The sequence below is a fragment of the Mycoplasma sp. 5912 genome, assembly GCF_054353835.1.
Genome location: NZ_JBTHHI010000006.1, coordinates 1 through 57,671 on the forward strand (window position 1 = coordinate 1; position 57,671 = coordinate 57,671).

Sequence of the window (57,671 nt, forward strand, 5' to 3'; positions counted from 1 at the left end):
AATATGCAGAGATGATACAATGTTAATTTTCTGTTAATTTTTATGTCCTTGTTTATTTCATTCTATTAAAATAAATAAAAAAATATTAGAATATTTTGATAATGATGAGTATAAAACACTTGAAGAACAAGAAAAGATAGTAAAAAATATAATTTATGTTAATTTAATAAATAAAGAACGCAGAATAGCTGTAAAGAAAACAGATATTAATTGAAAACCTAACTTTTCTGATTCAAATGATTTAAATAACATAATTAAACTGCGCGAAAATATAAAAACAAACGATGATAATGTTTCGCAATGGAAAGAATATAAATCAGGTGGATATGATGATAATAAGGATTATGTCTTTATTTCACATCAATTAGAGAAAGTTAATGTTCTTATAGAAGAAAATTGTGAATTTGAAGTAGATAATAACAAAATTAAATGAAACAAGACAAATTTTATATATTCATATAATCAATATATTCCTTCATTTTCATATATACTTAGACAAAAACTTCAAGAAAAATTTAATGAAGTTTTTGATGGGAGTGATTTTCAAGGGAATTTTTATCAAAAGGATAAAGAAGATCTAAAATATTCATTAGAAGAAAATCAAAACTTGATAGATAAATGTAATGAACAAAAGAGTTGAATCTGACCCATTTCAATTAAAATTATATATGCTGAAAATAAGCATTGACAAGTCTTTAAAGCACCAATAAAACTGCAATATTACCTTAATAACAATTTGGGAAATCCAAAAACTGACTTTGTTAATACCTATCAGTTATATAAAGAAGAAATAGATTTAAAACATTGGATTAAAAGTGAGTTTTCAAAAGAAAACACACAGGATATAAATCATCAGATAAAAGATGCTAAGGTTCTGGAATATGTTATGGAAATTATTGATTATAATTTCACAGTTAATTATTTTTATAATTTCTTTGTTAAAAATAAAGAACAAATATTAAATCATAAAATAACAGATATAAATAAATTAATGTATTTATACACAGAAAAATTAATTGAATATGATGAATTAATTAAATATTTAAAGAAGCAAAAAAATAACATTTATAAGAATATAGATAACGGTGAATTTATAAAATTAGTATCATCAAAATATAAATATGATATAACAAATTCAACATTGCTAAACATTTTCTATGAGACATTTCCTTGGTTTTATGATAATGGCGAAGTGTATTTTGACAACTGAATACCTGAAATAAATATTAAAAAAGCATTTGAGATTCTTAATTTATTGCTACTAAAATACAAATCAATGACAAAGAGCGAATTAGAATCACAATTAAATAAATTAACTGCAATAAATTACAGTCCTTTAAAAAGTCCATATATATCAAATAATATAAATAAAATTAAAATTTATCTAAAAGATGCTCCAACAATGTCTGAAGAAACATTTTTAGGCAGAACAGCAAAACTAAGACAAAGTTTAGAAACCTTAGTAAATTCAACAAAAAATGTTTCTAAATTATTAAAAGAAAAAGGATATCCTAATTTTTCCAAAACATATGAATGAACTTCTGAGCAAATACATAACAAAGAAAAAGAAAATTTTAGTTTTAATTTAACAAAAGAGAAGCAATTGTTAAGATTTGAATCAGAATTTGATAACAGTAAAAAAGGAGAAAAATAATGTCACATGCTGCAGTAATTACTCATAGCATCTGCATTGATGCAGAAAAACAAGAGTTAAATAAAATTAATGATGAAGTTACAGAACTTTATAACAATGCTTCATCTGAATTATTTCAAGAACAATGTAAAGAAATTTTAGAATCAGTAGCTGCAAGTTTAAATACGCTCGAGTCGTTTTCCGAGACAAGACAAATATATGAAAATCAAGTTACTGCTAGAGAAACAGAATTTCAATACCAAAAACACAGAATTTTTAAACAACTAGAAAATCTTAAATTAAATTTAAACTATATCGATGATATTTTTGCTCAAATTAAACAAGATGAAAGTGAAATAAATCGACTAATTTTAAAAGAAGGTTATATTGCAAACATCGCTATAGAAGAACTAAAAGAAACTGGTACAGTTATTACAACGAATGCACTGCAAGCCAAAATTTCTCAGATAAGAAATAAAGAGATTACTAAGCAAACATTGGATAAAACTAAAAGACATATTGAGAACTTAATTGAAGAATCTACATTAGATATAAAGATAAAATTCAAATTACTTGATGAGCTAGATACAAAGACTTCTCCGCAAGAAATAAGTGATTTATTAGCAGTAATACAAGAGTTAAATTATCGTAATAATTTAACCCAAAGAAAAATAAATACCTATAAAGAAGTTTTAAAAGAAAACGGGTATCATTTAAAAGGTACACCAGATGTTATTACAATTACTGATGACAAAGGTGAATTGCGAGTTTCATTTGCATATGTTCTAAATTTTAAAAATAATAAAGATAATAGATTTAAAATTATTTTCAATCTAGATGACAGTGTACAATATGATATAGGGGATTATGAGAAACATATGTGTGTTACATTATCAGAAAAGATTCAGCAAGCAGTCTCTAAAAAAGGATATTTATACAAAGATATTAAAATACTTCGTAATATTATCAATGCAAAACCATTATTAAAAGCAATGCAGCAAACCATAAAATCTGGAGTAAAATAATGTATAATTCTTTAAAGAAATTAGCAATTAAACTGCAAGAAAAGAATCTTGTAGTTATCTCAGGGAATGTATATGATACATATTATTATAAAGATGAACATGATAATAAAAAAGAACATAATTTAGATCAACATATAATTAATTTGTTTGAATCGTTAGGTTATCTAAGGATAACTAAATTTAGTCCTGGATATGGTGAATTCCAATTATATCCAGAAGTTATCACTTCTGAATATGAAACAGATGAAGAAGAAAACAGTATCGATTTGTTGACATATATGAGAAGATTGCTTGAAAGCATTGTTGAATTTAACAAGAACAAAGTTTCTAAAAAAGCGAATCCAAATGTATATATTATTGATTTTTCAGATATATTAATTTCTAATACAGCAACGAATTCGCCTGAGTTAATTGAAGTTATTAGTGGAATATTATCAGTTATTTTAACTAACATTAAATCTGAAAAACTGATTAATAATGCAGATATTAATAAACAAAATAAAGTGATTTTTATAGCAAAAAATGAGCAAAATATCTTTAGTGAATTAGTTAAGGATAATCCTGAGGCTGCAGTAGTTCACATCAATAAACCAAATCAATACGAGCGATCATATATAATAGAAAACACATCTGAAAATTTCATTGTTTCTGATGTAAGTAAATTACAAGAAATAAAAAGCAAAGAGCACTCGCAGGCAGTAGGATTAACATCACAAAAAACATGCCGTGAAATAATGCAAATTGGTCGAGTTTGATGAACAGGAAGTAATAAATTCACATATACTGAAAAATATAACCTTATTCATTATAATAAAAAAGAATCAGAGTGACAGAAAATTAATCCTGTAAACCTCAAAAACTTTGAAATTGAGATAAGAAAAAGAGTATTAGGTCAAGATGGAGCAATTGCTAAAATAAAGCAAACATTAATTTCATCATTTATTGGTTTAAATGGTATCTTGCAATCGCAAAAGTTATCCAAACCAAAAGGAATTTTATTTTTTGCCGGACCCACAGGGACAGGTAAAACCGAAATATCAAAAGCATTAGCAGAATTTGTTTTTCACGATGAAAATAAATTGCTTCGTTTTGATATGTCAGAATATAATCATGAACATTCTGATCAAAGATTAATTGGTGCTCCACCAGGATATGTAGGATATGATTCAGGTGGAGAGTTAACTAATAAAGTGAAGGAAAATCCATTTTCTATTTTACTTTTCGATGAAATTGAAAAAGCACACCCGAAAATACTAGATAAATTCTTACAAATCTTAGAAGATGGTAGATTGACATCTTCTAAGGGAGAGTTAATAGACTTCTCGGAAACTTTTATTATTTTTACGTCCAACATTGGCGCAAATAAAGTATCTCCAGATGATTCAGTTATAAATGTTGAAAAGAATTTTAGAAAAGAAGTTGTAAATTATTTTAATAATCAACTACAAAGACCAGAATTATTAAATCGTATCGGCCATAGAAATATCATAGCATTTAACTTTATAACTGATGATAATATCATAAAACAAATAATTAAAATTAACCTTGTTAAACTACAAAAACAATTGAAGTCATTATATGAGTTAGAAATGAGAATAGCAGACTATGAAAATGTAATAAATGGTTTGTTAACCAAAACAAAAACAAAAATTGATAAAAAATTAGGGGCACGTGGAATTATTACAGGTTTAGATGAAATTTTAATTGATAAAGTTAGCGATTTTATTTTTGAAAACTTTACAAACATTCGAACAAGCAAACAAACAACATTAAATATAGAGTATAAAGAAGGTGAAATCTTTTTAAATTTGGAATAAATTTATTTTTTAACTGTGTCACAGTTAAAAAAGTTTTTAATATTTTATTAATTTGACTAATTGAGCAACTTTAGAAGTTATTTTATGATCAAAAGTATTAATATTATATTTGAGATGTTTAAGAACTTTTATATTATTGAAATTACCAAATCTGCTAATATGTACCAAAACTTTATATATATCTTGCTTTAGAATTTTTAAAAAATATTCTGCTTCTTTTTTATCATCAAATTGATAAAAACCCACAGATTGTGTAACATTAAAATTTGTAGTTATAAAAGGAAGGAAATAAGTAGAAAGCGGAACTATAATAAGATATTTATCAAAGATATCTTGTTTAATTTTTGCATATCTTATTTGTTTAATAGTATGAATTGTCGGATATTTAAATTCTTGATCTTGGTTATCACTAAGCAATATACTTTTAGTAAAGTTGTGTAAATCACAGCGATATTTAAATCCTGTAGGGTCATTATTGATTAATAATTGAACTAAATCTAATGTTTCTTGTGATATGTATAAAGGTATAAATGGTAAACTTGGATAAATTACTACATTTTCTTGAATGTCTTTTTTAAGAAAACTATTATATATGGTGGTTTTATGATCAAAAATACCTTTTTGTCATACAAAAACACAAAAAGAAGAACCGACTTTATTAAAATATCTTTTTACATCATTGTCAATCACAATAAAACTCCCATTTTTAAGAAGTTTTTTCAATGTAGTATTATGGTTGTTGAAAGACATTCAATTGTTCGGAGTTATAAAACATAAATATCCATTATCCTTTAATAAATCAATAGAATATTCAATAAATTTATTTGATAAACTTCTATTTTTGTTTCCGCCACCTGAATATGGTGGATTTGCTAATATTAAATCATATTTTATATTAAATTCATCATTTAAATCAAAAGCATCACCACATCTTAGATGTGGTGGATTCAATAATTCCTTGCAATTATCAACTCTTAACTCGCTTATTTCATTAAAATAAATATTATTAAGTTGTGTTTTTGTAGCACAATATGCACCAAAATTACCATTTCCAGAGCACGGATCAAGAATTTTTAAGTCTTTCCTGCTTCATAACTCATTTGGGATATAATTTATCATTTTTTCAACACATTCCATTGGAGTACATATATCATCCCGAGATTTCATATGATTTTGATCTTCATTTAGTTTATTTAAGAACTCTTTTATTTTCTGGTATTCAAATTGATTGTTTACCTCTGTATTATTAATATTATTTTTTTTCATACTATTTCTTTCTAGTCATTTTGGATTGAATATTTGCTATTGGTTTTTGATGAAATTGATTTAAATATATGTTTAATAACCTATCTTCTACGAAAATGCTTGCAGGAGAAGCAACAAAAGCGAATTCACCATAATATTCTACATGCAGTGGTTTTTGAGGTTGATATAGATATAATTTGAATTCTAACCTTGTGCTTACAAAGGATTGTAAAATCTTTATATTAGCTGTAGATGCAGTTCTTCAGTTAACAACAGTACCACAATTATAAGATTGCAATCTATATATAAATGGTGTTCTAGTTTGACCAAACTTAATAATATATTCATTATTATCTATATATGCTGTTATCATATAAACAACACCCACTTCGTTTTCGAAAATTTCTTTTGCTTTTTCATTATGAAAATCAAAAGCTACTATTTTTTTATTATATCGTTTGTCATCCTTAATTATTAACGGTTTTGCTTTTAATTTACAAATAAATTGAAAATCTTTAATTCCTTCAAACTTGAAATCTGACAATTTAGGTTGAGTTATGACATCTTGATATAAAAACGGGGTGTCATTTTTGTTTTCAAAGAAAACAAATTTTTCAATGCATTTATATAATCAACACCAATTTTTGATTCATATGTTGATTCATCTATTTTATTACAAAGTTGTTTTAGTTGCTCAATATCTCTCATTGATTATCCTTAATATATAATATTCTATTATAAATTTTTAAAATAACTGATAAAAATTTTGGTTGTGAATTACCTTGTGACTAAAAATAAATTACAATATTAAACGAGACAAACATAAAGAATTCAGGAAGTTTTACATCCAATATGATAAAATTTTAATAAAAGGAAATAAAATGCAAATTAATAAAATTTACCACCTAGACTGTATCAATTTGTTCAAGCAAATGAAACAAAATCATATTAGTGTTGACTGCATTATTGCAGATCCACCTTATAATATAAGTCGTAAAAATAATTTTCATACTATTAATCGACAAGGAATTGACTTTGGTAATTGAGATAAAGATTTTGATCAAACACACTGAATTAAAGAAGTTAAAGTGCTTTTAAAACCTGGTGGTAGTATTTTGATATTTAATGATTGAAAAAACCTTGGAGCAATTGCTGAAGCACTAAATCAAAGCGGTTTAATTGTTAAGGATTTAATTCGTTGAATTAAACCTAATCCGATGCCTCGAAATATTAATAGAAGGTATATAACAGACTTTGAATTTATTATTTGAGCTGTTAAACCTGGAAAAAAATGAATTTTTAATTTTGATAATAACAAAGATTATCCATATAAAAAACCTGAATATAATTTTGCAGTTGAAAATTCTAAAATCGTAAGGATTCATCCGACTCAAAAACCAGAAAAACTAATTATGGAATTAATTAAAACACATACGAATAAAGGTGATTTGATTCTTGATCCTTTTATGGGTAGTGGAAGCACAGCAATAGCAGCAATAAAATTAGGAAGAAATTTTATTGGTAGTGAAATAAGCGATGACTATTTTAAAAAATCACAGAAAAGAATATTAAAAAATGCAAAATAAACATATACGTTCTCCGCTTAATCATTTAGGTAATAAATATCGTATTTTAGACATTATTTTTACTAATTTACCTAGTATGCAGGCAAGTACGAAATTTGTTGATGTTTTTGGTGGTAGTTTTAATGTTGGTATAAATAGCCCATTTAAAAATGTTATTTATAATGAATATGATAAAGCACTTTTTGAAATATTAACATCTTTTTTATATACAGAATTTGACATAATAGACAAAAAAATCAACGAAAAACTAGAAGAATATCAACTAAGTTATAAAAAAAATTATAAAGAAAATAAAGAGAAGTATTTAGTTATAAGAAATGACTATAATGAAACTAAGGATATAATATTATTAATAATATTAGTATTTTTTAGTTTTAATTCAGAATTGCGCTTCAATAAAAAAGGTTTTTTTAATGTTCCAATAGGAAAAAGTGGTTATACCAAATATAGAAGAAGTAATTTAATAAAATTTATAGAATTATCCAAAACTAAATTAATTCAAACATATAATTTAGATTTTGAAGATTTAGTGCTTGATTTAATTTCAAAGTATAAAACAGATCAAATTATATTTTATTTTGATCCCCCATACCTTATTTCAAATGCTACATATAATAATAATTGAAGCATTGATGATGAAAAAAGGTTGATAAAAATCTTGCAAAAATTAAATGATAAAAAATATAAATTTATTTTATCTAACTTTATAAAAAATGGAGATGTTGAAAATAATATATTAAAAGAATTTTTAGAAAAAAATAAAAATTTTGTTATAAAAGAAGTTCCCACAAATTATAAAAGTAGCAATTATCAAAGAACCTCAAAAAATACAACGGAGATATTAGTAAAAAATTATGAAGCATAATGTCAAATTATGAAAGATAGGTGATACATCCTGGAGAAAAAATAATCAAATTGCTTTGTATAATTTTGTCATAGATTATATATATAAACAAAATATAATTTCTGATTTATTAGGCGAATATCAAAACTTTTGAAATGTTTGTGTAAAAGAAGGATTTAAACAAAAAAATACAAGTTATTTAGAAAAAGATATAAATTTACTGTTTAAGACTTTAAGAAACTTTAGCTTAATAAAAAAGAATGAAAAAAAAGAAAAAAATATAACACTTTTGAAAAATCGGGATGGTAGTTTTTTTTACAATATTCTTAGGGGAGCTAATGAAGATAGCGAAATTTTTAGATTATTAGATTTATTTGGACAATATTTTGGTATTTCATCAGACACCTTTATTTGAATCTGCTTATTTTTAAAATTTAATACAAAGGATATAAATGATAAATTTCAAAGTAAATACCCATTTCAAGAACTCTTTACTTCATTATGCAAAGAAAAATTTATGTCTAAATATGACTTAATAAATTTACATTTTGCTATTGAAGAACATCAAAGTGAAAAATGAAAGGAATTTAATTTTAGAAAGAAGATAAAAAATTGAAAATTTTATAATATTTTAAGTGAAAAAATTAAAGATAAAAATTATGATAAAGAATGAGAAATTAATTTTGAGAGAATTTTTTCATTAAAAAACTCAGAAAAAATTATAAAAATTTTAACTTTAATAGTAAAAAAAAGATTGCATCTTGAATGAAAAGTTCAAAATCAAAAACAAATTATTGATTTTTTTAAGAATATACCTTTTAATGAATTTAATGAACAAGTTAGTTATTATTCTGATATATTAACAGCAAAGGAGGAATATTTAAACCTAACTTTATATTGATTAGAAAACCTTGAAATTTTTACAATAGATTATAATAATAACGAAAAATATTTAACTTTTAGAAATGATGAGATAAGAAATTTTTTTAAATTTCTTATTCTTGAAGATAAACAAATACTTTTAAATAATTTGACTACAACATCGCTAGAAAACTTTGTTGAACAAATTTTAAAAATATTTAAAAACTATATTAATCAAACAAATATTCAAAAATATCAAAAAGCACTTATACCACCTTTTGATTTAGAAGAAGTAGTTAGCTTTATTAAAAATGGTATAAATATAAATACTTATCTACATAAGATAAAATTAGACCAATCTAAAGAAAAATGAGAACATTTAAATGGTATTTCTCGAGCAATTTTAACTGAATATTTTATTAATTTATATGTTTGATATATAACAAAAGAAAAATATTGATATGTTAATTTTCCAGAATTTCAAGACTTTGCTAACACATTACTAGATTATAATCTATATCCTAAAATGACAGCACCTGGTGGACAACCAGATGCATCTTTTGTTTCAAAAGAACTAAATATTATTGTAGAAACTACAATTTTAAATAACAAAAGTCAATTAATAAAAAATGAAATTGAACCTAATAAACGACATGCATTTGAAATATGGAAAAATAATAAAGTTAAAACAATAGTATTATTATTTAGCGAAACAATTTTCAAGAGTTTTTTGCAATATTTATATTTTGCTTTCGATGAAAGTAAAGATTTAATAAAAGAAAATAATACAAATTTATGGGTAAATACATCCAAAATGATTACTATAAAACCAATATTAATTCAAGAATATTTTCAAAACGTTAATAATTTCACTGACCATATAATAGAACTTTTAGAAAATATAGAAAAAACTAATAATCTTATTAAAGAACAAATTGTTAATAATGATAATTTTAATGATGATAATGTAACAGAATTAATGTTTATAGAAGCAATTACAAAATAAGGAGAAAAATGTTAAATATTGTTTTATACCAACCGGAAATATGTCCTAATACAGGAAATATTATCAGAACTTGTTATGCTATCGGGGCTAAATTGCATATTATTAAGCCGATATCCTTTGATTTGCACCCAAAATGACTCAGACGTTATGGTGCTGGTAGAATGCTTTCTGATATACCTCATGAAGTTCATTTTAGCTATAAAGATTTTGCTAAAAAATACACAGATAAAAAAATTTTTTATGTAACTAGATATGGTTTAAAAAGTTATACAGACATTGATTATAAAAGAGTTTATGATGAAGAAAATGAAGTTTGATTAATGTTTGGAAGAGAATCGACAGGCATTGATAAACATATTTTAGCATCCCATTTAGATGACTGCATACGTATTCCGATGGTTTCAGCAATGCGTTCGATAAATTTAGCAAATAGTGTTTGTATTTTAGGTTTTGAAGTAATGCGACAACTTAATTTTCAAAATTTATCAAGATACGAAGTAGAAAAGGGAAAGGATTTTTTATTACAATTTCAAGATGTTAACAAGTAGGGCAAACGAGAAAATCAAGTTCTTAAAGAAATTACAGTTAAAAAAGTATCGTGAGAAAGAACAGAAATTTCTTATATATGGACAACATTTAATAGAGGAAGCATTAAAAAAAGATATAGTAATTGAAATATTTGAAACACCATCACAACAACTTTATCCCAAATCTACATTAATATCCGAATCCTTAATAGAATATTTATCAGAAACAAAATCCCCATCAAAATGCCTTGCATTATGTGATAAAAGTAAACTTAAAAATCAAAGATCAAATAAAATAGTGGCATTAAATAACTTACAAGACCCTGGAAATGTAGGAACAATAATAAGACTCGCTAAGTCATTTGATTTTGATACAGTTATTGTTGAAAATCTAGATGTATATTCGGATAAAGTAATTCGTTCAAGTCAGGGTGCAATATTTGATGTTAATGTTATCACTACAAATAATTTGTATCAATATTTAATAAGCATAAAAAATAACTTTTTTATCTATACTACAGCATTAAATAACAAAGCAGTGTCACTAAATAATGTTAATTTTAGAGAGAAAAACATCATAATAGTTTTTGGTAACGAAGGGCAAGGTATTTCAAATGAAATTCTGAAATTATCAAATCACAATATTTATATACCGATTTCTTTTGAAAGTTTAAATGTTGCAACTGCAGCAGCAATAATAATGAATAAAGTAAGGAACGGATAATGAAAATAAATGATATATTAAAAAAAATTTATGAAAAAATTGATGGTTCAACCGTGAATATCACCTTAGAAGGATATAGTCCTGAACAAGTAAATAAAATTTTTTCAGAAATTATTGACGAACTATTAATTGCAAGCAGTAAAATAGAGCAAAAAGATCAAGAAATAAATACATTAAATGATGAAATAAAAAAACTACAAAAGCAATTAAGCGAAAGTGATTATGAAAAGAACAGACTAACAAATAAGCTGAGTTTATATAAAAAGGACGAAAATGATCGAAAATAAAAATGAATTTGAACAACTAATCCAATGATATCCTGGACATATGGCAAAGGGTTTTAGACAAATAAAAGAAAATTCAAAATTGGCAGATATATTTATTGTGGTTTTAGATGCAAGATGTCCAATAAGTTCATATAATGAAGATTTTGATCAAATTTCACCACAAAAACCAAGACTTTTTATTATCACAAAAAGCGACTTAATGGATGTAAGCAAAAAACAACAAATACAAAAAAGATTTGCCAATGAACAACTTTTATGACTTAATTTGAGGAATAAGAGATCAAAAAATATAATTTTAAATAAACTAAAACAGATGAACAAGGAACGGATGGCAAAAGATAAAACCAAAGGAATTATTCAAACAAAAATTAAGTCTTTTGTTGTAGGAATACCTAATTGTGGAAAGAGTACATTGATTAATTTAGTTTCATCAAAAGCGACATTAAAAGTTGCTAATTTCCCTGGAGTTACCAGAGAACAAAAATGAGTAGTAAATAATGAATTTTTGTTTTTAGATACACCAGGGATATTATTACCAAGGTTTAATGATCAAGAAACAGCTGTTAAATTACTCACTATAGGTTCAATAAAATTAGAAAATTTCCCCATAGCGAGCGTTGCTAACAAAATATGAGCACTATTATCTAAATATTATCCACAAAAATTAATCGAAATAGGTATGCAACCACAAGAAGATGTTAGCAAAATTTATAATCTGTTTTATGATTATGCTCAAAAATTTAATATCTATAAAGAAAAAGGTAAAATTGATTTACCAAAAGCACAAAATCATTTTGTACAATGGGTAAAAAAATTAAAAGGTGTTACATTTGATTAATTTTGTCAAAGAATCATATTTTATAAAAAAATCTGAATTTATAGGATATGTATTTTCGATAAAATCTAAAAGACAAATACCAGAATATTTAGATTTTGTTAAAAACCAACACAAAAAAGCTCGTCATACAGTATATGCTTATATAACTTCGCAAAACGGTGTTCAATCAGCAGGTTATAACGATGATGGAGAACCAAAAAATACTGCTGGAAAACCTATTTATCAACTGTTACAGCTTATGAAGCTTGAAAATATTTTAGTTGTTGTTGTAAGATATTTTGGTGGTATAAAATTAGGTGTGGGTGGTTTAATTAGAGCCTATAGACAAGCAAGCTTATTAGCAATAGATAAATTTAAGGAGAAAAAATGATTAAATTAACCAAACAAAGAGATGATTCTTTATTGTTAAAACCAGCATTCGAAGGAATGGATTTTCCTGATTATGTAGGTGAGAAAGAGTTTTGTGTAACTAACAATCACGCTACAAAAGAAGCATATGTATATATTAAGAAAGAAGATCAAAATATTTTTTCTTTAAAAGAGTGAATTAAAAACTTTGCAAGCAATTTAAATTTTGATTATCAAATTGATTTAGAGGCATTTGCATCACTTTTTAACAAAGAACAGTTACTTCGTTTATTTGTTTTTGGGATATATTTTGCAAAAGCAAAATTATTCCAAAAACACTATGAGCAAGAAGAAAAAGTTGAAAAAAACATCGTGATTTTAGATGTAGATTTAGATGAGAAAACATTTGAAATATTTAATAACTTCAAAATAGTTGCTAAAGCAGTTTCAGATGTCCGAAATCTACAAATTACACCAGAAAACTTCCTAAATTCTGAGCAATTAGCCGCACATATTGCAAGTGACTTTAGCGGAATAGAAAATTTAGAAGTTAAAATTTTAACTAAAAAAGAAATACAAGAACTAAATATGGGACTTATTTTATCCGTAAATCAAGGAAGCACCCACGAACCAAGAGTTGTTATTGTTAAATATTTAGCAAATCCAGAAAGCCGGGAAATCACATCTGTTGTAGGTAAAGGAATCACATTTGATACAGGTGGAGTTAATACAAAAGGATATCATATGAACGGAATGAAATATGATATGTCAGGTTCAGTTATAGTTGCATATGCTGTGAAAGCACTTGCTCAATTGAAAGCTAAGGTTAATGCATATGCTGTTATGTGTATTACAGACAACAGACTTGATGGCGATGCATCACTACCAGAAAATGTTTATCAATCGATGGCTGGTAAATGAGTTGAAGTTGTTGATACTGATGCAGAGGGTCGTTTAGTGCTTGCTGATGGGATTTTTTATGCAGCTGAAAAATTAAATTCTACTACGATTATCGATGTAGCAACATTAACTGGAACAATTTTGACAGCATTATCAAATGTTTATACCGGGATATGATCTACATGTGATAAAAAATGAGATGTATTTAGTGAATCAGCCAAAAAAGCACAAGAAAAAGTATGAAGAATGCCGTTTCACAAAGACTTTGATACAGGAAATAAAGGTTCAAAAGTTGCTGATCTAGCAAATTGATCAAGCAAGGTTCGTTCTGATTCAAATCAAGCTGCATTATTTCTAAAAGAGTTTACAAAAGGAGTGGATTTTATTCATTGTGATGTTGCTGGAACAGCAGATAAAAATGGTATACCACAAGGAGAATTGGTAGCAACATTGGTTGAAGCTATATTAAGGTTGCAGAAGTAGGGAATTTTGGTTGATAATTCACATGGGTATAAAAATGAATCGTTAATTGTTGAATTAATAAATGGTAAGAGAATAAAAGATCTTAGTATTGTATTTAAACATTTTATAGAGGATATTTGTCTGGATAACAATTTAAAATGCGATTCAAATACAAAAGTTTTTGCTAGGCTCGCTGAAAAAGAAAAAGATAATCAATCTGGTAAAAAAGTAAATACAAAAATTGATATATTTATATATATTGATAGCAGAAAATTTTCTATAAGCACAAAAATAGGTTCAGCAATAGTATACATCAAGAATCAGTTGGTAGTTTTGTGAAATGAATCCAAACATCTTCTTTAAAAATTATTCCAGGTTTTTCTGTTAATGACATTAAATTGTTAATATGAGGTGATGGAACATTGGATGGTTCATCAAAGATTGAATATGATTCACACGGAAATGTTAAGGGAAGATTCACAACAAAGGAATTTAAGAAATTATTCCCTGAGAAACATCTGCTTATATGTAAGTTTTTTGATAATAATAAATCAATGCTCATAAATAGAGCATTATTTACAGGAAAAACAAGCACACAGGTAGATTATGTGTATCATGGTAATTTTATGTCAGGTTATTGAGCGAGTAGAGATGATATTTTAAAATACAATCTTAATAATCCCTTATATACTAGTACATTTAATATAGGTCGTTTGTCTTTTCAAACCTATAATGCATATAAGAAAGGAACAATAGCTGGGTCAAAAAAGAGAGGGCAAATACAGTTTAAGTATTCAACGATGCTTTCTGATATACAGGATATAATGTTGCAGCGAAAAAACAGTATTGGAAAACTTGGTGGTGATATAGAAGAATTTAATTTTGTAAAATATATGAATCATCACAAAGAAAATTCCTATTGAAAAATTCTTAGATTTCATCTGAATCTTCGTGATGATAAGGAATATTATATTATTAATATCGTAGAGAATAAGTACTCAAATTTAGCCAACAAAAAAGTAAAATGTAAGAGTGATTGCTATATTATAGAAACCCAAAAAACATTAGATAGAGACTTTTTGTTATTAAATCAATATATCTTGACCGAAAAGAATCTCAAATATGTAAGTGATTATAAAATAGTCCAAAATTCTGGTATATCAATTAAGATGAAAACATCTAAAAATTTTACATATTCAAAATTAAGTATCAAGACTTTTATAAAAACATTTTCCGATTATATTGAAAATGTTACTTTTTATGCAACTATACTTCTGCTTTACACAACCGAAAAAGAAAAACAAAGAAACAGTAAAATTTTAAACGATCTAATAGTTGATAGAACAGAATTTGATTTGTTTATATTGAAAAGATATAATATTAAAAGTATAAACGATGTGAATCAGTTAGTTAAGTTAAAAAATGAAGCAAAGAAAGAAATTAATAACATTATCTTGAATAATAAAAAAATATATGATGGAATTTTTTATGGTAAGGGATGATTCGAGGAACCTTTTTGTAGTAGTTTCACATTTATAGATAGTAAGTTGCTACCTATAGATATTTATCCATACAGAATAGATAATGGTTCAGGAAGAAGTAGAGGGATTTACACAATAATATTTAAACCCCATTAACTTATTTATTTGTCTTATCTATAAATAAGTTTTTTTGAATATTTCTTTGCAAAGTTAAGATTAAATTTCTAGCTATTAATTCAACTACAGGAATTACAATAGAATTCCCAATTTGCATATAACTTCTATTATAGTTTTCTCGTATTATATAACCATCAGGAAAACCCATTAATTTTAAAAACTCTCTAATAGAAAATTTTCTCATATATTTATATATAACAGGAACATTATTACCCCCCGTCCCCATTTTTGCAGTTAAACAAGGAGAGATACCATTTCTACTTAAAGAAACTTTTGATGGACGAATGTTATTTGCTATTATTGGTTCATCATTCAATGTGGAGTTTTTAAATTTAAATTCTTCTATATGTTTATTTATGTTGTTTATTGCAATTTTACTTATGTTTTTTTGTATTTTTAGTTTCAATTATATCTTTGAGTGTGTTTTTTAATTTCTGTTTATTCGGAAATATAGAATCAAATGTGTCTATATTTATACTTTTATGAATTCCGACACAATATCATCTGTTTCGGTTTTGCGGAATATTATAATCTTTTGCATTCAATAACTTTCAACTTACATTATACCCCAATTCATTAAGAGTTTCTAGTATTACTTTTAGTGTATTACCGTTGTCATGATTTACTAAACCAGGAACATTTTCTAATATAAAAGAAATGGGTTGTTTATCCCTTAAAATCCTTGCAATTTGAAAAAACAGTATACCTCTGTCATCATCAAAGCCCAATCTCTTACCTGCTGTAGAAAAAGGTTGACAAGGAAAACCGGCACATAATATTTGGTGTTCCGGTATATCATTAGAATTTATTTTAAATATATCACCAGCAGGAAATTCGCCAAAATTATTTTGATAAGTATCAGAAGCATATTTATCAATTTCTGATGAAAACACACATTTTGCACCTACATTTTCTAGTGCTATTCGAAAACCACCTATACCAGCAAATAAATCAATAAATTTAAACTCCATAAAATTATTTTATCATATCTTTTATAAGGTTAAATATTGATGTTATAACAGGTGGGGAAACTGCATTTCCAGATTGTTTATAAAGTTGTGTATCACTAATGTTAATAGATTTTATGTTATCAACAAAAGGTTTGTTAAATCCTTGTACATAGAAGTTTTCAGAAGGTGTAAGTTTTCTAATATAATATTTATTTTTTTTCTTTATTAATATTTTTGTTGTATCTGATCTTGCTAATAATGTAGGTGAAATACCATTTGGATGATGTATTCTTCTTTGTCTTTCATGATCATTATAAATATCCTTTGGCAGTTGAAAAAGTCTTATGATTTTTTGTTCTTTGGAAACATCACAATAATCGATTCTTAGGCTATTTAAAAATTTATCTAATTTTTCTGATTTAATAAAATATTTTTCATCTACATCTTTCTCTAGAACATCTGATAAAACTATAAACTTATCAGATGTCTTGATATTTTTAAAGAAATTAAAACTTCTAAACTTATTATTCTTGTTTAGTTCTTGCTTGATAAAATCAACTTTTTTATTTTTATCATTTATATATTTTTGGCTTTTATAATCTAATATTCCAATAATGTAAGTTCTATTGCGATTCTGTGGGACTTGAAAATTTGCTGAATTTAAAATGCTAAAATCAATCGTATATCCAATTTCGTTAAGAATTTTTAGAATTGATAATATAGTTTGTCCGTGATTGTGCGAAACTATATTCTCGACATTTTCTAACAAAATAACTTTAGGTAGTTTTTTCTTGATTATTCTTACTACTTCAAAAAATAGAGTTCCCCTTTTAGTATTAAATCCTTGTCTTTTTCCAGCAATACTAAAAGATTGACAAGGAAAACCAGCAATTAAAATATCGTGATTAGGGACATCTTCTTCATTTATTTTTGTAATATCTCCTACAATATTAGCATCTATAAAATTTGATAGGTAAGACTTTGTTGCAAATTTATCTATTTCTGAAGCAAAAACAAACTCTGCATTTATTTCAGAGTTCAAAATACCAACTTCAAAACCACCTATGCCAGAGAACAAACTAGCAATTTTATAAGTCTTATCTTTATGCTTCATATTATCCTTGATATAGTTATTTATCTATAATCTTTCCACTAATACGATGTCTTTTTTCATCTATTTCGACTATTTCTGTGTCTACTATCATTCCTACATAAAATTGCTCATAGATTGAGCTACCTAGTAAATTAGCATCTTTTTTTGGAACAAAAAGATGTTTTTTAAGTCCAATATAAATAAATAAACCAAAATCAGTTACATTTTCAACTGTACCTTTTAATTTATTACCTGGGTTCAATTCTCATTCATCTAGATAAAAATCTTTTACCAAAAAACCAGTTTTATCTTTATCAAAATTCTTTATCGGATTAGATAAAGCATCCAGAATCAGTTTAATATCATATTCGTTTGAATTAAATTCATCAATAAGTTGTTCAATATTTAAATGTGAAACATCTATTCCTTTTTCGTTTGGTATTAGATTGTATTTGTTAATAATTTTATTTGCTAAATCATATGATTCAGGGTGGATGAAGGTTTTGTCTAAAAAGTTATCTGAATTAAAGATTCTCAAAAAACCTATACACTGTTGATAAGTTTTTTCACCCAATCCTTTGATAGATAGCAGTTGCTTGCGATTTGTAAATACACCATTATTTCTACGATGTTCAAGTATTTTTTCAACATTTGCTTTGTTTAAGCCTGAAACATAAGACAAAATTGATTTTGTTGCTGAGTTTAAGTCCACTCCAGTTTCATTTACTACCTTATTTACCTTGTGATTTAGTGATTCTTCGAGTTCTTTTTGGTTTACATCATGTTGATATTGCCCCACACCAATTGATTTAGGATCGATTTTTACTAGTTCATTTAGTGGGTCTAAGAATTTACGTCCGATATTGATCGCACTACGCTCTTCAACGGATAAGTTAGGAAATTCTTCTTGGGCTACTTTTGATGCAGAATAAACACTAGCTCCAACCTCTGAAACCACAGTTCATTTAACTTTAATTTTTCTTTTTTTGATAAATTCAGCGATAAATCTCTCTGTTTCTTGTGAAGCTGTTCCGTTTCCTATAACGACTATATCTATTTGTGGAAACTGAGCAAATAATTCTTTTAATTTACCAGTAGCACTCGGTTGATTATTGTTTTCTTTACTATAAAACCTTGTAAAAGAAGGAAAAATTTTATCTACTTTTAAAACATCTCCGTTTGGATTTAAAACAGCAATTTTGCAACCATTTTTATAACCAGGATCGATTGATAAAACTGTATGTCCGTATGTTGCAGGAGCAGTTAGAAGTTTTTCAACTGAGTTAGCAAAAATCTGAATTGCTTTATGTTGTGCTATTTCAAAAAGTTCATTAAATATTTCTGTTTCAATCGAAGTTAAAATAAGTCGTTTTAAAGCATCCTGTAATGGTAAAAGTAGATTTTTTTCATTAATTTTATGTTTATCAACTATCCTTAAAATACCATTTATAATAGGTTCTTTTTTATATTCAAAGTTTTTAGTTATGATTTTTAGCTTGCTTGCTCGATTAATTGCAAGTATGTTATAGTTTTTAACATCTCTAATGTGTCGATCAAATTTATAATAACTTAAAAACTTATTTTCAGGGTCTTCTACACTTTTGTTTCGTTTAGTTTTTAAATGAGCATTCTTAATGATATATTTTTTAACAAAATCTCTAACTTTAACATCTTGAGATATATTTTGAGCAATAATGAAATTAGCCTGTTCAATAGCAAAATCTATTGATGTAATCTTATCATTTAAATATTTTGAGGCCTCATTGTGGATGTTAAATTTAGGATTTTTATTATTTAAAATACTATCTGCAAGTGGTTTTAAACCCAATGAAATAGCTTGACTGGCTTTTGTAATTTTACCAACTTTAAAGGGTTCATAGATTGCTTCTAACTCGCTTTTTGTTTGTGCTTTAAAAATCGCATTTTTGATTTCATTTGTTAGCAAATCTTTTTCTTTAAGTATTTCAATGATACTTTCTTTGCGTATTTCAAGTTCAACATTATACTTATATTCTTTTTCTATTTCAAAAATTTGTTCTTCATTTAAACCCTTTGTTTCATCTTGACGGTATCTAGAAATAAAAGGGATTGTATTTCCTTCTTGCAGCATCGATAAAACTTTGTTTACTTGAAATGTTGTGATTCTTAGTTTTTCTGATAATAAATTAATTACTTTTTGATTCATATGCTTCCTTTTGAATAAGTTTCTTAAAGTCCTTTTTTTCTTTATTTGTTTTTGCTTTCATCGCATTTAATTGTGTTTTAACATCATCTTTATTTATAATTGGTATTTGTTTTTTAGCAAAATCATCAAGCATTGAAATTGTTTCATTAATTTTATCATCCGTTATAAATATAATATGAGATTCTAAATCATTTATCTGTATATCCGAAATATACGGAACAATAATTAAATATGCATATGGAACATTTTTACCAATAATCTTGAAGGTATGATTAAGATTTCTTTGTGCTTGTAAGATAGGGTTATTTACAAAATTTGGTTTTTTGTGATTTTTGTTATATATTTTAAGTTTATCATCAGTTCATGAACCTACTATTTCTCCTTGATATAACTTAATTTCGCATATGACTAAAAAAGAATCAGAAATTAAATATCCATCTGTTTCGAATGCTTTTTGTTGATAATAAAAAATTCCACCATTTACATATTCAAAACTCTTTTTAACTAATGCTTTTTTGATTGCTTGCGAAATTTTTTGTTCATATATATGTCCTTTTTTATTGCTTTTGTAATCGTATTTGTATTTTCATATCAAATATCAAATCACAAGGGTTATAAAAAGTAAAGTAAAAAAACTAATAAAAAAGATGGTTAAAATTAAGTGTGTTTTTCAATCCATATTACTCCGATTAAAAAATTGAACTATTTATGTTCAATTTTACCATTTTGGTTTGATTCTTCACATTTTTCCATACATTCTGCTTTTTTATTTTTAAAACCAATAATTTTTAGCACACAAGGATTAAATCATCGAGCAGTCAATCCTTGCATAAACATATAGAACGCAGGAGCAAATAAACCACCTAACATCATTGAAATTGTTGCAGAAATTACTGAATTTCGATAAACAGATACTACTGCAGCATCAGAAACAGAATTTGTTGCATCTTTGATAACATGATAGCCTTGCAAAGTGTTTTGAATTTGTAAGTATCCATCTGAAGCGATGTTGTTTTCAAAAGCAAGAACAGGTAATTGTTGTGCTAAACCACGAAATGGATTAATGGCTACCGAACCAGCTAAAAGTCCCATTCATACAGTAAGAGAAAAAATAAACATTATTAAGATATCACGGTATTTATCATTTATATTAGGCGAAAAAATAGGAAAAAGCAAGATTGCAGTCATAATTAGTTCAATAAAAAATATTCATATCGAACCACTTAGCATTGCATAATTAGGTGTTCAGTCTCCACGGAAAAAGTAATATGCTTTTTTGGTAGCAGTTATTGTATTTCAAGGTTGATTAGATAAATAACCAATATGATGTGCTGCTGTTGCTTTACCAACACCAAAAATAATAGCACCAGCAACAATTGCCGCAAGCATTTGAATAAATATTTTATATGATACATATCAACCTGTTTGACTACCACTCAAATATCGATACATCGATACGGCCGGATTTAGGTCGCTACTTCATCTGATGAAAATAAATAAAACTAAACCAACAGCGATAAACCCTGCATAAAAACCGACTACAATTGGATGTAATAAAAAGTTTTCTATTGTTAAAGGAGAACCTTGTCCTTTTACAACAGTTATATTAGTAGATAAACCCGCAAGCAGTAATGTTAATAATAATGTTCCAAAAAACTCTGAAAAACCATGAATAATTCAAGATTTTATATCTTTGGGACGCTCTGCAGATGTTCTGTTTTTTCTTCTTAGTTTAAAAAAACTAAAAACACTTGGTTTGGGTGAATTACAAGTTTTATCCATTATGTTTCCGTTCTTAATTTTGATTTAGTTTTTATTTCAAACATTATTTTATTTCTATTAATTATATAAATAATATAAATGGTGATTAAACATAAATAATAATGTTATTTATTTAATGATTATTATATACCTTTTTATACAAAAATAATATAAAATAATGTGTAGTCATATGAATTCATTTCCTTTTTTGGTTCATTTACAGTTTATTTTGTAAAAAAATAAATAATAAAAACGGAGAAATGATGAAAGATGTAATTTTATATTTTAGTACAAAATTTAAAGGCGACCAATATCAAATTTATAAACACATTCAAAATGGTAGTCAGATTCCTAATAAAGAAATAGAAAATATTAAAAACAATCTAAGAAATTTAGGTATCGAATATAAAACAATTATCGAAAACAACTATCCTAAGGAGTTATATGAAATAAATGAATGTGTTTTTGCTATTTATTATCGTGGTAATTATGATTTAGTTGCTGCAAAAGAAAAATTTTATATTATTAATGAACTTTGAGACACTTATAATTGGAGCATAATAAACAAAAACCTTGATGTACTAGTAAAAGAAGTTGTATTGATAACCAATGATTACAAAAAGACCGAAAGTGAATTTGTAAATTTATTTCGATCTAAAGGAGGTAAAATCATACATTTAGCCAAGGAAGGTCTTGATAGTTATGATTATCGTGGAATGAATTTAGATAATGAACTTGTTATAAGTCAATATCCACCTGATACACATCCACAGATTAAATACTTTAAACAAAGTAATTTTATTGCAGCAACACTAGCAAAATGTTTGTTATCCTTGTCACTAAAAAAAGAATCTAAGTCAAATAATTTAATATCAGCATTTTTAAACTTAGGCAAAGAAATATTTTGCTTTCCAGGTTCTGATATTGATGATGGTAATAACCAACTTATTGCATCGGGTGCTAATCTGATTTGATCAATATCAAAGGTACTGAATATTTAAAAGAAGAGCGAATGCCCTTCTTTTGTTAATTTGATTTTCTTTCAGGGTATACTGAAACAAATTTTCTGTTTCTTCTGCTTTCGTATTTTATATAACCATCAATTAAAGTAAATAAAGTATCATCGCCACCACGCCCCACATTATTACCTGCATGGATTTTGGTTCCACGTTGTCTATAAATAATTGATCCAGCAGTAGCGAATTGTCCGTCACCTAATTTAGCACCTAAACGTTTTGAGTGTGAATCACGACCATTACGTGTAGATCCACCTGCTTTTGTCTTTGCCATTTCTTATTATCCTTGAATAGACACTATCTTAACACGTGTATATGGTTGACGGTGTCCAAGCTTTCTTTTGTGTGTTGATTTTGCATTGTGACGATATACTATAATTTTCTTTGCTTTACCTTGTTTTTCAATTGTTCCGGTTACAAAAGCATCTTTTAAATAAGGAGTACCAATCTTGGTATCTACAAGTAAAACCTTATCAAATTTTACTTCACTACCTTCTTCTCCATCGATTTTTTCGATAAAAATGGTTTGTCCTTCTTTAACTAAAATTTGTTTTCCACCTGTTTCAATAATTGCTAACATGCAATCCTCCAAAAAGTGGCTCGTCTTTAAGGTGAGCAATGCTACTTAAACCTTTTCAGAACGGTTACTCATGGTAACTGACATATTATATCAAAAAGAGTTTATATCCAAATTAAAAGATAATATAGTTTGTTTTAGAATTTGTTGTTGAACTTTTCTCATTATGACTTCATTTGTAAGTTGTTGTTTTATCTTTTATTTCACCATTTGCAGAAAATGCTGTTCTAAATAAACCTACTATTGAAGCAAGTGATGAAGCTAACAAAGGAATACCAGTGAGTAAACTTAAAAAAGCAAAACCTGGTTTAATCTTGTTAAGTTGTCTTCCTTTAATTTCTTGTAGTTGATTAAGTCTCATTTATACCTCCACTTTTATTATTAATAAAAATAAAATTAGCACTAAAATAGCACTAATTTTAATGTTCGACAAATTCGGTATTAAAGTTTCCGACAACTTGTTTTACCCTTGAAATTGATATTCAAATGTTTGGATCAATTAATTTTAAATCAGAAATTATGTTAGGTGTTTCTAAAATAAGCATAACTGTTGAAATTTTTGTTGCTTGTTTACCTGTATATCCTGATTTATAAGATTCTATTCGATATGAATGTCAGTAGTTTATTAGACGAAAGTAAGCTAATACTTTTTCAGGATTACAACTGATAATAGTGACATCAACTTTTTTATATTTTGGATAAAGAATATCAATAAAAACATTAACAATTAAAATATATAAAAATGTTGTTAATTCACGGATACCAAAATAAATTCGATGTGGACCACTCCCATTAACACTATTTTTATTGTTAAAAATTTCTTTCAGTTTATTTATATCTCAACTACCATTTATAAATGCATTATCCTTGTATACAGGCATATTTGCAATATTTGTAATAACCCTCCCTTCGTTATCTAATGGATTGGGATATAAATAGTTAGGTTTTAAAAAAGCAAAGATGATTAAAAATGTAATAGCAGTAGCAACTCCGATAATTGATAACACATGGCCTACATTTTTCTTTGATTTAACCGAAAAATAATAAGCAATAATATCAGTTCCACCGGTCGATCCACCCGATCTTCAAGAAATCGAGATACCTAAAGCAATAAATAATGCACCAATAAAAGAATAAACGATATTACTTCAGTTGCTTGTAGGTTCATTTCTTTCGGTAAATGTAATGAATTCCTGTAAGCCGACAGATATTACAGGGGTAGTAAAGAAAAGGTTAGTTAATATCTGAAATAACATAAACGTTAGGGTTAAAAAGATAAAGCTTTTTTTAATCCGTCATCCAAAAATTATAAATAACGGGATATTGAATGCTAAATATAACAAAGCAAAATAAGGTTCTACAGCAGGTACTGCATATTGAATTAATGTAGGTATTCCAGTAACACCAGATGGGATAGTTTCTGCACGTTTTAAGAAGATTTGAATTCCTGCATTAAACAATAAAGAAGCAATAAATATAAAGATTACCTTATTTCAGTATCTTTTGAACAATCTTTTAAAATTTAATCCATGATCTTTAGAATTTAAAAGATATACACCCATCTTGTATTTAAGATGATGTGTGTTATTTTCGATGTTTTCTAAATCGATATTATTGTTTATTTTTTTGTCTACTATATTAGCAACTTTATGCTCATCTAATGCTTTATTTATGTGAAACTCACAGCAATTATTATCATTTGAATTAGTATTATCTAATGAAGTCATATTGATATAATTTTATTCTTTTTTAATAAAAAAGAAATTTATTGTATTTTCAAAAATAACAATGTAACGGGAAAATAAAGTTATATTTCCACAAAAACTTTATCATTTATGAATCAAAATATAAAAAAAGGGAGAGTGTTGTCCGACACTCCCGAGCTGCAGATAATCACTTTTATTCTGGCACAGCATGAACTTAGCTAAGGTTCATTTTAAATACTGGGTTTTCACCAAGCACCTTGACTTTGGTCAATATACTCTTTTCGGATTCTGGGTGCTACTAACACACGGAGTTTTTATACTGCTATTCACATAGCGATCAACCGAAAACCTATGTTTGGTAACGTTTGATTGCAACCACCACAGTTGTCAACAAACACACAGGCAAACTTGTGTTATCCGTTAAAGTAATTAAAAACAGTTTCAACCACCTACTTTTGTTAATACGATAACTCAGACGGTGTTCCAACCGTAAGTAGGTGTGCATTAAATCCAAGCAAGATTCACTCTGCCACCTTTTTTAATATTTTATCACTTTGTGTACGAGAAGTAAGAAAATAATTTCATTTTTATTTAAAAAAATAACACAGGAAATTCTCAAAATTTGATACAATTATTCTACATTAAAAAAATTAATATTAATACAATCATATATATATATATATGGAGGACCTTATGAAAGATAAGAAAAAGAAAAATAAATTAGCAATGTTTTTAGTTTCTTCAGCAGTTTTTGCATCTGCAGTTACTGCTGCAGTTATTGCTGCTGTGTATGCACCTAGATTATCTGAACTAACTTCAGAAGAGAAAGCAAAGGAAACTGAAATAAATCCCAAACCACCTAGACAAGAAAAACCAATTGATGTTGTTCCTGTTGCGCCGGTAGAAAGAAAAGAACAATATTTAAAAGATATCAATGCTATTAAAAATACTGTAAATACCAAGAGATTTTCAAAAACATCTTATTTTGACTATAAAAGCAATGAATTGTTAGACGACTTACGTAGTTTAAATACGGTTAATAAGAAAGCAAACCCAAGCGAAATGGATGCTAACAAGATGTCAATTCTTTTTGAAAAAGCATGATCATTAATCAAAGTTTCTGATGCGATTGAATCGTTATTTAACAAGGTTGCAAAATCTAACTTCATTGATGAAATTAAAAAAACTTTTTATTTAGATGAATATCAAAATTTATTATGAAAAGTTCAAAAACAACAAACAGATGAAGCGAAAATAAATGATGATCGCTTTAAACAAAATGAAGCATATGCTGCATCTATTGATGATTCAGATAAACCGAATAGTTTAGTTAAGCAACTTCAATTATTAAAGGTTAGATCAGATTATCAAAAGAATTTTGAAACTATAGATTATTTACAAAGATTAATATCACTTGTAAAAGATAAAAAAGAAGCAAATGCAGATTCTCAGCCACAATTACAAAAAGAGTTAAATGCTATTAAAATCTCATTAGACACTGCACTATCAGATAACCCTGATGCAAATGTAAATGATAAACTTAAAAGTCTAAAAACAAAAGTATTAGCTAAATTAAAAACTGAGAATACAGATGAAAATCAAAGAGGTCAGTTACTTTTAGATGCTCAAAAGGATTCATTAATTCAATTAACTAAACAGTCAGAAGATTTAGATAAGTTTGATAATCAAATTAAAAATGCAAAAACACAAGCAGAGTTAGATAAAGTAAAAAATGATCTTGATAAAGCACTTGATTTATTGTGAGTTAATACACATACACTTGCTATTTCACAAAGATTAGATAATTTTAAAGTTAAATTTGACCAAGCAGGTGAAAAAATCATTACTATAGAAAATAAACGTTTATTTAACGGAAACTATTTAGATCAAGGGGTTACTCAGATTCAATATGATTCAATAATGAATGAAAATCCAGAACTTCAAAAAGAATCATTTATCAAATCTGTTAAAATGTTCCGTAATAAAGTTGCTGAATTAAAAGCGTTGATTGCGAAAATAGATTCAAGCAATGCAGTGCAAAAAACATATTCTGATAATTTAAGTCAAATAATAAGCGATGAAAGTAAAACACTTTATGATATTAATTTGCTTGAAGAACAAGTTAATGCAACACTAAAAAAACAAGACTTTGTTAAGCAAGAAGTTGATTTATTAAATAAAAATACAGAAGTTCCATCAAATGTTAAAAGTGCATTCATTGATTTATTGAATGCTTCTGTAAATGATTCATTATTAAAATTAGATCAAATTAAATGACTTTCTGAGTTATATATATCTACTTTAAATATTAAAAAGGCCGCATTAGATGAAATAAATAAAATCGCTGATGATGCTAAAAAGCAAGAACTTTTAAAATCATTTAATGAAATAATTTCACCTATTTTAGATAAAATCGATGCAACTTCTGCAGATATTAGTAAGTCTGTTACTGATATACTTGAGAAAATTGCGACAAAAGCAAAAGAATATAGTGAAACAATAGAAAAAGTACAAAAAGACAAAAATGAAGATGAACTCAAGAATTTTAAATTTGACCAAATCGATAATCGTGCTAAATTTTTACAATTATTAACTAAGACACAAACTGCAAATAATGCTGTTGCAAAAAGAAAAGCAATTAACGAGGTTGAATTAGGTTATGTAAAGAGCATTCAAGATATAATCAATGAAGCACAAAAGCAAAAACAAACTAATTTCAATAATGTAACCAAAGATGGTGATAAAGAAATAGCTGATATTAATACTATCTATGCAAACCTTAAAACAGTTGAATCAAGCATTGTTGAAGATACCACAACTGAAAAAATAATTAAAGTTTTAGAAGATGCTAATGCAGCAGATATCGCTACCTTAAAAGCAACCGATGGAGCTTTAACAAGTGATCAATCAACTAATTTTGATAAAGAACTTGAAGAAGCCAAAAAAGCCACATCAAATACAGATAAACTTAAAAAATTACAAGAGTTGAAAACAAAATTATTTGAAGCGAAAAATAAAGCAGTGGATGCAGATCAAAGTCTGATTCCAGATTTAATTGAAAAATTAACCGTTCAAAAAACCAGGGACACATTTAAAGAATATTATCAAAAAAATAAAGCAACAATGACTAGTGCTCAATTGGTTAATGATTTTCTATATGGTAATCCAACTAACGAATCTGATAATACTAAACAAGGTATATTAACACAATTAAATTCAGAGTTAAATTCCGAATTAGTTATTCAGTATAAAAATAAATCTGATTTAGATAAAATGTTAGTTGATTCAAATCCACAGAAAAAAGAATCATTTGATACAGTTTCAACCGAATTTTCTAAGGCATTAACAAATAATGTTATTGATTTATCAAGGGCAGTAGATACTGTTAAAGCAGCAAAAACTTTTGTTGGTAAATTAATAGCTGATGCATATAATTTATGAACAAAAACATTGTTTATTAGTCAAGAAGATGGGGTTAATGGAATTGGAACTACTAAATTTAGACAAATTATTCGCGATGCTGAGGGTTCAGAGGAAAAACTTAAAAAAGCAATTGGTATCGGTAATCAATTGCTAGAAAAATTTAGATTTGCAGTTGTAATGGATTTAAGAAAACTTTCTGATGTAGATCAAAGAAAAGTTCATTTAATTGAATTTCTTCAAGGAAAAGATTCAGATCATGTGCCAGATTCTGTAAGAACTTATAAAGCACTATCAATATTTATTAATGCAATTGTAGATACACAGAAATTAATAGATCAAATTAAAGACCAAAATAATAAATCTCAATTGCAAGAAGAATTACGTGTTGCAACAGATGCTTCAAAAGTAAACGAAGTAAAAGTTAAGGTTCAAAAAGCATTAGATGAACAAAATAAACAAGATGCTGAAACTGATAAAAGAGATTTTGATGCTAAAAAACCTAAAATTGCTTCATTAGCAGCAACAATAACAAATACTGATGCAAAAACTAAGCTAACCAAACAAGTTAATGATTCTACTAATCTGCAAGAGTTGAATATCGCGGAAAAAGCAGTTAATGATCAACTTGCTAATGAAAAGACAGCGAAAGATTTAGCTGATTTAAAAGCAGAAGTTCAAACATTAATTAATAAGCTTTCAGAAGCAGACAAACCAACATATCAAGCAAAATTAGATAAACCAGAAAATAATAATACCAAAGCACTTACTGCTTTAAAAAACGAAGTAGAAGTAAAACTTGATCAAAAAAATAAACCGACTCAATCAAAACCAACAGATTCACAAATAACTTCTGAGCAAAAACAAACTCCACAACCACAAGAAGAAACAAAAAATCCAAATAACCAACAAGCAAACACAGAGCAAAACCCTCAAACAAAAGCAAACGATCAATCAAAACAAGATAAACCAAAAACAAATGAAAGCACAACAACTAATACAGAAACTAAAACACCTACAAATTCTAGGAATAGCAAATCAAAAACAACAGCCGCAATAATAGCAGCAGTAGTTTCTTCTGTAATCGCACTTATAACTCTACTTTCATTTGGTTGATATTTAAAGAAAAAGAAAAATAATAAAGCATAAAATATAGCACCAATGGTGCTATATTTTATTCTATATACTAATTATAGTGTTGACAAACCGATCCTACTTTTTAAAAATCAAATCCTTTTGCATAAATACATTATTTTTGAAATTATACTCACTGATTTTTGCATATGTAATTTTGAAACCATCTAATAAAACATTCATATCATAGATAATATTGTTAGTATTATTATAAATATAGTTATAAAAATTATCTCTGATTTTCTTATCTGTAATTCTTATTACATATATAGCAGCGGACACAAAATAATTATCATCTGCGATAGCTATTTTTTTAGCATTCGGTAGACTTGAAAAGACAATATCACCTTTTAAAGCAACTTTTGATGATTTTTTATTTTTATTATTTTCATGTTTAATTTTACCATTTTGGATATCTGATATTTCTAAGTATTTATAATTTACATTTTTATCATAAACAGGATTAATTACATCAGCGATATCGTTGATACTGATATAACCAGTTTTCGGTTTGTTAAATCTTGGATAAATAATACGTTTTTGATCTTTATCTAACAACAACATCTGATTAATATTTTTAATAAAAGTAAACTTATTTAACTTACTTGTAGTATTTCTGGTAAGAAATTCTTTAACAATTGGAGCATAATTTTGCTTTAAATTATCATTTAGTAGGGTTATTCCTAGTTTATTTCGATTAGTGCTAAATTCATAACCTAAAAATTCTTTTTCGGCATTATTGCTACCAAACAAAGTTTTAGGCGAGTTAATAACTAATATATTATAATTTAACTCTACCTTTTCTTGTTTTTGCATAAACAAGATAATTGGAGATGTTGTAGTACCACTAAAAGTTATATCAGCTGATTCAAAAATTGCTCTAATCTTAAAGTGTGTTAAAACAAATTCGCGTGCTGTTGCATATTGTGCGGCTGTTAAAAAAGATCTAGGTAGAATTATAGCTGCATAAGCATCATCTTTAAGCAACTGATAAGTTCTTTCAATGAATAATACTTCTATTTCACTACTTTTAGCATCCAAGGTTTTCAGTAAACTAAAATCTTCACTAGATACATTGTTTTTTAAAACATTTTTTAAAAAACCGGCAACAGAAAAAGGAGGATTTGCGATAACAAAATCAAAAAAAGGATTGAAAGTTTTCTCGGTGTATAAAGGACTATTAATAAATTCAATAGAATTAAATTTATTAATTCCATCCGCATTAATAATTTGTGCTTCACCATCCCCATTTAAAAATGTAGATATTTTAGATGTCTTTGCCAATCGATAATCTTTTTCTATCCCAATAACATGCTCATTTGCTCAACTAAACGGGTTAACTTGATAACTTTGAATCAGTTTATTTATAGCAGATGTATAATTTGGTTGAAGTTTTTGGATAACATTTTCGATATAATCCATATACGAAACCAAAAAGTGTCCACTTCCACTAGCGTAATCAATCATTTTAGGAATAAAATCTATATTTCTTTGTTCTAACTTAGATTTAATAATTGTTTCAATAGGTAGGGAGTTAACCATAAATTCTACTATCGGCATTGGAGTAAAGAATTGTCCAGATTCTTGTTTTCAAGATGTGTTAAGAAGTTCTTCGAAAAAGTCCCCTAAAAATTGGTGTTTGTTGTTGTATTTAAATTTATATGATTGCAGTAATAAAACCATTTCTTTTAAAACACCGTTGTTTTCGATAAATGTTTTATCATCAAAAACTTCAATGAAGGAAAAAGCATTATTTTTCTTTAATCGCAAATCATCTATAACTTGACGGAGTTTTTGTTTATTATCATTATTTTCAATGATTGATTCAATTTCCGAATCAGAGTAGTCAATAATTTGTTTTTTCATACAATAATTCATACCATTTTTGTATAAATCATTTAATCTTTTAAGAAAACTTAAATCATTATCAATATTATTGATGAATTGAAATTGCATCCCATTAATTTTTTGTCCATCTATTTCAAAATTACTATCTTCTAAAATTTCATCATATACTTTTGCAATAAAAATATTAATCATCTTATCAAATGCATTAGATTTATCAGAAACACTATTTTGTCTAAGAATGCTTAAAAACTGGTTAAAAATAAGTTTCACCGCATCAGAATCTATTTTTTTTAATTGATGATATTTAATTACTTGAAATTCTGCTTCAAAGAGATTGTTATTGAAAACAAAATTACTTATATCTCATTGTTTGTTTCATATTTCATACATTGATTCAGTTGATTCTGCTTTTGTTAAAATATCGTTTATAAAAATATTAAAAAATTGGTGACTTTGATTTATAAAGTTATAGGTGTAGTAACTGCCAACCTTGATGTTTTTATCTTGAAAAAGATAACTAAATATTTGCATAGTATGTTTAGCATATTTATGATTGATATATTTATGGATTGAGTTTATATCTTTTACTTCAAAAATATAATAAGGTTTTGCATCTTTTGATACAACTACATCTGCAAAACCTGATGTGTTATGACCGAGTTTTCAACTTTTTTCTAAATATATTTGTGATTTCTTATATCCTTTTTCTAACAGAGAAGCAACTAACATCAAAACGGATCAATTTTCATTTTTGCTTAAATCAAAAATCCTTTGGTGTCCAAAGTTTTTAAAGTTTTCTATACTTCATTTTTCATTATTTAAATCTATTTTAATAATAGCATTCTTGATTCTGATTGTTACAACACCATCTTCTTTTGAAAACAAAGGAAAAGTATTTAATAAAGTGTTTAAGTATATTGCATCCATAAGTATCTTTCTAATTATATATGATTTTGATATAACGGTTTAAAAAGGTAAAAAAAAGAGACATATGTCTCTGAATTATTATGTGAAAGGAGGGTTATCTCAAGCAGTAAGACCTATAAGTCTTTCATTCTTGTCTTAAACAAGGTTCTTAATAATAATATCATAGTTTTGTAAAAAACCAAGAAAAATATAATCTTTCTCTTAAATACCAAATATTAAGGTATTAGGAAAAAGAATTTGATCGTTTCTTTTAGTGCGTTGGTGCCCCGAAAAAATGTAGCTTAATCACAAATAAAATAGTTTACTAAACTACTAAGATTTAAATATTTTCGTTTCTTTATATTGAATATTATCTCTATTGTTCTTTAATATAAATATAAGCAAATATAAATTTTATGTATGTTAAACAACCTAATAATGAAAAGAAAATAAAAATTTCCAGTTTTATTCTCAAAAATAATATAAAAACAAAAAAAAAAAAAAAACAATTCAAAAATTTAAATAAAATTAAAAGTGTTTATTTGATTATTTTAAATATAAAACATATTTTCTATTAAATAGTATAAATAGATGATTTGTAAATCATCTAACTTAATAATAAGAAAGGAAAAAATGAGAAAAAGAAATAAATTACTTACATCTCTTTTATTTATATCTGCTTCTACAACAGCGATAGCAGTAAGTTGTGGCAGTCAAACACCTGCTGCTAAACCGGAAACACCAGGAAAAGAAACACCACCAAGTGAGCAAACTAAACCAGGTAATCAAATCCCACCTGATGAAGGAAGCAAACCTAGCGATGGAACACCAAAACCAGGTGGTGAAACAACCAATCCTGGAGAAGAAACTAAACCAGGACAAGGAGATGGTTCACAAACACAAAATCCAGGTGGTTCTGGTGAAAGCGGGAATAAACCTAGTGATGGTTCAGGGACAGGTACTACAACACCAGAAGACGGAACAAAGTCTGGCTCAGGAAACCCAGATGGTTCAGGAACAAATCGAACACAGGAACCAGTTGTTCCTAAAAAAGAAGCTGCTAGTGTTGTAGCAATCGATGCAAACAATTTATACAGTCAAGTGAACAAAGAACTTTCATTACCATATACAGTGCAAGCATACTATAGTGATGGAACAACTAAGGAAGTTCCTGTTTCATGAGAAATATCAAAAATTAAAAAGGAAACTCCTGCTGTTTATCAAATTACTGGAACAGTTGCAGGTAAGCAATTTGTAAAAGAATATGAAGTATATAATGAAAGTGCTTTTCAGATAGAAAATCCTTATATTACAGTATATGAGAATGATAAAGTAACCTTACCTGAAACAGTTAAAGTCATCTCTAAATTTGGTACATTTAATGAACCTGTTGTATGAAATGAGCATTCATCAGTTTCAACAGCAAAAGGTACACAGCAAGATATCACAATCCAAGGACATCTAAAAGACTATACTAATAGACCCGTAACAGCATACTTAAAAGTTGTAGATAATAACTATACAACTAATACATCTACTAACATTGTAGATACTAATGCATCTGATGTCAATCATGCAACAGCGACTGTTAAACCTGCTAAAACTGGTTCTGGCGATGCTATTACCAATATAGTTGATGGAACTTGAAATAATAGTGAAAATAGATTTACCAACTATGCAGGAGATCGTCAAGCAGATGCTAAAACAGGACAAATAACAATTGATTTAAAAAGAAAACAAGATATTGCTGGTGTTAAGTTATTTATGTTTGCTGATTTTAATACAGGTAATAACGGACCAAAATACTTATATATTTCCACATCAGAAGATGGACAAACATTCCATCGGGTATTTAATCAAAGTAAAAGTGATAACTTCGCATTAAATACATCTGCTAATATACAAGATGCTAATAATAGCAACAACTATGTAATAACTTTTGAAAAAGTTAATGCACAATATATTCGTTTTGATTATGAAAACTATCCACGTGATGATACTCATAATTATGTTTTTGGTTTAAGAGAAGTGTTTGTATATGGTGCAACCAAAGCACAAGGACATAGAGACAAAGATAGTAGTAACTCACTTGATTCTATTGTTGTTAAAGGACATGGTATAACAACAGATACATCCACATTATTTTCACCTGACAAACTTGATTATAACGGAACCAGTAGTCCTAGTGATAATTTCCCAACCGAAGTAGATTTTAACTTACCACAACCAAGTCGTGCAAGGGTGCAAACCTTTAGCATCCAAATTGATGCAAATACTAAAAAATGATATGCATTAGTTTGATCAGAAACAGGACAAGTTAAAACATATACTTATACTCATAGATTACTTACCGATACCAAAAAACTTACCACTGTTGCTTTCTCAGTTCCAGACATTACCATTGGACAAGCACAACCTGTTATATTTAATTTAATCGCAAATGATAACACTAAGATAGAGCCAAAAGACCTAGATAAAAATGGAATTGAATTTCACTTAGTAAATAATCAAAATCCAAATATATACTTTAGTTATCAAAGTGGTAATTTTATCGGTCGTCACTTTACTAATGCTCAACAAGTCGTGATGAAAGTAACATATCAAGGAATTTCATATACATCTGCACCTGTAAGTATCAATGTCTTAGAATCACCTACTTCTCCTTTCTCATTTAGAATGGATGAATTAGCAGTTGCTAAAACTCAAACCTTAGATGTTTTAAAAGGTGATAGCATTAATTTACCTAAATACATCGAAGCAATTTATCCAGGAGATAAATATGCTAGATATGTTGATGTAACATGAAATAATATTCCAACAACAGCAAATAATGTTGGATTCTTTACTTATAGTGGAACCGCAACATATCGAAACTTAACTAGAACTGTAACAGCAGCAGTAACTGTGCATAATATTAAAAGTGTTTCAGATATTCATATTTCAACTTTAAGTGGATATGCACCTGATTTACCTAATACTGTTACTGTATTTGATGATTTAGGTAGAGCATATACAAGGGCTGTTATATTCCCTACATTATCTGATGATGAACTTAATTCAACTGATGTTGTGATGAAAGAAGCAATAGTTGCTGGAACAAATTTAAAAGCAAAATTATATGTTGCTAAGGTAGCTAGAGGCGAAAGCACTACAGCTTCCGTTGTCTCTCAAAAACCTGCAACTACACAAGGACAAACTACTTCATTATTCCCTGCTGCATTCGCTTCTTCTACTATGAGTGCAAATACATCACAAGATAGTAGTGCTGTCACATATTCTGTAGATTCATTAAATGATGGAACTGCTGCAACAAATACGACAACTCCTGTTTGAAGTAATAAATATACTGAAGCAGAAAGCACACCAAAAACACAAGCTGCTAGTTCTGCAGGGAGTTCAGATTCTGGTTCTGGTAAGTCCAATACAGAACATACAGCATCACAAACAGCAACTGACACTACAGATAATCAAGAAGAAAAACAACAAGATGGACATTCAAGCGGTTCAAAAGTAGCATCTGTTGCGAAAGCAGAAGAATCTAAAGCAGTAAAACAAAGCGAAACACATACAGATACAACAAATACTGCTAATGATAACTATGTTGGAGTTGCTTTTGGGGATTCTACATCTAAGTCTGTTAAAGTAGATCGAGTTAAAGTATGATTTGCAGCAGCTGATGATGCTAAGAAAGTAGGTATTCCTACAACTGTTAGTGTCGAATATTTATCATCAGCAGTCACAGGATTAACCGATTCTACAAAAACTCAATTATCTAATCTAAATGATAGTTCATCAACTGCAACAAACTTAAAAACTGGTACCTGAACCCACATCACCTTACAAAACCAAAACCCAACTATTAAACCAAATGATTATACTGAGTTAATCTTTGCTAAACCAGTTGATGCATATGCAGTAAGAATAAAATTTAGCATCCCAACCAATAAAAATTCAGTGCAAATTAAAGAGTTTCAAGTTCTTGCTCCAAATACAAATGTTTCAAAACAAAGTAGTTTTGAAACAACTGTAAAATATGATCAAAATAACTATCCAGGATTTAATGAAAAAGCAGATATTACAACTTATACTTTATGACCTGATCAAAGTTTGGATAAATTACGTATTTCTGCTACAAATAATGCTAATATCTTTACAACCTTACAAGATGAAACTTTAACAGTTACTGTTTCATCAGAAGATGCAAGTAATTTTAAAACATTTGTATTTAAAACTACATCTGCTGATGCACTAGCAGAACGAAGATCAAAAGTAGTTGATAATGTTTGATATTTACTAAACAACTTTACCAGCAAAAACTATACCCTTACCAAAGGAAGTGCAGTATATGCACAAGCGTATAAGGTTTGAGGCATGACTAAAACAGCATCAGTTACTGATTTAGAAAAAGCTTGAAATGAATTAGAAACATTAATGAAACAAGATTAATTATTAATATTCACATCGCATTGTAAACAATGCGATGTTTTTGTATATTTTTGTTAATTTAGTATATCGATATTTACTGATGAAAAGCCAGGATAATGAAAATATAAGAAAATTTTGCAGTTTTATCTTTTAAAATTAGATAAAAACAAAAAAAAAAAAAAACAATTCAAAAATTTAAATAAAATAGAAAGTGTTTTATTTTCAAAAACATTTTTTTGTAATAAAACAAATTTACTAGAAAATAAAATTTTATAAATATTCAAATAATGTAAAAGGAATAATTATGTGAAAAAGAAATAAATTACTTACATCTCTTTTATTTATATCTGCTTCTACCACAGCGATAGCAGCTAGTTGTGGAAGTCAAAGTTCAACTACTAAACCTAAAACACCTGAAGAAGGAAAAACACCAGGTGAACAACCCAAACCAGGAGATCAAACCCCGCCTGACGAAGGAAGCAAACCAAGTGATGGTGGAACAACCAATCCTGGAGAACAAACTAAACCAGGACAAGGGGATGGTTCACAAACACAAAATCCAGGTGGTTCTAACGAAAGCGGTGATAAACCAGGTGATGGTTCAGGGACAGGTTCACAAACTACACCACCAGAAAATGGTGGACAAAATTCAGGTAGCGGCGAAGGAAATGTTGAAACAAAACCTGGTAATGGTAGTGAAAACCAAACCACACCCCCTGGTAATGCTAATGAACAAAATCCTAGTGATACAGATGATTTAGATGAAGAACAAACTTCTAAACAACCTGCAAGTATTTTAGATATAGATGCAAATAATTTACATAGTGAAATAATGAAAGAACTTGTTTTACCTCTTAAAGTTAATGCTATTTATAGTGATGGAAGTAAAAAGGAAGTTGATGTTACATGAGATAGTGCTAAGGTTGATAAAACCAGAGCCGCAGTCTACCAAATAACTGCGACAGTTGATGGTAAATCATTTGTAAAAGAATATGAAGTATATACCTTTGAAAATGCATATCAAGTCGAAAGTCCTTATATAACGGTATATGAAAATGATTCAATTAGTTTGCCTGCAACAGTAAATGTGTTTTCTAAATATGATAGTAAACCAGAAGCTGTAACTTGAAATTCTACAACTAATGTTTCAACTGCAAACGGAACATCAAGTGATATCCAAATCAAAGGACATTTAAATGCTTATGCTGATAAAGAAGTTACTGCTTATTTAAAGGTTATTGATAGTTATTACACTACAGGAACACAAAATATTGTAGATACAACATCATCTGATTCCAACCACGCAACTGCAACAGCTGTCCCAGCACAAACTGGTATAGAAAAAATAGTTGATGGAACTTGAAATAACAGAAATAATAATTCTAATAACTGAGTAGGTGATCGTCAAGCGAATGCTCAGACAGGTCAAATTACAATAGATTTAAAGACTGCGCAAGATATAGGTGGTGTTAAGTTATTTATGTTTGCTGATTATAATACTGGAACAAATGGGCCGAAAAGTCTATATATTTCAACTTCAGAAGATGGAGTTAATTTCCATCGGGTATTTAATCAATCAAAATATTCTGATTTTACATTAGTAAATTCATCTACTGTCGGAATTACTAATGAAAATAATGAGAATAACTATAAGATTACTTTTGAAAAAGTATATGCTAGATATGTTCGTTTTGATTATGTTAATTATCCAAGAACCGATGTACCGACAAAATCATATGTATTTGGATTACTTGAAGTATTTGTTTATGGTGCCACAAAAACTACTGGACATCGAACAAAGGATGCCAGCGATTCATTAGAATCGATAGTTGTAAAAGGGAATGGAGTTACATCTGATACATCGACATCATTTACAGCTGATAAATTAGATTATCAAGGAAGTAGTAGTTTTACAGATGGATTCCCGACAGAAGTAGATTTTAACCTACCAAATCCATCAAGAGCTAGAATGCAAACTTTTAGCATTCAAATCGATAAGTTTACTAAAAAATATTATGCTTTTGTATGATCGGAAACTGGAGTTACAAAAACATATACATATACTCATAAATTAATTAATAAATTAAAAACTGTAGCGTTCTCGGTTTCAGATATTACCATTGGACAAGCACAACCAGTTGATGTTTCATTAGTTTTAGAAGACGGAAGTAAAATAACTCCTGAGTGATTAGATAAGGATGGATTTAAATTTGAATTAGTTAATTCAAATTTAACTAATATTTTCTTTGATTATCAAGATGGACACTTTGTCGGTAGACACTTTACTAATAGTCAACCTGTGGTATTAAAAGTAAAATACCAAGGAGTTGATTATACATCTGCACCAGTAAATATTAATGTTAATGAAACACCTGGTTCAAATGCTTTTTATATGGATAATTTATCCGTTGCTAAGACACAGACTATTGATGTTTTAAAAGGTGATAATATAACATTACCTAAATACATCGAAGCAATTTATCCAGGTGATAAATATCCTAGATGAATTGATGTAACATGAGATAATGTTCCAGAAAAAGCAGATAAAGTAGGTTTTTATACTTATAAAGGAACTGCGTCATATCGTGGATTTACTCGTGATGTAACTGCTGCTGTTTCCGTACATGATTTGGTCAAAGTTGCAGATACACATATTGCAACATTATCTGGATATGCTCCTACCTTACCTACATCAGTTACTGTTTATGATGATTTAGGTAATTCATATACTAAATCTGTTACATTTGAAAATTTAACAGATGATGAATTAAATTCTGATCAGATTGTTGAAAAAACAGCAACAGTTACAGGAACAACTTTAACAGCAAAATTATATGTACGTAAAGTTCCGAGAACTGCTGCCACAAAAACAACTGTTGTTTCACAAAAAACATCAGGAAGTTCCGGTTTATTCCCTGCTGCATTTGCTTCTTCTACTATGAGTGCAAGTACATCAAGTGACAATTCTACTACTGTAACATATAATGTAGATTCATTAAATGATGGAACTGCTGATGCATCAACAACAACTCCTGTTTGAAGCAATAAGCATAATGTAACTGCACAAAAAACAAATCAAGAAGAAAGTAAAAATACACAAGAAAATGCAGGTACAACAGGAGAAGGTGGTTCTGCTTCTCCAGCAAAATCTATTGAAGGACAAACAACTGATGAGGATTTGCAAAGTAAAACTCATACAGATTCAACACATAGTGGTGCTGAAGGTTCACATACTGATTCTTCAACCTCAACTGGTAGTTCAGGTAATGGTTCAACAGTTTTAGAACCTAAGACTCAATCAATGGAAGTATCAACTGTTGCAGAACCACAAGATGGAGAAACTGTAAAACAAACACAAGATACACCAGCAAAAGTAAATGAAAATTATGTTGGTATAGCTTTTGGTTCAACCACATCAGCATCAGTTAAAATAGATCGAGTTAAAGTGTGATTTGCAGCAGCTGATGATGCTAAGAAAGTAGGTATTCCTACAACTGTTAGTGTCGAATATTTATCATCAGCAGTCACAGGATTAATCGATTCTACAAAAACTCAATTATCTAATCTGAATGATAATTCATCAACTGCAACAAACTTAAAAACTGGTACCTGAACCCACATCACCTTACAAAACCAAAACCCAACTATTAAACCAAATGATTATACTGAGTTAATCTTTGCTAAACCAGTTGATGCATATGCAGTAAGAATAAAATTTACTTTACCGAATGGATCAGATGCAGTAGTTATTAAAGAACTGCAAGTGTTATCACCTGATACAAATGTAACAAAAGAAAGCACCTTTACATTAAATGTAAAATATGCAAACAATAATTATCCAGGATTTAATGAACATCCAGAAATTACTGATTATACATTAGCAGTTGATCAAAGTCTTAACTTATTAACATTTTCTGCAACAAATAATGCTAATATTTTTACATCTTATCAAGATGAAACCCTAACAGTTGTTGTAACATCTGATGATGGAAGTATGTCAAAAACTTATAAGTTTAAGACTAACACAGCAGATGCTTTGATCAAAGAACGCAGTGATATTAGTAAAAAAGTCAGAAGATTGCTAAGAAAATTTGCTGATCGTGAATATACATTAACTAAAGGAACTGAAATTTATGCAAAGGCATATAAAGTATATGGAATGAGCAAAACAGCAAAACTTACTGAATTACAAAAAGCCTGAGATGATTTACAAAAATTAATGAATTCAAATAAGTAGCAAATGCTACTTTTTTGAATCAAATTTATATGGTTTGTGTAGATTTGATAAAATTGTTTTATGGAAATTTTATTATTGGTAATTACAGAACCTTTTAAATATTTATGAGGGTTTCTGTAAAACCTTTTTGATATACAAAGTTGAAAAGGCTCAACAGAAAAAATTGAATCAATAGAAATTTTTGTTTATTTACCAATAATAAATATTGTTTTCTTAGTTATTAGCATACTTAATGCGATAAGAATCATCCCGAATCCCACAATATGGTTATTTTCATATAAGGTGAGTTTACTGACTTTAATTGCTATCTATATTGCAGCTGAAACGGCATTTATAGTTATTTATATTATATATTTAGGAAATAATATCAAAGAAAATGGTTGGATATGAATTTTATTTTCCTGTATACTGATGGTATTTTTCTTAATTGTCAGTATTTGATCGTTATATGATTTTTATTGGTTTGTAATTGATGTAATAAAAAACTTTTCTGTATGATTTCCGTTTATTACAGGTTTTGTGCAATTTTTAATTGGATTATTATATACATTAATGATTGCATCAGCATTTTTTTATGTTTGCATCTCATATTTTAATGGCTGCATCAATGTTTGAAAATCATAAGTTCTATGGACCTTGAAAACCGATACAAAGTTTATCAATGTTTTCTATAATGATTATTCCGATAATAGCAATTGTTTCATTTATTTTGCTTATTGTGCTTATTGAGCTTTAAATCATTTTACTCTTTATATTATTATACTGAGGTTTAAAACTACTAGCAAACATTGCTAAATAAATTTCAAAATATATTTAACTATAAAGATCGTATGTGGTATAATACATCCAAGTTATATGAAAATTTGAATTAAAACTATAAGTTTTTATTGCAATACTTTTGTATTAAATTTCATACAATATTTAAAACCCTAATATTGTAATTTTATATAACTTATAAAATGAAAGGGGAATGAAAAAAATGGAACTTTTTAACTTTAATTTAGTACAGCCACATACTATGGAAAAGATTTTACTTGCTGAATCTTCATCTGAAGTTGCTACATTAGAATCAAAAAGAATTATCACAATCATCTGTCCAATATTTCCGAGATGATAATTTATTATATTGATTTATAAAACAAGGAGTCAAAATTAGTAGTTTGATTAAAATAAAAAGATTTTATGGTAAGTTTGATGACAGATGAGATATTTATAATGATGAAACTTTTGCATATTATAAATATCTTAAAGCAAAACTACCTGATAAAGGTTGAAAAATACATATTTCAACTAATATAAAATCTTATAATGATATTCTGCAACGAGTAGTTGCATTTTGTAAGATTCATAACATAAGTTTTAAATATATCCAAAATTATAAGGTTTTATATCAGAGTTTATTTGAAAAACAATTAAACAATCTGACTGGTAAATTTATTACTATTTATCCTACAAGTGCAAAAGAAGCAAAAGAAATAATTATTAATCTATATCCAATTTTAAAAGAATTTAAAGCACCTTTAACATATTCAGATAAGCAATATAAAAAGAGTATTATTCATTATCGATATGGCAGTATTAGTAAAAAAGATGAAAATGAATATAAAAAAATTGTAAAAATGTATAAACCTGCTGATATCAAAGATTTATTTTACAGTAAACCAAATTCTAAAATAATTAATGGTTATAACTTAATAGGCTTAATAACATTTGATTCATTTTCTAATATATGATTAGCAACAAAGGATAAACAAAAATATGTTATAAAAGAAAGTAAAAAATACTTTTTAAACGGCGAAAACCTTAAAGCAAGAGAGAAAGAATCGATAATTGCATCAATATCAGAAATACCGAATTTTCCGATTTATGTTGAGAAATTCTGAAATTCACAAAGTATTTTTTATGTATATAAATATTGCGATGGAAAACAACTAGATCTATATAAATATGATTATAATTTGCTTTATGATATTAATAAAGCAAAACAAAATAAAGTTATTGATTTAATTGATGCATTTAGAAGTTTCTTTAATACATTAAAATATAGTTCAGTTGTTTTAAACGATGTGAAAATGGATAATTTTCTTTATAATGAAGATAAAAAGATGCTCTATTTTGTTGATTTAGAACATTCACAAAATCATAAAAGTTCATCACCAATGAATGTTAAAAATCCTTATTGTAATACTAATAATTTAACACACTCTACAGATAAAATGAAGATTTTCTATATGTTATTAGATTTTCTATTTGATTATAAAAAAGATTCTTCCTTAGATCCATCAGATTATTTATCACTCATTTTTTATTTGAACAACTCGTATGAACTCTTAAACATTGCAATTTTTTTATTTAAAGTATTTAATAGAAAACTAACTATTAAACATTTTGATTCGTTGTATAACCTTGAAATAATAAATGAAATCTTTGGCAATAAAAATGATTTATTACCAGCGATTTCAAGTATAACTGATATATTTAATTACCTAAATTTAAGATTAATTTATAGCAATTTTGCTTTCCAAAGTATTTTACAAGTTCTTATTGATATAAAAACAAGTTATGAAGCAAAATTAGTCCTTGAAAAATGATATAAATCTATAAAAGAAAAGTTAGATTATAATCTGTTTTATGATACAGGAAATTATCATTCACCATATTTAATAAACGGAAGTGCAGGAATTTTATATATTTTGCTTTTTGCTAAATATAAGTTTAATATCCATGACTTTGATGAAGAAATTATGTTAATTTCTAATAAGTTATTCAAATCATTTACAAGAAAAATAGGTTTAGCAAACGGTTATGCAGGTATTTTATTAGTGCATTATCTTTATGTTGAATTATATAACATTAATAATGATAAAATCAATAAGCATATAGCATTTATAAACATTTGTTTAAGGGATCAAAAGATCATTGATTATGACAAAAGAGAAATAGATGCAAGTTTTTGAAATGGGTATCAAGGATTACATCTGCTTTATAAAGTCTTTAAATATAGAAAGGAGAAAGTTGAAAAAACTATTTAATAATAAACCTTTGTTGTTTTATATCTTTATTTTTAGTATTATCTCAGTTGCTGCATCATCGATAGTTGTTTATTTTGTTGCTTCATTGATTGATAGCATCAAAAGTGGTGATAAAGCATTATTTCAAACAAATTTAATAGTTGTTATATCTTTAACTGTTATATTCTTAGTTGCCACATTGATGCAACTACTTCTGAAGAATAAATTAAAACAATATGTTAGCACATTGTTAACTAAAGGAGCAGTTTCGAAAATTTCTACTTTGTCATCGCATGAAGTCACTGAAAACAAAGAAGGTAGATACCTAGTTTGAATTAACAAACGTGTGCCAGAACTACAAGAATTTTTATTTACAAGTCTCTTTGATACAGTAATAGGTGTCTTTGTGCAAGTTGCAACCTTAATTGTTATGTTTGTGATAAGTTGAAAATTTGCTTTAATCGGACTTGCAATATTGTTAATTTCATTTATTTTTCCTTTCTTTTTATCAACAATTGCTGGGAGAATGCATAAGAAATTTATGTTTTCAATGGAATCTCATGTTGCAACATTACAAAATATCTTTAATGGATTTAAGTTCTTATGATATTTAAATAAACCTGAAAAATTATTTGATTTTATCGATGTGACATTAAAAAAATGATTAAAAGATTTGGATAAAACACAAAGTACCGTTATCAAATTAGAAGTAATCAATAGTGGTTTTCAATATATCTCATATATATTAATGATGTTTATTATCGGTTACTTTATTTTCTACCAACATGAACCACTTGGTGCAATATTTGCTGTTCCTGGCTACTTTTACACCCTTTCAATTCAACTGCGTTATACAATTTATGTAAACCAAAATTACATTGCTTATAAAAGTTATTTAAAGGATTTTAGTAGTGAATTTGTTGCTTCAAACAAAGATAATGCAGTGATAAATGTAGAAAAAATTCGAATAACTAATTTGAATTTTGCTTATGAAGAAAATGTAATTTTTAAAGACTTTAATTTTACCTTTTATAAAGGTAAAAAGTATGCAATAGTAGGTAAATCTGGATCTGGTAAGTCTACATTATTGAATTTAATTTTAAAGCAACTTCATGGATATAATGGAAGCATTAAAGTAAACGATCAAGAAATCAAAGATATAGATGTAAGTGTATGAAATAATTCATTTACATATTTAAATAGCAACGAGAATGTATTTTATGATAGTATATACAATAATGTTGCTTTATGAAAAGAAAATATGCAAGATCAAGTTAAATTAGCTCTAAAACAAGCTAATTTAACCGAATTTAACCTGGATTATGTTATAGAAAGCGACACATCCTTATCTACAGGGCAAAAACAAAGATTAAATTTTGCTCGTCATTTTTACCGAAACAAAAATCTTTTAATTTTAGATGAAGCAGCATCGAATCTTGACAAAGAAAATACAAAAGATTTATTTAATAAATTAATGCAAAATCCAGATTTATTATTAATTAACTGCACTCATCATCTTGAAGATACTAGTTCATACGATGAGGTAATTAATTTAGAGGTAGCATAATGAAAAATGTTATATCAAAAATAAAAACACCATTTTTGTTTTTTGTTTTGGTTGCTATCATAGTTAATAGTTTTCAATTTGTTTTATCTATCTTAGAAGGTTATGCAGTTAATGCTGTTATCGGACAATACACATTTGTTAAAAATGATGCATTTTTAAGTTTTGGTATTTTATTAATTGTAATTGTGGCTGCATATATTATGTCATCGATAAGCACTTATTTTTATTATATGCTTTCAAATAAATTTGGGATATATACAGCAAAATCAGTTTCTAGAATCTTTTATAACCAATTATTTCAAGCAGATTCGAAAACAAAATCAAATTATTCATCGCAACAAGCCTTTGAACAAGTTTTTAATAATGCAAATGCAATCGCATATAATTCACTGCTTCCACTTGTAAACTTTTTATCTACTGCGATAAATTTAGCTGTAATATTGATTTTCTTTGGATTATCCAACATCATCGCATTTGCTTTTGTAATAGGAATTTTACTTTTATCAGCATTACCCAACTTTATCTTTTATAAAAAAATTAGTTGATATGTTGAGCAAAATCAACTTGTATTAAATGAATTAACATCAAAATTAACTTACTACTTAGAAAGATATTCATTATTATATTTTTCGAATAATCAAGAACTCTTATATAAGTTTATTGAAAATGAAGTAAAAGAATATTATCAAAAAGTTTATCATTTTGATAATATTAATGTTTGAAATAACAATTTATCAAATGCTATTACTGAAATAGGTGTGATTGTAGGTTTAATTGTGTTAGGATTTTTATATATAAAAAATCCATTATCAATATCGATTGGTTTAATATATACCTTTAAAAAAGGAATGGATGATAGTAAAGACAACTTTTCAAAAATGGTTGATGGATTAAAATATGTATTGGCATCACGGGTTTTATATAAAATGCTACAACTTAACTTTGATAAAGATCGAGGGAATGTAAAAATGCAACCTGTTGAAAGCATACAAGTTAAGAATTTAACTTTTGGGTATGAAAATAAACTCTTATTTGATAACTTCAATTATACCTTTAAAAAAGGCAAAAAATATGCTATTATTGGGCCATCTGGTTGTGGAAAATCTACTTTATTAAATTTACTTATTAATAATATCAATGATTATCAAGGACAAATATTAGTTAATAATGCTGATGTAAAAACTTATACTGATGCATCGATTAAAGATAATTTAAGTTATTTGAATGCAGAAAACTTTGTTTTTGATGTTAATCCATTTAATAATGTTTCGTTACTTGAAAATAACGAAGAAAAGGTTCTAAAAGCACTTAAACAAGCATATATGGATGAAGAAGTAATACAGAAGTTTAAGGATAAAGATTTTGATTCATATAATAATTTATCATTAGGACAAAAACAAAGATTAACTCTTGCAAGAAGTTTTTATCAAGAAAAGGATGTGATGCTATTAGATGAAACATTATCTAATTTAAATAAAGATTTAGCAGATAAGATTTTAAATACTTTATTAGAATCATCTAAAACAATTTTACTAGTTTCGCATCATTTAAATACAGATAAATTAGAAAAATTTGATGAAGTTATAAAGTTAGGTTAATAAATTAATTTCGGTTCATGTGAACCGAATTTTATTTACTTTTCATATATTTTCCATATTTAGTATCTTAAATATAGCGGATTTCGACCAACCAGTTTTTTTGTTTATAATTAAGAAAAACACAAAAAAGAATGGAAAAAATGACAATACAGTCTCCAAAAAGCAATTTAGTTGCATTAATCCTATGTATTTTTCTTGGTGTCATAGGAGTACATCGTTTCTATGTAGGTAAAGCAGGAACAGGAGTTTTATTTATCTTATAACTCTTGGTGTAAGTTTTGTATGATGAATAATAGATATCATCATGATAATTACAGAAAGTTTTACTGATAAATCTGGTGCTTTCTTAAAATGAAGCAAATAAATAAAACCAGTCCATTAATATGGACTGATTTTTTATAAAACAAAATAACAATAATAAATTTTACGAATAATTGAAAACGAGAAATAAAAAATTGAATAATATAAAAATCTTTACAAAGGAGGTAAAAAAATGATATTTTGGATCCAAGCAAGTCGAAAGACGAAAGATATGCGATTATAAAAAGGGTAAAAAATCAATAAGGATATCGCAAATATTAAGAAAGGAGCGATAATATTATGAATATAAACTTCAAGGATATCTATACATTAAACAAACAATGGTTGAAAACGAGTGAACTAAATTATTAATTTTTGCTTGCATCCATAATAATTATTTCACATTTTGTTATAATAATTAGAATTTGATATTTTTAAGCAAGTTTTTATTTATATTTTGTGAAAAAATATCATAATTTTTATTTTGGATAATATGATATGTATAGATAAAGATTGTGTAAAGTTCTTAAAAATAAATTTAATTTTATAAAAAGTTAATTTTTAGCTAAAAAAATACGAAAAAATTAACTTTTTATAAAATTAGTATATAATAAATATATAAATTAGAAAGGAAACAAAAAATATGTTAAGAGAATCAAACAAAGAAGAAGTTTTATCAGAACTTCAAAAACCAGGAGACAGATTAGTAGTTTTCTATGCCGACTGATGTGGGCCATGTAGAATGTATAAGGGTTCTTTACAAGAGTTAGCAGATAAAGACAATTTTGAAGTTTTAAGAGTTAATATTGATACTCATAGAGCTTTTGCTAAGGAATCAGGAACTGAATCTATACCTTATTCAAAATTATACAGAAACGGAAAACTTGTAAAAGAATTTACTGGTTTTAAACCATATGATGTATTAAAAAATGATATTCAAGAATATTTAAAATAAAGGTATAAAAAATGGTGCCGACAACTGGACTTGAACCAGCGACCCCGTCCTTACCATGGACGTGCTCTGCCTGCTGAGCTATGACGGCAACTTCTGATATTATACCATTTTTAGATATAAAATAAAAGATTAATTTTGGACTTTTATGTCTGTATATTATCTTTTTTACAACTTTTAAAACAGTTAAGAAATGAAATAAATTCTTAACTGTTTTTTGTTAAAGATTTGGTTAATATGACTCAGAAGTAAAATAAATTTCTTGCATCTTTGATTTTGAAACGAATTTTCATTTCTCATAAAGTTTTTTGAGCATTGCATCTATGAATATATCTTTATTTATATCAACTTACTGGTAAAGAAACGATGAGAGTTTAAAAAATCATAATCATAAACGACACCACATCTTCTTAGATCGCTTTAATGTTGAACATCATATTTTTGCAACCGTTACACTTGAGCAAAAACCAACAAAGTATCTAAATGCATTTAATGCTTTGTTCGATTATATTATAGATTTAAAAGATAACCCTGATTTAGCAATTTTTTTAGATGCTGATTTTGATGTAATTAAAAATCGCATCCTAAAAAGAGGTAGAGATGTTGAAATTAAAAACTTTGATTTGAATATAGATTATTTTAAAAGATTACATCAGTTATATCGTCCTTTGTTTGAGAAATTGGTGAAAAATATAATATTCCTTATAAAATAATTAACACAAATGATTTAGATGACCATCAAGTGTTAAAAGAAGCAACAAAAATTATAGATCGATTTGTTTACGAAAAATAGATATCAGATGATATCTAATTTTTGTCTATTTAAAAATTGATATTTTTAAATATAATTATAAAAAGAAAGGATAGAAATGGACAAAAAAGTACCTAGTTTGAGGTTTAATGGATTTGAAGATGAGTGAGAACAACAACTTTTTAAAGATATTTATGTTTTAGGTAAATCTGGTGGGACTCCTTTAACAACAAATAAAAAATATTATTCAGGAAATATACCTTTTTTAACTATTAAAGATATAACAAATTCAGAAAAACTTATAAAAAATACAGAAAAAAGAATTTCTGAAGAAGGTTTAAATAACTCTAACGCTTGATTGGTTCCAAGAAATTCATTAAATATGTCTATTTATGCTTCTATAGGAAAAATAGCGATTAATAAAGAAAATTTAGCAACAAGTCAAGCTATTTTTAGTTTTATTTTAAAAAATAATAAATTGCTTGATTTTTATTTCTATAATTTATTTTTTAAAAATTTTAAAAGACACTGAAATAAAGTATTATCAACAGGAACTCAACCTAATTTAAGTAGCGAGATGGTTAATAAAGCAAAAATTTGAAAATCATCAAATGAAAGAGAAAATATTTTAATAGGAAGCATATTTTCTTCTTTAGATTCTCTCCTTTTGCTTCATCAGCAAAAATATGACTTTTTAATGAACATTAAGTCAACTTTGCTATCTAAAATGTTTCCTAATCAAAACTCAAAATTTCCTAATATTCGTTTCTCTGAATTTACTCACGCTTGAGAACAGGAGGTTCTGGAATCGCTCTTTGATTCATATGGTGGAACATCGCTTGAGGATTATTTTGATAATTTTTCTCCTTATAAAGTAATAAGTATAGGGAGTTTTGCAGAGAATTTTACTTATAGAGATCAAGGATTGAGAATCGATTTAAACGAAAAGAGTTCTAAATACATATTAAAAAAAGGTGATTTAGCGATGATAATGAATGATAAGACACCTGAAGGAAAAATTATAGGTTCATGCTTATTAATAGACAAAGACGATACCTTTATTTATAACCAAAGAACTCAAAAATTATCACCTAGAGATGATAAAATAAATAGTAGTTTTGCTTACATCCTACTGAACTACAAAAGAAATAGAAATAAAATCATAAGAGATTCACAAGGTAAAACGCAAATTTATATAAATTGGTCAAGTGTCAAAAATATTACACACAAAATCACTTCAAGCCTCCCTGAACAACAAAAAATCTCCCAACTTTTCTCTTCTTTAGACTCCATCCTTTCACTTCATCAGCGTAAGTTGCAAATAATTAAAAATATTAAGAAAAAAATGTTAGAAAAAATGTTTGTTTAGGTTATAACACACAAAATATTGCAAAATGTAGGATATCAAAACATTCTTTGATATCCTAATTTTCGTGGGTTTTAAAATTTAGATAAGACTTGATATCGATCGCATCACTAAATCGATATCTTTATTTTCTAACTCATTAATGATATGTAAATAAATTCTTTCGGTAGTATTCATACTAGCATGACCAAGTCGCTTTGCAACGGAAGCTATTGATACCCCAGCATATAACAACAATGATGCATGTGTATGTCTAAGAGCATGAATTGTTATCGGTGGAACATTTGCTTTGTTACACCTGCGAATCAAAGTATCATTAATGGTTGAATTGTAAATTCGTTCTTTGAAAACAAAGATAGGTTTTTCCGGATCTAAGTCCTTTATTATCATTGCAAACTGTGATGTTGTCATTCAATCAAGTTGTACCTTGCGAATTGAAGATTTATTTTTTGTAGGAAGAAATCCACCATTTTCTTTATAATTTCAAGTCTTTGATACATTCAAGTTTTGTCTAACAAAATCAAAATCTTTTGGTGTAATAGCCAATGCTTCTGAAAACCTTAATCCTGTTTTAGCTATCAACAAAATTAATCAATCTATGTTTAATTGTGAATCTAATTTTAGTGTTTTAAGAAGCAATTGCAGTTGAAATTGATTAAGATATTTTTGTCTTTTTTCTCTAGGATTTTTTCCTTTAATAACTACCTTTCGAGTCGGATCGCTTTGTAAATAACCATCATCTAGTGCATCCAATATGCAACCCTTAAGATGATGATGAAAATCCATAGTAGTTTGTCTTTCATGGGTTAATGCATATTCGTTTAATAATTTTTGATATACATAGCGATCTAAATTACTTAGTTTAAGATTGGGTGCTAGTTTAATAAGTCATCTTAAGGTTAGTTCATATTTTTTATAACTAACATCCCTTATTGAATCTTTTTTATATACTAAGATTCAGTTTTCAAAAAATTTGTGTAATAGTATATCTGGTTTTCTTTTCATTATTCTCCTTTTAACCCACGGATATTATGTAAAAATCATATTATAGAGATAAAGAAAGAATAAGATATAAAATTATATACTACAACTTTCAATTTATAACTAATCTATCAAAAGAAACATTATACAGAGATTTTAAATTTTTAATTCCTTAAAACTAACAAGTTAAAAAAAGGATATAAAAAATAACCAATGGGGCGGTTGACGGGATTCGAACCCGCGAATGACGGGACCACAACCCGCTGTGTTAACCACTTCACCACAACCGCCATAATCTTGGTTATTGCTAGTATATTATACCGTAAATATCAAAAAACATAGTTTTATAACTATGTTTTTTTATGTCTATTATATAGGTATAAAAATAAAATATGAAATTTTTATACCTATATAATTTTTTTATTTATGATTTTTTCTCTTTAATGTAGGGAATAAAAGCACATCGCGAATCGAATCTTTTTCAGTAAATAACATAGTAAGTCGATCAATTCCAATCCCACATCCACCAGTAGGTGGCATTCCATATTCTAACGAATCAACAAAATCTCAATCTATATCACTTGCTTCGTCATTTCCGTTTTCTTTTTCTTGTAACTGTTCTTGGAATCTTTGCAATTGATCAATTGGATCACTCAACTCAGTATACATATTTGCATATTCTTTGGTATTTATAAATAATTCAGCACGTTCGGTAAATCTTGGATCTTTTGATTTAACTGTTAAAGGAGAAATTTCAATTGGATGTCCATAAACAAAGGTTGGTTGTATCAAGGTTTTTTCGATTAATTCTTCAAATAGTTCATTTATGATATGACCTAATTTAAAGAATTTTTGTATCTTTACTCCATTGTTTTTTGCTACTTCTATTGCTTGTTCAAGTGAAATATTTCTAAAATCTACATTAGTTGCTTCAGAAACCGCATCTACCATATCTAGACGTTTAAAAGGTTTTGATAAATCAATTTCTACACCTTTATTTATGACTTTTTCTTTACCGAGATTTCTTGCAATTGTTTTCAATAATGTTTCAGTGCGATTCATCATTCCTTCTAAATTAGAGTATGCTTCATAAAACTCTATTGAAGTAAATTCAGGGTTATGTGTAGTATCAATTCCTTCATTTCTGAATATACGTCCAATTTCATAAACACGGTCAATTCCTCCTACTACCAACTTTTTAAGAGGAATTTCTGTTGCGATTCTAAGAACGAATTCTTGATCAAGAGCATTATGATGTGTAGTGAATGGACGAGCAGCAGCACCGGATAAATAATCATTTAAAAATGGTGTTTCAACCTCCATATATTCTAGAGCATCAAAGTATTTACGAATTTGCGAAATAATTTTTGTTCTGGTTCAAAATACATCTTTTACTTCATCATTAACAATTAAATCCACATATCTTTTACGATATCTTTCTTCTACATCACTTAGTCCGTGATATTTATCAGGTAATGGTTTTAATGCTTTTGTAAGTAATTTTATATGTGTTGCTTTAACAGTCACAGCACCTGTGTTTGTCTTCATCACACTACCTTCAACATAGATAATATCACCTAAATCTAAGGTATCAACTAATTTTGCTAATTGTTCATCTTGTTTTTTATTAAAATATACCTGCATCTTTCCGTGATAGTCTTTCAATAAAATAAAAGGTCCACGCATAGTCATAATACGTCCTGCGATAGCAAGAAAATGCGGTTTTTCTTCAAGATGTTCTTTTGTTACATTTGAGTATGCTTTTTCAATATCATCTGAATAAGAAAGTTCTTTTAGGTTATCAGCTTTAGCAAATGCTTCAACTCCTAATTGTTCATATATTTGTAGTTTTTTTCTTCGAATTTGTTCTTGTTCACTATATTTTTCCATTAATTTCTCCTTTTTATTTATTTTATCAAAATCTTTATAATTGTTGATAAAAAAACGGCAAAATGCCGCTTTATAATTTAAAACTGGTTTTGCATACTTTTTCTAACGACTCTTCACCGTGTTTTAAAGCAAACTCTTTCACTTGTTGTTTTACTTTTGAACTTGCCCCATAAGCAAATTCATAATTTCATTCACTTCTTTGTTTATTCATATACTCTATTAAATAATAACGAGCTATTATCGATGCACATGCAACAGATAAATTTATAGATTCGGCTTTTGGTTGATAAATAATATCAATATCTTTTTTATTAATATCATTAAATAAATTTATTTCATTAAATTTTTTTTGATACTTTAAAATAGAGTTAAAAGTTGAATATTGATCAACTAATACTGCAAAATCTTTTACATTTATATTGTTATATTTGTCAAAAAAATGTTCTAAACAATGCATATGAATAAAATATTTGATTTCATTTGCATTATATTTTTTTGATACTAACTTATTATAACCACTCTGAGTGAGTACGTATTTGGTATATGGAATCTTTTTTATCAATTCCTTTGCTAATATCTGGATTCTATTATCAGTTAATAACTTTGAATCCTTTATACCTAATTCAGTTGCTCATAAATGTAAATTATTAGGTAAAAATGCACAAACACCTATGACTGGGGTGAAAAAATCACCTACTCCTGTTTCATCTATACCTATTATCTCCTTATTTTTATATAATTGATTAAAAACATCAAGTAATCTCACTAATCTTCCTCTTGACTTCTCTTTCTGCGTTTTTCATTAGATTTAGCTTTTTCAAGTTCTGGATTATCTAAAAATTTATTTATATATCAACCTACTCCACCATCTTTGTTTGTTTTTGCAATCTTTACGGTCGCATATCTTTTTACTTCTCTAGTTGAATTTCCCATAGCTACAGAAACATTAGCAACCTTAAACATAGGAACATCATTAAAACCATCTCCTATTGCAACTGTATTCTCAATTTTTACATCATAGTAACGAATCAACATACTCAATGCTTTCCCTTTGTTAGCAGTAATATTAGTCATATCAAACACAGGACTTAATCCTTCCCCTTTTGACCAATATGAAAACTCTGCTAAATCACCATATCTTGATTTTAAGTATTGCCTTAATGATTCAACATCTGTTGTTTTTTTCACATCAAAAATTATTCCTGTTGGCATTAAAGGTATTTTATGAAAGTCTAAACCTATTTTTAATTTTGCTGTTGTAGAAAATCCAAAAACTTTTTCTAAGTCTTCATCACGATGTTGTAATTGCACTCAATCTGGTCCTTCAATTGCAATATTAGAAACTTCCTGCTGGACTTTTTCATCACCTAAAATATAAAGAGCTTCATTTAAGTTTAAATATTTTATATAAGGGATAAAACTTTCATCATAAGGTCTGTGAATGTGTGCTCCATTATAATTAGAAACAACAGTATCCAATTTTAATGCCTCATAAATACTTTTAGTACTTCTTCATGGTCTACCTGTTAAAATACATACAATATGACCTTCTGAAACAGCACGATTTATTGCATTTTTTGTTTGTTCGTGCACTTCCCCGGTAGCACTGGATTGCAATGTTGTACCATCTAAGTCAATGGCAAATAAATATGTTTCCTTATCCATTTATCTCCTTTTTTATCTTGTTTATAGTTAAATAATTAAATATATTAAATTATACACATTTTTGTTGAGATTTTGGATTTAAAAAATCCAGCTGATAAACCGTGTACTTAGTAGTTGGAAACATATATCGCAATATGACCAATTTTTTTTACGTGACCAGCTCAGGAGAGTTGTACGCTCTAATCACGGCTTATATGTTATTTATCGATAACTTTTATAATAAAAATTCTATACACAAATAACAATATTTCAAAATTACTAGAAATGTTAAATTAGATTCTTACTGGAGGTACGATGCTGCTGATGCTAGCGAGTTTAATAAAGCATCATCTAACTATTTATTTGCTTATTTAAATGCTATTTATGCTAAAAATGATTTAGAAAAGATAAAAAGAATTAATTATAAAAAAGAACTTGCAATGAATAACAAAGCAAAATAAATTATTAAAAAGGTGTTGGGTTAAAGTATTTATATAAGTATAAATGCATATTTCTTTTCCATAAAATTTGCAGATATAAAGAGTTTAAATAACTTTTTATATCATTTTCTAAACTCTTTTTCTCATTTATTATAAAATAAAAATGTAAGAAATCGTATACTTAATTAATTTCTTACAAAATATTATGATAAGGAGATATTATATTGAAAAAAAAGATTAAAAAAATTATTTCTTTTGGAACCTTATTTTTTGGTTCTATTGTAACTTTTGCTGCAATTGGTTTAACAAATACAACAAAAATAAATAAAAAACCTTGATATCTTGAATATCAGAGTAAAAAAGTTGAAATTCGTATAAATAAAAATGGTGAACTTTTCAATTCAGTGAGAAATGTTGCTGTAAATAATAATTTTGAATTAAAACTTTTATTAAACTTTGATGAAAAACCTAATTCTGTTTATGATGAAAATTGGGTAAAAGATAAAAACATTGAATTTATAGAAGCAATTAAAAAGAAAAGATTAAATTTTAAAAAATATCAAATAAGTTCGATGATGCCAATTGTTTGATTTTATTTTGATGATGAAATTCAAAGAAAAAATTTCATTAAAAGCATTATAGATGAAAAAGAAATTTATAAAGGTATAATTTTCCCTAATGAAATACAAAATAAGCGGTTATCTTATAATAATAAAACAGATTGGGATGTGTATTTCGATCGTGATATAACAGTAGATAATACAAAAGATTTAGAAATAGTCAATTTCAAAAAACAAAAAGAAAGAGAAGATAACAGATATTATAATAATGTAGGAAATATAGGTGTTTTAGAATGAAATGGTATGATAGATGAAGGAAAATTACAAAATTTTCAAAAGTTTGGGATTAAATTTTATAATGTATCAAATTCAAATTATAGACATCATGCTAATGAAGTTTCAAATGTTGCTGTAGGTGATCGTGGTTATGATAGATATTCAAAACTTTTCTTTTCTACATTTATTAATGATTCTCAATGACAAACAGCCATAGAATGAATGGTTAAAGAAAACGGTGTTAGAGTTATAAACCATAGCTATGGACCAGAAAAAGATGAATATAGAAGAACATACAATGAAAATAATTTATTTTTGGATTACATATCAAGAAAATATGGAGTTGTAAATATTTTTTCTTCTGGTAACGGGAATGATGAAAAACAAACAGAAAATGAATGAATAAATGGTGATTTACTCTCTTTTAATGACATAGTTGTAGGTGCATTAGATTATAACCAGCAAACAGATAAACCGACTGAAACAATTGCTAAATATTCAAATTATTTATTACCGGATAAGTATACAAATCTTTCAAAACCTAATGTTGTAGCTCCAGGATATTTATATAGAAGATGACATAAAAGCGAAAATGGTATTTGAGAAAAATTTGGTGTTGATGGTACAAGTTTTGCTGCACCAGTAGTCACTGGTTTAGTCTCAACTCTGCTAAGAGAAAAAACATTTTTAGATAATGATAAAAACCGATTACAAGCTATAAAAGCCATTATAGGTGCTTCTTCAAGAAAACCAAATGTTAATAATTTAGAGTATAAGTCAAACGGATATTCAACTGTCTATGGTTCAGGAATAATAGATTTTGAAAATATGTTAGTTGCTTCAAATAACTTAGTTACAAAGCAGGTGTCAAAATCGGATAAAGATTTTGTTCTATCAACAAAAGAATTTTATGTGCAATCAGGTAAAAAAATCAAAGGTGCTAGTTCTTGATTATTCAATTCTGGTTTACTAAAATCGACAGAGAACTTACCAACATATAATGCGAATGTAAATTGATGATGATTTCTAGGGATTCTTGGTGGAGTAATAGCTAATTCCATCGAAGGTTCAAGGTTAAGCAAAGAAAAAGCAGAATGATATGATACTCATATAGATAACCAAAGACTTAATCTAAAAACAGTCAATACTAAGCAAGAAGATAAATTATTTTCAGACTACGATTTATATCTAGAGAAAAAAGATAGCAATGGAAATTGATTTGTAGTAAAAAGTATAACATCAGTTAAATCAAATGATGAAATATTAGAATATACAACAGCAGAGTCAGGTACATACCGCTTGAAAGTTAAAAAATA

General features: G+C 27.1%; 46 protein-coding genes and 2 tRNA genes (1 of these 48 running past the window's edge). 28 read left to right on the forward strand and 20 right to left on the reverse strand.

The genetic code is table 4. The annotated features are described in order from the left end of the window. Positions 1-736 precede the first annotated feature (736 nt). The 3 genes from ACXYRP_RS02575 to ACXYRP_RS02585 are packed head-to-tail and all read left to right on the forward strand — an operon-like array spanning position 737 to position 4,475. Positions 737-1,654 carry a hypothetical protein gene (locus ACXYRP_RS02575; RefSeq protein WP_458615152.1) on the forward strand — a complete coding sequence of 306 codons (918 nt, stop codon included), beginning with the start codon at positions 737-739 and terminating at the stop codon, positions 1,652-1,654. Continuing rightward, positions 1,654-2,658 carry a hypothetical protein gene (locus ACXYRP_RS02580; protein ID WP_458607405.1) on the forward strand — a complete coding sequence of 335 codons (1,005 nt, stop codon included), beginning with the start codon at positions 1,654-1,656 and terminating at the stop codon, positions 2,656-2,658. The genes ACXYRP_RS02575 and ACXYRP_RS02580 overlap by 1 nt, the downstream gene beginning before the upstream one ends. After that, the gene (locus tag ACXYRP_RS02585; RefSeq protein WP_458598178.1) at positions 2,658-4,475 is read left to right on the forward strand and encodes an AAA family ATPase; all 1,818 of its coding nucleotides are present in this window, start codon (positions 2,658-2,660) and stop codon (positions 4,473-4,475) included. Before ACXYRP_RS02580 ends, ACXYRP_RS02585 begins: the two co-directional genes overlap by 1 nt. Before the next feature lie 36 nt (positions 4,476-4,511). Here the strand turns inward: ACXYRP_RS02585 and ACXYRP_RS02590 are convergent, their stop codons facing one another. Genes ACXYRP_RS02590 through ACXYRP_RS02600 form a run of 3 tightly spaced genes read right to left on the reverse strand, consistent with a single transcriptional unit; the run spans position 4,512 to position 6,428 of the window. Beyond that, positions 4,512-5,741 (reverse strand): Eco57I restriction-modification methylase domain-containing protein, encoded by a 1,230-nt coding sequence (locus ACXYRP_RS02590; protein WP_458615153.1) that lies wholly within the window; start codon positions 5,739-5,741, stop codon positions 4,512-4,514. 1 nt (position 5,742) lies between these two features. Beyond that, on the reverse strand, positions 5,743-6,264 hold the full coding sequence (locus tag ACXYRP_RS02595) for a hypothetical protein (protein ID WP_458614229.1): 522 nt from the start codon (positions 6,262-6,264) through the stop codon (positions 5,743-5,745). 11 nt (positions 6,265-6,275) lie between these two features. Further along, positions 6,276-6,428, reverse strand: a complete 153-nt coding sequence (locus ACXYRP_RS02600; RefSeq protein WP_458614228.1) for a hypothetical protein — start codon at positions 6,426-6,428, stop codon at positions 6,276-6,278. Positions 6,429-6,652: 224 nt separating this feature from the next. Between ACXYRP_RS02600 and ACXYRP_RS02605 the strand changes: the two genes are divergently transcribed. From ACXYRP_RS02605 to ACXYRP_RS02655, 11 genes are read left to right on the forward strand one after another with little or no spacing between them, the layout of a single operon-like run. Next, positions 6,653-7,306 carry a DNA-methyltransferase gene (locus ACXYRP_RS02605; RefSeq protein WP_458615154.1) on the forward strand — a complete coding sequence of 218 codons (654 nt, stop codon included), beginning with the start codon at positions 6,653-6,655 and terminating at the stop codon, positions 7,304-7,306. Further along, entirely contained in the window at positions 7,296-8,171 is an 876-nt protein-coding gene (locus tag ACXYRP_RS02610; RefSeq protein WP_458614227.1) for a DNA adenine methylase, read from the forward strand. Before ACXYRP_RS02605 ends, ACXYRP_RS02610 begins: the two co-directional genes overlap by 11 nt. Continuing rightward, positions 8,161-10,017 carry a hypothetical protein gene (locus tag ACXYRP_RS02615; RefSeq protein ID WP_458615155.1) on the forward strand — a complete coding sequence of 619 codons (1,857 nt, stop codon included), beginning with the start codon at positions 8,161-8,163 and terminating at the stop codon, positions 10,015-10,017. Before ACXYRP_RS02610 ends, ACXYRP_RS02615 begins: the two co-directional genes overlap by 11 nt. 8 nt (positions 10,018-10,025) lie before the next feature. Next, the gene (locus ACXYRP_RS02620) at positions 10,026-10,565 is read left to right on the forward strand and encodes a tRNA (cytidine(34)-2'-O)-methyltransferase (protein WP_435128789.1); all 540 of its coding nucleotides are present in this window, start codon (positions 10,026-10,028) and stop codon (positions 10,563-10,565) included. Beyond that, the gene (locus ACXYRP_RS02625; RefSeq protein ID WP_458598043.1) at positions 10,552-11,268 is read left to right on the forward strand and encodes a TrmH family RNA methyltransferase; all 717 of its coding nucleotides are present in this window, start codon (positions 10,552-10,554) and stop codon (positions 11,266-11,268) included. Before ACXYRP_RS02620 ends, ACXYRP_RS02625 begins: the two co-directional genes overlap by 14 nt. Next, entirely contained in the window at positions 11,268-11,555 is a 288-nt protein-coding gene (locus ACXYRP_RS02630; protein ID WP_435128783.1) for a hypothetical protein, read from the forward strand. Before ACXYRP_RS02625 ends, ACXYRP_RS02630 begins: the two co-directional genes overlap by 1 nt. Continuing rightward, positions 11,542-12,393: a ribosome biogenesis GTPase YlqF gene (ylqF, locus tag ACXYRP_RS02635; protein ID WP_458598046.1), complete on the forward strand. Its 852-nt coding sequence runs from the start codon at positions 11,542-11,544 to the stop codon at positions 12,391-12,393. The genes ACXYRP_RS02630 and ylqF overlap by 14 nt, the downstream gene beginning before the upstream one ends. Then, positions 12,386-12,772 carry a YigZ family protein gene (locus ACXYRP_RS02640; protein WP_458614225.1) on the forward strand — a complete coding sequence of 129 codons (387 nt, stop codon included), beginning with the start codon at positions 12,386-12,388 and terminating at the stop codon, positions 12,770-12,772. The genes ylqF and ACXYRP_RS02640 overlap by 8 nt, the downstream gene beginning before the upstream one ends. Further along, on the forward strand, positions 12,760-14,124 hold the full coding sequence (locus ACXYRP_RS02645; RefSeq protein WP_458614224.1) for a M17 family metallopeptidase: 1,365 nt from the start codon (positions 12,760-12,762) through the stop codon (positions 14,122-14,124). The genes ACXYRP_RS02640 and ACXYRP_RS02645 overlap by 13 nt, the downstream gene beginning before the upstream one ends. 6 nt (positions 14,125-14,130) lie before the next feature. Further along, positions 14,131-14,466, forward strand: a complete 336-nt coding sequence (locus ACXYRP_RS02650) for a hypothetical protein (RefSeq protein WP_458598052.1) — start codon at positions 14,131-14,133, stop codon at positions 14,464-14,466. Further along, positions 14,439-15,740 (forward strand): hypothetical protein, encoded by a 1,302-nt coding sequence (locus tag ACXYRP_RS02655; RefSeq protein ID WP_458598054.1) that lies wholly within the window; start codon positions 14,439-14,441, stop codon positions 15,738-15,740. The genes ACXYRP_RS02650 and ACXYRP_RS02655 overlap by 28 nt, the downstream gene beginning before the upstream one ends. 1 nt (position 15,741) lies before the next feature. Here the strand turns inward: ACXYRP_RS02655 and ACXYRP_RS02660 are convergent, their stop codons facing one another. The 6 genes from ACXYRP_RS02660 to ACXYRP_RS02685 are packed head-to-tail and all read right to left on the reverse strand — an operon-like array spanning position 15,742 to position 21,771. Then, on the reverse strand, positions 15,742-16,167 hold the full coding sequence (locus tag ACXYRP_RS02660) for a DNA cytosine methyltransferase (RefSeq protein WP_458615156.1): 426 nt from the start codon (positions 16,165-16,167) through the stop codon (positions 15,742-15,744). Then, positions 16,136-16,732, reverse strand: a complete 597-nt coding sequence (locus ACXYRP_RS02665; RefSeq protein WP_458614839.1) for a DNA cytosine methyltransferase — start codon at positions 16,730-16,732, stop codon at positions 16,136-16,138. Before ACXYRP_RS02665 ends, ACXYRP_RS02660 begins: the two co-directional genes overlap by 32 nt. Before the next feature lie 4 nt (positions 16,733-16,736). Continuing rightward, entirely contained in the window at positions 16,737-17,825 is a 1,089-nt protein-coding gene (dcm, locus tag ACXYRP_RS02670; protein WP_458598058.1) for a DNA (cytosine-5-)-methyltransferase, read from the reverse strand. A gap of 16 nt (positions 17,826-17,841) precedes the next feature. Then, positions 17,842-19,989, reverse strand: a complete 2,148-nt coding sequence (locus ACXYRP_RS02675; RefSeq protein ID WP_458615157.1) for a helix-hairpin-helix domain-containing protein — start codon at positions 19,987-19,989, stop codon at positions 17,842-17,844. After that, positions 19,970-20,668 carry an NERD domain-containing protein gene (locus tag ACXYRP_RS02680; RefSeq protein ID WP_458598062.1) on the reverse strand — a complete coding sequence of 233 codons (699 nt, stop codon included), beginning with the start codon at positions 20,666-20,668 and terminating at the stop codon, positions 19,970-19,972. The genes ACXYRP_RS02675 and ACXYRP_RS02680 overlap by 20 nt, the downstream gene beginning before the upstream one ends. A 23-nt stretch (positions 20,669-20,691) precedes the next feature. Then, positions 20,692-21,771: an aquaporin gene (locus ACXYRP_RS02685; RefSeq protein WP_458615158.1), complete on the reverse strand. Its 1,080-nt coding sequence runs from the start codon at positions 21,769-21,771 to the stop codon at positions 20,692-20,694. A gap of 242 nt (positions 21,772-22,013) precedes the next feature. On the opposite strand from ACXYRP_RS02685, the gene ACXYRP_RS02690 reads away from it, so the two are divergent. After that, complete coding sequence (locus tag ACXYRP_RS02690) at positions 22,014-22,751, forward strand: DNA-processing protein DprA (protein WP_458598066.1); 738 nt, start codon at positions 22,014-22,016, stop codon at positions 22,749-22,751. A 25-nt stretch (positions 22,752-22,776) separates the two neighbouring features. Here the strand turns inward: ACXYRP_RS02690 and rpmA are convergent, their stop codons facing one another. The 4 genes from rpmA to ACXYRP_RS02710 all read right to left on the reverse strand — a co-directional run bounded on the left by rpmA (position 22,777) and on the right by ACXYRP_RS02710 (position 25,070). Further along, positions 22,777-23,040, reverse strand: a complete 264-nt coding sequence (gene rpmA / locus ACXYRP_RS02695) for a 50S ribosomal protein L27 (RefSeq protein WP_458615159.1) — start codon at positions 23,038-23,040, stop codon at positions 22,777-22,779. A gap of 6 nt (positions 23,041-23,046) precedes the next feature. Continuing rightward, the gene (gene rplU, locus ACXYRP_RS02700) at positions 23,047-23,346 is read right to left on the reverse strand and encodes a 50S ribosomal protein L21 (RefSeq protein WP_435129922.1); all 300 of its coding nucleotides are present in this window, start codon (positions 23,344-23,346) and stop codon (positions 23,047-23,049) included. 112 nt (positions 23,347-23,458) lie between these two features. Then, complete coding sequence (locus tag ACXYRP_RS02705) at positions 23,459-23,704, reverse strand: hypothetical protein (protein ID WP_435129919.1); 246 nt, start codon at positions 23,702-23,704, stop codon at positions 23,459-23,461. A 58-nt stretch (positions 23,705-23,762) separates the two neighbouring features. After that, positions 23,763-25,070 (reverse strand): YitT family protein, encoded by a 1,308-nt coding sequence (locus tag ACXYRP_RS02710; protein WP_458615160.1) that lies wholly within the window; start codon positions 25,068-25,070, stop codon positions 23,763-23,765. Positions 25,071-25,742: 672 nt separating this feature from the next. On the opposite strand from ACXYRP_RS02710, the gene ACXYRP_RS02715 reads away from it, so the two are divergent. Further along, positions 25,743-29,618 (forward strand): hypothetical protein, encoded by a 3,876-nt coding sequence (locus tag ACXYRP_RS02715; RefSeq protein ID WP_458615161.1) that lies wholly within the window; start codon positions 25,743-25,745, stop codon positions 29,616-29,618. 63 nt (positions 29,619-29,681) lie between these two features. On the opposite strand, the gene ACXYRP_RS02720 is transcribed toward ACXYRP_RS02715, so the two are convergent. Next, entirely contained in the window at positions 29,682-32,378 is a 2,697-nt protein-coding gene (locus tag ACXYRP_RS02720) for an HsdM family class I SAM-dependent methyltransferase (protein WP_458615162.1), read from the reverse strand. Positions 32,379-32,990: 612 nt separating this feature from the next. Here ACXYRP_RS02720 and ACXYRP_RS02725 point away from each other — a divergent pair. From ACXYRP_RS02725 to ACXYRP_RS02765, 9 genes are all read left to right on the forward strand, one after another. Continuing rightward, positions 32,991-36,803 (forward strand): Ig-like domain-containing protein, encoded by a 3,813-nt coding sequence (locus tag ACXYRP_RS02725; RefSeq protein ID WP_458615163.1) that lies wholly within the window; start codon positions 32,991-32,993, stop codon positions 36,801-36,803. Positions 36,804-37,086: 283 nt separating this feature from the next. Further along, on the forward strand, positions 37,087-41,019 hold the full coding sequence (locus tag ACXYRP_RS02730) for an Ig-like domain-containing protein (RefSeq protein WP_458615164.1): 3,933 nt from the start codon (positions 37,087-37,089) through the stop codon (positions 41,017-41,019). 574 nt (positions 41,020-41,593) lie between these two features. Further along, positions 41,594-41,755, forward strand: a complete 162-nt coding sequence (locus ACXYRP_RS02735) for a hypothetical protein (RefSeq protein ID WP_458615165.1) — start codon at positions 41,594-41,596, stop codon at positions 41,753-41,755. 243 nt (positions 41,756-41,998) lie between these two features. After that, positions 41,999-42,136 carry a hypothetical protein gene (locus tag ACXYRP_RS02740; RefSeq protein WP_458615166.1) on the forward strand — a complete coding sequence of 46 codons (138 nt, stop codon included), beginning with the start codon at positions 41,999-42,001 and terminating at the stop codon, positions 42,134-42,136. Between the two features lie 43 nt (positions 42,137-42,179). Continuing rightward, on the forward strand, positions 42,180-44,051 hold the full coding sequence (locus ACXYRP_RS02745) for a class III lanthionine synthetase LanKC N-terminal domain-containing protein (protein WP_458615167.1): 1,872 nt from the start codon (positions 42,180-42,182) through the stop codon (positions 44,049-44,051). After that, positions 44,035-45,597, forward strand: coding sequence for an ATP-binding cassette domain-containing protein (locus ACXYRP_RS02750; RefSeq protein ID WP_458615168.1), 1,563 nt, complete (start codon positions 44,035-44,037; stop codon positions 45,595-45,597). The genes ACXYRP_RS02745 and ACXYRP_RS02750 overlap by 17 nt, the downstream gene beginning before the upstream one ends. Continuing rightward, entirely contained in the window at positions 45,597-47,195 is a 1,599-nt protein-coding gene (locus tag ACXYRP_RS02755; RefSeq protein ID WP_458615169.1) for an ATP-binding cassette domain-containing protein, read from the forward strand. The genes ACXYRP_RS02750 and ACXYRP_RS02755 overlap by 1 nt, the downstream gene beginning before the upstream one ends. Positions 47,196-47,335: 140 nt before the next feature. Beyond that, entirely contained in the window at positions 47,336-47,458 is a 123-nt protein-coding gene (locus ACXYRP_RS02760; RefSeq protein ID WP_458614829.1) for an NINE protein, read from the forward strand. A gap of 680 nt (positions 47,459-48,138) precedes the next feature. Continuing rightward, complete coding sequence (locus ACXYRP_RS02765; protein ID WP_458607379.1) at positions 48,139-48,450, forward strand: thioredoxin family protein; 312 nt, start codon at positions 48,139-48,141, stop codon at positions 48,448-48,450. Positions 48,451-48,462: 12 nt separating this feature from the next. Here ACXYRP_RS02765 and ACXYRP_RS02770 read toward each other — a convergent pair. Then, a tRNA-Thr gene (locus tag ACXYRP_RS02770) sits at positions 48,463-48,538 on the reverse strand. Between the two features lie 283 nt (positions 48,539-48,821). Here ACXYRP_RS02770 and ACXYRP_RS02775 point away from each other — a divergent pair. Both ACXYRP_RS02775 and ACXYRP_RS02780 read left to right on the forward strand, forming a co-directional pair. Beyond that, on the forward strand, positions 48,822-49,160 hold the full coding sequence (locus ACXYRP_RS02775; protein ID WP_458615175.1) for a deoxynucleoside kinase: 339 nt from the start codon (positions 48,822-48,824) through the stop codon (positions 49,158-49,160). A 156-nt stretch (positions 49,161-49,316) separates the two neighbouring features. Then, positions 49,317-50,567 carry a restriction endonuclease subunit S gene (locus tag ACXYRP_RS02780; protein WP_458615170.1) on the forward strand — a complete coding sequence of 417 codons (1,251 nt, stop codon included), beginning with the start codon at positions 49,317-49,319 and terminating at the stop codon, positions 50,565-50,567. Positions 50,568-50,645: 78 nt separating this feature from the next. Here ACXYRP_RS02780 and ACXYRP_RS02785 read toward each other — a convergent pair whose 3' ends face one another. The 5 genes from ACXYRP_RS02785 to ACXYRP_RS02805 form a co-directional block, all read right to left on the reverse strand. After that, entirely contained in the window at positions 50,646-51,569 is a 924-nt protein-coding gene (locus ACXYRP_RS02785; protein ID WP_458614026.1) for a site-specific integrase, read from the reverse strand. Between the two features lie 190 nt (positions 51,570-51,759). Further along, positions 51,760-51,835, reverse strand: a tRNA-His gene (locus ACXYRP_RS02790). A gap of 130 nt (positions 51,836-51,965) precedes the next feature. Further along, positions 51,966-53,435, reverse strand: coding sequence for a lysine--tRNA ligase (gene lysS / locus ACXYRP_RS02795; RefSeq protein ID WP_458615171.1), 1,470 nt, complete (start codon positions 53,433-53,435; stop codon positions 51,966-51,968). Positions 53,436-53,505: 70 nt separating this feature from the next. Then, positions 53,506-54,201 (reverse strand): ribonuclease HIII, encoded by a 696-nt coding sequence (locus ACXYRP_RS02800; RefSeq protein WP_458597938.1) that lies wholly within the window; start codon positions 54,199-54,201, stop codon positions 53,506-53,508. Next, positions 54,201-55,100, reverse strand: coding sequence for a Cof-type HAD-IIB family hydrolase (locus ACXYRP_RS02805; protein ID WP_435128813.1), 900 nt, complete (start codon positions 55,098-55,100; stop codon positions 54,201-54,203). Before ACXYRP_RS02805 ends, ACXYRP_RS02800 begins: the two co-directional genes overlap by 1 nt. 643 nt (positions 55,101-55,743) lie before the next feature. On the opposite strand from ACXYRP_RS02805, the gene ACXYRP_RS02810 reads away from it, so the two are divergent. Beyond that, on the forward strand, positions 55,744-57,671 hold the 5' portion of the coding sequence (locus ACXYRP_RS02810) for a S8 family serine peptidase (protein WP_458597940.1). Its footprint extends 70 nt past the window's final position; the window shows 1,928 of its 1,998 coding nt (coding positions 1-1,928); it begins with the start codon at positions 55,744-55,746; its stop codon lies off the right edge, out of view.